At 43.6% G+C, this 57,671-nt stretch carries 44 protein-coding genes, 1 riboswitch and 1 other annotated feature; of the genes, 20 read left to right on the top strand and 24 right to left on the bottom strand.

The genetic code is table 11. From position 1 onward, the window contains the following. Nucleotides 1-150 precede the first annotated feature (150 nt). Both HC026_RS08425 and HC026_RS12985 read right to left on the bottom strand, forming a co-directional pair. Nucleotides 151-1,113, bottom strand: coding sequence for an N-acetylmuramoyl-L-alanine amidase (locus HC026_RS08425; protein ID WP_168925546.1), 963 nt, complete (start codon nucleotides 1,111-1,113; stop codon nucleotides 151-153). Then, nucleotides 1,106-2,614, bottom strand: coding sequence for a C39 family peptidase (locus HC026_RS12985; RefSeq protein ID WP_211089456.1), 1,509 nt, complete (start codon nucleotides 2,612-2,614; stop codon nucleotides 1,106-1,108). The genes HC026_RS08425 and HC026_RS12985 overlap by 8 nt, the downstream gene beginning before the upstream one ends. Before the next feature lie 241 nt (nucleotides 2,615-2,855). Beyond that, nucleotides 2,856-3,100 (top strand) — a binding site (T-box leader). 349 nt (nucleotides 3,101-3,449) lie between these two features. Between HC026_RS12985 and HC026_RS08415 the strand changes: the two genes are divergently transcribed. Beyond that, nucleotides 3,450-4,265, top strand: coding sequence for a 2-keto-4-pentenoate hydratase (locus HC026_RS08415; RefSeq protein WP_168925545.1), 816 nt, complete (start codon nucleotides 3,450-3,452; stop codon nucleotides 4,263-4,265). A gap of 360 nt (nucleotides 4,266-4,625) precedes the next feature. On the opposite strand, the gene HC026_RS08410 is transcribed toward HC026_RS08415, so the two are convergent. Further along, a complete protein-coding gene (locus HC026_RS08410) occupies nucleotides 4,626-5,795 on the bottom strand; it encodes a pyridoxal phosphate-dependent aminotransferase (RefSeq protein ID WP_168925544.1) in 1,170 nt (389 codons plus the stop codon). Between the two features lie 498 nt (nucleotides 5,796-6,293). Here HC026_RS08410 and HC026_RS08405 point away from each other — a divergent pair, with 498 nt between their 5' ends. Together HC026_RS08405 and HC026_RS08400 are read left to right on the top strand one after the other, a co-directional pair. Then, entirely contained in the window at nucleotides 6,294-7,733 is a 1,440-nt protein-coding gene (locus HC026_RS08405) for an amino acid ABC transporter substrate-binding protein/permease (RefSeq protein ID WP_168925543.1), read from the top strand. Beyond that, a complete protein-coding gene (locus HC026_RS08400) occupies nucleotides 7,730-8,473 on the top strand; it encodes an amino acid ABC transporter ATP-binding protein (RefSeq protein ID WP_168925542.1) in 744 nt (247 codons plus the stop codon). Before HC026_RS08405 ends, HC026_RS08400 begins: the two co-directional genes overlap by 4 nt. Nucleotides 8,474-8,576: 103 nt before the next feature. Here the strand turns inward: HC026_RS08400 and HC026_RS08395 are convergent, their stop codons facing one another. Both HC026_RS08395 and HC026_RS08390 read right to left on the bottom strand, forming a co-directional pair. Continuing rightward, the gene (locus HC026_RS08395; RefSeq protein ID WP_168925554.1) at nucleotides 8,577-11,981 is read right to left on the bottom strand and encodes a KxYKxGKxW signal peptide domain-containing protein; all 3,405 of its coding nucleotides are present in this window, start codon (nucleotides 11,979-11,981) and stop codon (nucleotides 8,577-8,579) included. 231 nt (nucleotides 11,982-12,212) lie between these two features. Continuing rightward, nucleotides 12,213-12,584, bottom strand: coding sequence for an iron-sulfur cluster biosynthesis family protein (locus tag HC026_RS08390; protein ID WP_168925541.1), 372 nt, complete (start codon nucleotides 12,582-12,584; stop codon nucleotides 12,213-12,215). 132 nt (nucleotides 12,585-12,716) lie between these two features. Here HC026_RS08390 and HC026_RS08385 point away from each other — a divergent pair, with 132 nt between their 5' ends. Then, nucleotides 12,717-13,559, top strand: a complete 843-nt coding sequence (locus HC026_RS08385) for a prephenate dehydratase (protein WP_168925540.1) — start codon at nucleotides 12,717-12,719, stop codon at nucleotides 13,557-13,559. Here HC026_RS08385 and HC026_RS08380 read toward each other — a convergent pair. After that, complete coding sequence (locus HC026_RS08380; RefSeq protein WP_168925539.1) at nucleotides 13,547-14,554, bottom strand: ketopantoate reductase family protein; 1,008 nt, start codon at nucleotides 14,552-14,554, stop codon at nucleotides 13,547-13,549. The genes HC026_RS08385 and HC026_RS08380 overlap by 13 nt on opposite strands. A gap of 368 nt (nucleotides 14,555-14,922) precedes the next feature. Continuing rightward, a complete protein-coding gene (locus HC026_RS08375) occupies nucleotides 14,923-15,867 on the bottom strand; it encodes a magnesium transporter CorA family protein (protein ID WP_168925538.1) in 945 nt (314 codons plus the stop codon). Between the two features lie 290 nt (nucleotides 15,868-16,157). Between HC026_RS08375 and HC026_RS08370 the strand changes: the two genes are divergently transcribed. Beyond that, a complete protein-coding gene (locus HC026_RS08370; RefSeq protein ID WP_168925537.1) occupies nucleotides 16,158-17,516 on the top strand; it encodes an amino acid permease in 1,359 nt (452 codons plus the stop codon). Nucleotides 17,517-17,579: 63 nt separating this feature from the next. Here the strand turns inward: HC026_RS08370 and HC026_RS08365 are convergent, their stop codons facing one another. After that, a complete protein-coding gene (locus tag HC026_RS08365) occupies nucleotides 17,580-18,251 on the bottom strand; it encodes an EAL domain-containing protein (RefSeq protein ID WP_168925536.1) in 672 nt (223 codons plus the stop codon). Nucleotides 18,252-18,373: 122 nt separating this feature from the next. On the opposite strand from HC026_RS08365, the gene HC026_RS08360 reads away from it, so the two are divergent. Next, complete coding sequence (locus tag HC026_RS08360; protein WP_168925535.1) at nucleotides 18,374-19,780, top strand: FAD-dependent oxidoreductase; 1,407 nt, start codon at nucleotides 18,374-18,376, stop codon at nucleotides 19,778-19,780. 86 nt (nucleotides 19,781-19,866) lie between these two features. Here HC026_RS08360 and HC026_RS08355 read toward each other — a convergent pair whose 3' ends face one another. The 7 genes from HC026_RS08355 to HC026_RS08325 form a co-directional block, all read right to left on the bottom strand. Beyond that, nucleotides 19,867-20,724 carry a GGDEF domain-containing protein gene (locus tag HC026_RS08355; RefSeq protein WP_168925534.1) on the bottom strand — a complete coding sequence of 286 codons (858 nt, stop codon included), beginning with the start codon at nucleotides 20,722-20,724 and terminating at the stop codon, nucleotides 19,867-19,869. Beyond that, nucleotides 20,714-22,804 (bottom strand): cellulose biosynthesis cyclic di-GMP-binding regulatory protein BcsB, encoded by a 2,091-nt coding sequence (locus tag HC026_RS08350; protein WP_240890989.1) that lies wholly within the window; start codon nucleotides 22,802-22,804, stop codon nucleotides 20,714-20,716. The genes HC026_RS08355 and HC026_RS08350 overlap by 11 nt, the downstream gene beginning before the upstream one ends. Further along, nucleotides 22,752-24,002, bottom strand: coding sequence for a glycosyltransferase (locus HC026_RS08345; RefSeq protein ID WP_168925552.1), 1,251 nt, complete (start codon nucleotides 24,000-24,002; stop codon nucleotides 22,752-22,754). Before HC026_RS08345 ends, HC026_RS08350 begins: the two co-directional genes overlap by 53 nt. Then, complete coding sequence (locus HC026_RS08340; protein ID WP_168925533.1) at nucleotides 24,002-25,606, bottom strand: hypothetical protein; 1,605 nt, start codon at nucleotides 25,604-25,606, stop codon at nucleotides 24,002-24,004. Before HC026_RS08340 ends, HC026_RS08345 begins: the two co-directional genes overlap by 1 nt. Beyond that, the gene (gene wsfD, locus HC026_RS08335; protein WP_168925532.1) at nucleotides 25,596-27,041 is read right to left on the bottom strand and encodes a glycan biosynthesis hexose transferase WsfD; all 1,446 of its coding nucleotides are present in this window, start codon (nucleotides 27,039-27,041) and stop codon (nucleotides 25,596-25,598) included. Before wsfD ends, HC026_RS08340 begins: the two co-directional genes overlap by 11 nt. Nucleotides 27,042-27,296: 255 nt before the next feature. Beyond that, nucleotides 27,297-28,004, bottom strand: a complete 708-nt coding sequence (locus HC026_RS08330) for a VIT1/CCC1 transporter family protein (protein ID WP_168925531.1) — start codon at nucleotides 28,002-28,004, stop codon at nucleotides 27,297-27,299. Nucleotides 28,005-28,016: 12 nt separating this feature from the next. After that, nucleotides 28,017-28,700, bottom strand: coding sequence for a VIT1/CCC1 transporter family protein (locus tag HC026_RS08325; protein ID WP_168925530.1), 684 nt, complete (start codon nucleotides 28,698-28,700; stop codon nucleotides 28,017-28,019). A 127-nt stretch (nucleotides 28,701-28,827) separates the two neighbouring features. Here HC026_RS08325 and HC026_RS08320 point away from each other — a divergent pair, with 127 nt between their 5' ends. From HC026_RS08320 to HC026_RS08310, 3 genes are all read left to right on the top strand, one after another. Next, nucleotides 28,828-29,211, top strand: a complete 384-nt coding sequence (locus tag HC026_RS08320; protein ID WP_168925529.1) for a hypothetical protein — start codon at nucleotides 28,828-28,830, stop codon at nucleotides 29,209-29,211. Between the two features lie 392 nt (nucleotides 29,212-29,603). Next, complete coding sequence (locus tag HC026_RS08315) at nucleotides 29,604-30,230, top strand: DPBB and LysM peptidoglycan-binding domain-containing protein (RefSeq protein WP_168925528.1); 627 nt, start codon at nucleotides 29,604-29,606, stop codon at nucleotides 30,228-30,230. Nucleotides 30,231-30,385: 155 nt separating this feature from the next. Beyond that, nucleotides 30,386-30,802: an OsmC family protein gene (locus HC026_RS08310; RefSeq protein WP_168925527.1), complete on the top strand. Its 417-nt coding sequence runs from the start codon at nucleotides 30,386-30,388 to the stop codon at nucleotides 30,800-30,802. A gap of 74 nt (nucleotides 30,803-30,876) precedes the next feature. Here the strand turns inward: HC026_RS08310 and HC026_RS08305 are convergent, their stop codons facing one another. The 3 genes from HC026_RS08305 to tenA form a co-directional block, all read right to left on the bottom strand. Next, nucleotides 30,877-31,698: an HAD-IIB family hydrolase gene (locus HC026_RS08305; protein WP_168925526.1), complete on the bottom strand. Its 822-nt coding sequence runs from the start codon at nucleotides 31,696-31,698 to the stop codon at nucleotides 30,877-30,879. Nucleotides 31,699-31,790: 92 nt separating this feature from the next. After that, on the bottom strand, nucleotides 31,791-32,267 hold the full coding sequence (locus HC026_RS08300; RefSeq protein WP_168925525.1) for a GNAT family N-acetyltransferase: 477 nt from the start codon (nucleotides 32,265-32,267) through the stop codon (nucleotides 31,791-31,793). A gap of 78 nt (nucleotides 32,268-32,345) precedes the next feature. After that, a complete protein-coding gene (gene tenA / locus HC026_RS08295) occupies nucleotides 32,346-33,017 on the bottom strand; it encodes a thiaminase II (protein ID WP_168925551.1) in 672 nt (223 codons plus the stop codon). A gap of 69 nt (nucleotides 33,018-33,086) precedes the next feature. Continuing rightward, nucleotides 33,087-33,183: riboswitch (TPP riboswitch) on the bottom strand. A gap of 502 nt (nucleotides 33,184-33,685) precedes the next feature. Here tenA and tkt point away from each other — a divergent pair. From tkt to HC026_RS08270, 5 genes are all read left to right on the top strand, one after another. Next, on the top strand, nucleotides 33,686-35,698 hold the full coding sequence (gene tkt, locus HC026_RS08290) for a transketolase (protein WP_168925524.1): 2,013 nt from the start codon (nucleotides 33,686-33,688) through the stop codon (nucleotides 35,696-35,698). Between the two features lie 17 nt (nucleotides 35,699-35,715). Further along, the gene (locus HC026_RS08285) at nucleotides 35,716-36,441 is read left to right on the top strand and encodes a transaldolase (protein ID WP_168925523.1); all 726 of its coding nucleotides are present in this window, start codon (nucleotides 35,716-35,718) and stop codon (nucleotides 36,439-36,441) included. A 214-nt stretch (nucleotides 36,442-36,655) separates the two neighbouring features. Further along, nucleotides 36,656-37,966 (top strand): GntP family permease, encoded by a 1,311-nt coding sequence (locus HC026_RS08280; protein WP_168925522.1) that lies wholly within the window; start codon nucleotides 36,656-36,658, stop codon nucleotides 37,964-37,966. Nucleotides 37,967-37,978: 12 nt separating this feature from the next. Beyond that, a complete protein-coding gene (locus tag HC026_RS08275) occupies nucleotides 37,979-39,127 on the top strand; it encodes a glycerate kinase family protein (protein ID WP_168925521.1) in 1,149 nt (382 codons plus the stop codon). Between the two features lie 148 nt (nucleotides 39,128-39,275). After that, nucleotides 39,276-40,184: a metal ABC transporter solute-binding protein gene (locus HC026_RS08270; protein WP_232843699.1), complete on the top strand. Its 909-nt coding sequence runs from the start codon at nucleotides 39,276-39,278 to the stop codon at nucleotides 40,182-40,184. A gap of 98 nt (nucleotides 40,185-40,282) precedes the next feature. Here HC026_RS08270 and ptsP read toward each other — a convergent pair whose 3' ends face one another. The 4 genes from ptsP to HC026_RS08250 all read right to left on the bottom strand — a co-directional run bounded on the left by ptsP (nucleotide 40,283) and on the right by HC026_RS08250 (nucleotide 44,238). Next, a complete protein-coding gene (gene ptsP / locus HC026_RS08265; protein ID WP_168925520.1) occupies nucleotides 40,283-42,004 on the bottom strand; it encodes a phosphoenolpyruvate--protein phosphotransferase in 1,722 nt (573 codons plus the stop codon). Between the two features lie 61 nt (nucleotides 42,005-42,065). Further along, nucleotides 42,066-43,427 carry a PTS ascorbate transporter subunit IIC gene (locus HC026_RS08260; protein ID WP_168925519.1) on the bottom strand — a complete coding sequence of 454 codons (1,362 nt, stop codon included), beginning with the start codon at nucleotides 43,425-43,427 and terminating at the stop codon, nucleotides 42,066-42,068. Between the two features lie 27 nt (nucleotides 43,428-43,454). Beyond that, entirely contained in the window at nucleotides 43,455-43,760 is a 306-nt protein-coding gene (locus HC026_RS08255) for a PTS sugar transporter subunit IIB (protein WP_168925518.1), read from the bottom strand. A gap of 28 nt (nucleotides 43,761-43,788) precedes the next feature. After that, on the bottom strand, nucleotides 43,789-44,238 hold the full coding sequence (locus HC026_RS08250) for a PTS sugar transporter subunit IIA (protein ID WP_168925517.1): 450 nt from the start codon (nucleotides 44,236-44,238) through the stop codon (nucleotides 43,789-43,791). Nucleotides 44,239-44,478: 240 nt separating this feature from the next. Between HC026_RS08250 and HC026_RS08245 the strand changes: the two genes are divergently transcribed. After that, nucleotides 44,479-45,039 (top strand): TIGR01440 family protein, encoded by a 561-nt coding sequence (locus tag HC026_RS08245; protein WP_168925516.1) that lies wholly within the window; start codon nucleotides 44,479-44,481, stop codon nucleotides 45,037-45,039. A gap of 80 nt (nucleotides 45,040-45,119) precedes the next feature. On the opposite strand, the gene HC026_RS08240 is transcribed toward HC026_RS08245, so the two are convergent. Continuing rightward, nucleotides 45,120-45,257: a hypothetical protein gene (locus tag HC026_RS08240; protein WP_168925515.1), complete on the bottom strand. Its 138-nt coding sequence runs from the start codon at nucleotides 45,255-45,257 to the stop codon at nucleotides 45,120-45,122. Between the two features lie 182 nt (nucleotides 45,258-45,439). On the opposite strand from HC026_RS08240, the gene HC026_RS08235 reads away from it, so the two are divergent. From HC026_RS08235 to HC026_RS08215, 5 genes are all read left to right on the top strand, one after another. Then, nucleotides 45,440-47,173, top strand: coding sequence for an ABC transporter ATP-binding protein (locus tag HC026_RS08235; protein WP_168925514.1), 1,734 nt, complete (start codon nucleotides 45,440-45,442; stop codon nucleotides 47,171-47,173). Continuing rightward, on the top strand, nucleotides 47,173-49,059 hold the full coding sequence (locus HC026_RS08230) for an ABC transporter ATP-binding protein (RefSeq protein WP_168925513.1): 1,887 nt from the start codon (nucleotides 47,173-47,175) through the stop codon (nucleotides 49,057-49,059). The genes HC026_RS08235 and HC026_RS08230 overlap by 1 nt, the downstream gene beginning before the upstream one ends. Before the next feature lie 11 nt (nucleotides 49,060-49,070). Beyond that, complete coding sequence (locus tag HC026_RS08225) at nucleotides 49,071-50,027, top strand: hypothetical protein (RefSeq protein WP_168925512.1); 957 nt, start codon at nucleotides 49,071-49,073, stop codon at nucleotides 50,025-50,027. 349 nt (nucleotides 50,028-50,376) lie between these two features. After that, entirely contained in the window at nucleotides 50,377-54,846 is a 4,470-nt protein-coding gene (gene gltB, locus HC026_RS08220) for a glutamate synthase large subunit (protein ID WP_408640992.1), read from the top strand. Nucleotides 54,847-54,852: 6 nt separating this feature from the next. Further along, on the top strand, nucleotides 54,853-56,283 hold the full coding sequence (locus HC026_RS08215; protein WP_168925511.1) for a glutamate synthase subunit beta: 1,431 nt from the start codon (nucleotides 54,853-54,855) through the stop codon (nucleotides 56,281-56,283). Nucleotides 56,284-56,361: 78 nt separating this feature from the next. On the opposite strand, the gene HC026_RS08210 is transcribed toward HC026_RS08215, so the two are convergent. Beyond that, a partial coding sequence (locus tag HC026_RS08210; RefSeq protein ID WP_168925510.1) for an LPXTG cell wall anchor domain-containing protein occupies nucleotides 56,362-57,671 on the bottom strand: 1,310 nt, incomplete at its 5' end.

The following is a 57,671-nucleotide window of genomic DNA, read 5'->3' as shown; positions in this document are numbered from 1 at the left end:
GTCATCACGTTTGTTATTTAATTTGCGTTAACTGCTTTCAACGATTTCCAATTTATTTCTCTTTGCCATAAAAGTCAAATGTTTTTTTCATTTAGTTTTAATTTAAAGCAACTAAAAACCGCGTCGGAACAAGCTTTGAAACGAAGAAAATTATTTTTTGCTTACCTTCACGTAACCAATCCGATGGTTATACCAGATCTGGTCGAACAAGTTACCGGTGGTTTCGGCAGTTAAGTGGCCCATGGCATCAGTAGTTTTTATCCCGGCTAATTGATCTGAAATAACGTATTGTTCGCCAGAAACCAAAGTGGCGATTGCAGGCGCACCAAGCTGGGTTGACCCGTACAATGCCAGCGGTTTATCGCCAACCGTTAAAATTGGTCGCTGCACACCGACAACTTGAGATCGTCTCAGCCAAGCTTGTTGACCGTCAAAAATAATGGCGATCCAATCACCTTGTTGAGCCACGCAAACGAACTCTTGCCCATAACTCACACGGTGAGACATTTTGTCAACTCCACTGCCAATCTTCTGACTATTAGTTGACGGTTGTTGCAATAAGTCTGCATAGTTGCTGGTAATTCTAATGCCTTGACCGACTTTCACCGGTGAATAAGGATCAGCTGTAATCCCCAGTTTCAAAAATAATTTTTCCCAGTCAAAGTACCAGCCGGGATCCACATGCATTTGGGCAACGGCTTCTGGGGTTGGCGCGGGAACGTTATCGTGACCAAGTAAATGTGCCCGATTTAATGGGATTTTATAACGCTGCGACCACTCTAAGATTTGAGTGACCAATGCGTCTATCATTGCCGCAGTGTAACTCGCATCATCTTCGACGTAAGCTTCCTGCTCAATTCCTAGTGATCGGCAGTTGATGTCCCAGTTACCCGCGTGCCAAGCAATATTTTCTGGTGCGACCATCTCAGCTCGATGCCCGTCTTGCTGCCGAATAACCGTGTGGGCGCTAACGTGATTGGAACTTTGAAACCGGTCAATCGTCTCTTGATAGGACAGCTCGGTCGCGTGAATAACGATGTAATGAATGTTCACATCAGTTGGCCGGTTAGCAGTCGTATAATTCTCAGCTAAAGCGGGCTGAAATTCAGTCATTTTGATCAGCCAGTGAAATTGACCCTACCAAGGTTGGTGCCACCATTCTGATAACGTAAACTGTCAAGGTAGTTGCACTTGGGTGAGCCTGCTTGATTGCCGCAATATCCAACTGGATTCGACCCGATTCATCTGTTTGAGCGTAATCAAAATGCTGTTGCGCTGTGGTATCATACTGACCGCCGTCATCGACGGTGTAGGCAATTGTTGTTGTATTTTGATCAAACGGTTCAGTTTGATTAATCATTTCCGGAGTAATCGTAATAGTTTCATCTGCCAATTGAAGGCTAAAGGCAGTACGATCGTCGTTAGCGACTAGTGCAACTGACTCTCGATTAGGCTGCATGAGCCGTTCGTAACCTCGGTAATTACCGCCAATCATATAAGCAACGCGAGAATGCCAAGCTTCACTGAATTGTTCAAGGCGGTAGAGTCGCTTGGCGTCTTCGTTACTATCGGCATACGAATCATTAACCGCAACATAATCAACACCATTTAGCGTTGTAAACCCAGTCACGAGTAATAAATGTCCAACGGTATCCCCAAAGGCATTTTCCACGTATGGTAATTCACCGTTGTCTGGATCATTAGTATACTGAACACTGACGCCCACTGGATAACCAGCCAAGATTTGCCGGCGTAACCCATCCAAGTTGGTATAAGCGACGTACGCCCGATAACCCATGCTACCAGCCGCAGCGGTACTAAATGACCAGTTACCAAACCCATCATAGGTTGTGTCTAAATTATGCAAGGCAAGTTCTTCTGGTAAAATATCCGCATTCTGCCGATTAAGCGCCATGGAAATCGTTGTTGGGCTGCAAATACCTGGTGCCAACTTGGGATCTCGAATCTCCTGTGAATACGCTGGTGCAGTGACGACCTTATCCACAGTAACAGCATGTTCATCCACCATTAAATCTTGATGAACCGGTTTAACACTAGCTGCCACTAATTTTAGAACTGGCGTCTGTTGTGGATTTTCAGTGTATAAATGCACCCGCAATTGAGCCTGTGTGCCAACGCCGTCCTTGACCGTCAGCGTATCCGTGTCAATACCAGCCAGCAGATCTTGTTTATCCTGCTTGACACTACCGCTGAGAGACGTTGTTGACCAGTGACCCCAGCTATGCCATGCCGACCAGCGCTCACCCCGACTTATCCGAGCTTCGACTTCCACAGCGGTGCCCATAGGCGTCAGTGCATTCCACGACGCAACCAGGTTTTTAAATTGCGGCAAATCAAACGCCGGTGTCGTCAAACTCCCCTCGTTAACGTACTCATTATCCCGTTGTTCTAATACTAAAGCAGTCTGATCCGCCGCCGCTAAAGTCAGGTGATCCGTAAATTCACCTAAATCAACGGCTGAAAAATCGTCAAACACTTTAGTATTCGGCTTCCTCGTTGGTGCTTGCACAGTTTTGTCCCGTTTATAGTATAAGGCTAACAAACCGGCAGCTAACCCAATTGTTGCCCCAAATAGAAATTTAGAAGGTTTCACAGTTTTATCCCCACTTTGATTGTAAGTTATTTAATAGTTCAATTCTGAATGTGTACAAAGTATACCATACTGTCTAATAGCTGTTTATTAATCCGGCCGTTGAGTTTTTTCAAAAAAAGTTTGAATTCTCTATAACATTAGAGCCACGTGTGGTTATGAGATATTCTTTAATCTTTTTCACATTTTATCGTTGACAACCCCAAAAACTGGGTGTAAATTAATCACAATCATTAAATTCAGATGAAAAGCGCTGACGAGAAACATTAACGTCATTTCGGATATAGAGAGTTGCCGGTCGGTGAAAGGCAATGACGAATGGTGGTAATGATCATCTCCGAGCTGTGTGCCGAATCGACTCAGTCGTAGTAGAACACATTGGGAGCACCCATTATCGTGCCAAACGTATCGCATTTATGCTGTACGTGAAAGGTAATTTCAGTAATGAGATTATAAACTAAGGTGGTACCACGTGAAAGCGTCCTTAATCGCAACCAGATTGCGATTAAGGACGCTTTTTCGTTTCCTGAATTTAAATATAACATTAAAGGTGGTGAGGGCAATTGGAAGTTGGCATTAAGAGTTCAGACGATAGCGACATTCAGATTACACATAAGATTAGCTTTTACAGCGTGAATGAAGTGCAATTTCTCATTGAGCCCACCTATTTAGGGCGGGTCACACATAAGCTTTACTAGATTTCTCAACACATATTGAAACATCGGTTACACATAGTTTTACAACATAGCGTGTCAGCATATAGCATCACCACATATTGTTTCAGCACATAGTTTCAACATCTATCACATATTAAACATAAATTTTGGAGGTCTCGCCCATGAGTGAACAAGTATTAAGCAAACAATCATTATCAGAAAAAGAAGCTAAACTAGCACAGGCTCTATTCGATGCATACACTAGCCACAAGCCACTAACGGAAGCTGACTACACCGGTTATGCCGACAGCGAAGACGCTGCCTATCGCGTACAACGTCAGCTAACTGAAGACAAAAAGGAAGCTGTTGGCGGCTACAAGGTCTCACTAACCAGCAAGCAGACCCAAGACATGTTTGACTCAGACAGCCCACTATATGGTGCCCAAGTGAAGAGTCACTTTGTTAAATCACCTCATACTGTTAATGCCAATGATGTGATGGATCCACTGGCTGAAGTCGAAATGATGTTTACGGCTAAAGAAGACCTTTCAGCAAGCGATTCACTAGAGGATCTCTTCCACAAAACAACCGTTGCCCCCGCCGTTGAAGTACCAGATTCACGGTTCAGCGATTGGTTCCCAAGCCTATCTAAGTATATGGTCATGGCTGATGCAGCCGTTGGTGGTTACGTCGTTTATGGCGAAGAGAATGATACAGATAAGCTTTTCGACAAACCAGACGACCTCGCTAACGTAACTTGCGAACTCTTCCACGATGGCAAAAAGCTTAAGGATGGCCAAGCCTCAGAAGTCCTTGGTAACCCACTAAACTCACTACAATGGCTCGTTAAAAAGCTAGACGAACAAGGCATGCCGATGAAAGCTGGCCAACGGGTATCGAGCGGTACCTTCCTACTACCAGAATCACTGACCAAAGGGGATTGGAAAGCCACATTCGATAAGGGTATGGGCGCCGTGCTACTACACGTGAACCGGTAATAATTTACAAAAAGCTTCTATATTATAGGGAATTGAAATGATTTACAGGGATTAAATACGATGCATGTCAACTGCTGTGACGGTTGGGTGCATCGTATTTTTTTAAACTCAGATTGAAAAACGTGTTCAGCTCGGCACGCCCCGGCCATATAAGATAAAAGAAAGATGCCTCAGGAAAACCGTCTGAGACCGGAAATTGGTTCATTTATCCCATCTAGACTAAACGTGTTCAGCTCGGCACGCCCCGGCCATATAAGATAAAAGAAAGATGCCTCAGGAAAATCGTCTGAGACACCTTTCTTTTATCTTATATTCTGGGACGAAGCGCCTCGCTTCACACTCTGCCTCGCTTCACACTCTCTAAAACAATCCCAGCTCCCCAATCCGTTCACACGCTTCTGTGAACCTTGGCTCGTCAATCAGCAGGCCTACCCGGACGAAACCCTCGCCGCTCTTACCAAAACCAGTACCTGGTGCCACTGCAACGGCTGCTTTATCCAACAGCAGATCTGCGAACTCTTCACTAGTGTATCCCTTGGGTACGGGCATCCAAGCGTAGAAAGCACCACCAGATGGATAAGGTTCCCAACCGATTTTACGAGCTGCGGCATAAAACTCATCACGTCGCTTTTGATAGAGTGCCACCAATGATTTTACTGATGACTGGTCACTATCCAACGCTGCAACAGCAGCATCTTGAATTGCTGGGAACAGTGAGACAAAGAGGTGATCTTGAATAAGATTGATTGCTTCAATCATATCAGAGTTACCCACCGCAAAACCAACCCGCCAGCCAGCCATATTATATGACTTAGAAAGTGTATAGGTTTCAATCCCAACATCTTTAGCACCCGGTGTCTGTAGGAAGCTAATCGGTCGCTTACCATCAAACCCAATGGCACCGTACGCAAAATCCTGTACTACGCCAATGTGATGTTCGTTAGCAAACTTGACCGTATCCTCGTAAAACTCTGATGTGGCAACTGCCCCAGTCGGGTTGTTCGGATAATTGAGATACATGAGCTTTGCCTGTTCAACCACATTCGGGTCTAGTTTCTGATAATCCGGCAAGTAATGCTGATCAGCTGACAGCGACATCAGTTCCAATTTAACCTGTGCCAATGCCACGCCAGATAGATAATCCGGATAACCCGGATCGGGTAACAGCATGGTATCGCCGGGATTCAATAAGGCAAACGGTAATTCAACTAACCCGATCTTGGAACCACCGAGAATGGCCACTTCTTTTTCAGGATCAAGATCGACATCATATTCCCGTTTATAAAAATCAGCGGCAGCCTGCTTAAATCGTGGCATCCCACGAAATAGTGAATACTTATGGTCAGCAGGATCCGCAGTCGCCTCCTGCATTGCTTTCACAATAAAATCAGGGGTGGGCTGATCTGGATTACCTTGTCCCAAATTGATGACGTCGGCTCCAGAAGCCGCCTTAGCGTTAACCTTGGCAACTAAATTAGCAAAAAATTGTTTTGGTAAATGTTGCAATACTTTCGATTCTTCAAACCTCAAACCAAATTCCTCCTCAACGAATACTATGTATAATTTAAAAGCCCTATTAAAATTCAATTAAAACACAATTAATATACGGTTGCAAATGCAGATAAACCACCGGATAACTGGCAAATAGATTCCAATTTGATGGATATGTTAGAAAACATAACCCACATAAAGAGAACATATTTTTTAATATTAGAATTAAATTAGATATTATTAAATTAAATGAGATAATCGTTTTCATCCGTTTTCAATGATCGCTTCAAAATCCCTAAATAATAGGAATATTTATGATTGTGGCGAATATTTACATAATGTTGATTAGTCAACAAATCCCGTTGTATCAGCTTATCCTTTTAGCAATTTCATTTCTCGTGAAATAATCGGTGCGAATTATTTTTCAGAAAATTAAATTTATTTTCAGAAATAGTATTAACATTTCGTTATTTTGTTGTTATGATATTCTCATAATCATATGTTAGATTTTATTACATGTCCTTGAGGAGGAATAATATGAAATATAGACTAAAGTCGATTATGAGTGGTTTAGTCGTTTTGTTTTCCTTTTTTGTAGCCGTCAGTTTTAGTGTCACGCCTGCAAACGCCGAAACAACGTACCAGGTAGCGACCGATTCCACTTTTCCACCCTTTGAGTTTGCTAACAGTCATAACAAGTACGTTGGTATCGATATCGATCTCCTGCACGCAATCGCCAAGGATCAGGGCTTCAAAGTAAACATTAAGCCCACTAGTTTTAACGCCGCGGTCCAAAGTGTTCAGTCTGGGCAAATGGATGGTGTCATTGCTGGGATGTCCATTACTAAGGAACGTGAAGCAACCTTCGATTTTTCAAAAGCTTACTTCATGTCAGGAGTTGTTATGGCAGCTAAGCCCAACGGCAAAATCACCAGTCTCAACCAATTACGTGGTAAACGGGTTGCCGTTAAAACTGGGACTTCCGGTGCGCAGTACGCACAGAGCATGCACAAGAAGTACGGCTTCAGAATTGTGACTTTTGATGAATCTAACGATATGTATCAGGACGTGCTCACTGGCAACTCAGCAGCCTGCTTCGAAGATTCACCCGTTATGAAGTACGCAATTCGACAAGGAACTAAGTTGAAGATCTACACCAAACCCGCATTAAGCGGTCCCTATGGCTTCGCTGTTAAAAAAGGCCACAACCAAAAGTTACTACGAATGTTTAACAATGGTCTTGCCGACTTAAAAGCCAATGGTGAATACGCCCGAATCACAAAACACTACCTTGGTGCGAAGGGCAGTTCAGACACGACTTCAGATCGAACCTTCATCGGGTTACTCAAACAAAACAAAGGTGCGTTGTTAAGCGGATTTAAACAAACGGTTTGGTTAACTATCGTTGCCATCTTCTTTGCTACCCTCTTTGGTGTCATCGTTGGATTATTGGGGGTTGTTCCAAGTAAATTTTGCAACGGTATCTCTACGACGTTAATTTATATTTTCCGTGGTCTGCCTCTACTGGTGTTAGCACTATTCATCTATACCGGGATTCCAAGTTTAACCGGTCAAAAGATTCCCGCCTTCCTCGCTGGTATTATCACCTTAATGTTCAACGAAGGTGCCTATATCGCGGCTTTTGTTAAGGGCGGTATCAACGCGGTTGATGATGGTCAAATGGAAGCTGCACGCAGTTTGGGACTACCATTTGGCAAAGCTATGCGCCGTGTTATTCTTCCTCAAGGTATCCGGATCATGGTGCCATCGTTTATTAACCAATTCATTATTACCTTGAAAGACACTTCGATCCTATCAATTATCGGAATTATTGAATTGACCCAAACCGGTAAGATCATCATTGCCCGTAATCTAGAAGGGTTCAAGGTTTGGACGATTGTCGCCATCATTTATTTGATCGTCATTACCCTGTTAACATGGCTATCTAACTGGGTTCAAAGGAGAGTACGCCTATGAACACAAAAATCAAAGTAAAAGTAAGCAATTTAATTAAAAACTTCGGTGATAATAAAGTCCTCAAAGGGATCAACATGGAAGTCCATGATAATGAAGTTGTTGTGGTGATTGGCCCATCAGGTTCTGGCAAGAGTACTTTTCTCAGAAACCTAAACCGGCTAGAAGCGCCAACCAGCGGCTCAATCGTTATCGATGACACGGATATTGCAGATCCAAAAACGGACATCAACAAGATCCGTGAAAACATCGGGATGGTGTTTCAACACTTCAACCTGTTCAGTAACTTATCCGTTAGTGAAAACATTATGTTGGCCCCCATCGAATTAAAGAAGGCCACCAAGGAAGAAGCAGCCAAGCAAGCCAAAGAGTTATTGGCTCAAGTCGGTCTGGAATCCAAATACAATGCAACTGTTCAATCACTGTCAGGTGGCCAGCAGCAACGGGTGGCCATCGCCCGCGCCTTGGCTATGAACCCTGATGTGATGTTGTTTGACGAACCAACATCCGCTCTCGACCCAGAAATGGTCGGTGACGTGTTGGCAGTCATGAAACAACTGGCCAAACAAGGGATGACCATGATCGTTGTTACCCATGAAATGGGCTTCGCAAAAGAAGTGGCCGACCGTGTTGTCTTTGTTGAAGACGGTAATATTCAAGAGCAAGGAACTCCTGATGAAATCTTCAATCATCCAAAAGATCCACGGCTCCAAAGTTTCCTGGATAAAGTCTTAAACGTCTAGTTAGGGAAAAGTAAAAAGTTAGGTTACCAGTTAAATGACTGATAACCTAACTTTTATTTTGTGCCTTCTAATCATTAATACCGCTTTCAATCTTTAATATTGTTTACTGCTCTTTCTTCTTTTTTAGTCCGAAGAGTCCTAACAGTCCTGTCAATCCAACCATCATTAAGCCTAGTAAACCGACATGGTCAGTTGTTTCACCTGTTTGAGGCAGCATGCTACTTGCCATCTTTTGCGTGTCATCAGGAGTAGCTGAAGTCTCGGCTGCGGTTGGCGTCGTTTGAGCCGCTTTCGCATCAGCAGCTGGCGCAACTACTTGAGTCACTGATCCTGCTGGTGTTGCCGGTGTATGTGCAGAATCTTCAGGTACAGCTGGTGTCACTGGATCAACCTCAGTATCAGGGTCAACATCAGGCGTATGGGCGTCTTCTGGATCTGGATCCGGCGTTGGTGTCGGTGTCGGATCTGGATCTGGAGTAGGCGTTACAATCGGAGGAACAACAATTGGAGGGTTTGGAGGCGTTGGGTCAGTATCCTTTGGTGTCCATTGAACACCGTATTTATCATGCACACCGTACAGGAACTGCGTTGGGATAGTATAGGAAAGAGTTTCATTACTTTCACCATACGTATATTGTTTGACTACTCCGCCTTCTTTATATCCGTATTCATATTTGTCAGCATGATAGTAGTCTGGAATCTGAAGATTAAAGTCAACCTTCAAGTGGGTAATATCATTGCCTCGTTCCAAGTAGAACATCTTCATCGTATGTTCTGATTGTGAGGCATTCCACTCTTTACCCTCTTCGACTTCTACACCTTCAAACGCCTGACTGATAGTTGTTGTTGTTTCTACACCTGTGTTAGTGATATACGTAATCAAATCATTAGCAAAGTCGATTGTGCCGTGACTTGCTTGATGAATACCGCCAATATCTAATACTAACGTACCATCAATGAAGAGCCAAAAGTCATCGTCACCGCTAAAATTGAAGACCATAGGTTCCAGATTACCGTCTTCATCAGTCACCATGCCACCATCTGGATGAATATAACTTGTTTCCATCATCATACCAAAGTAGTGGTTCATGCCTTGATTAAAGCCAGTTACGTAAGCCTTAGGATCGCCGTAACCAGTTTCACTATCTGCATCAGCTTCGAAGAATTCACTGATATGATTCAGTGGGAAAAATTCACCGGTATCTGTAGCAAAGCCGCCATTTGGATTATTTGGTTTGTTATACATCTTCCAGGTACCATTTTCCAAATTAGTATCAGATTCAAAATCAGCATGTTGGGTGTAACTATTGAACATATAACCACCGTTACCATCACTGATAAACATCGGTACTTTTTCATTGTCAATAACAACCTTCTTGTAGGTGCCATCTTGATTATCAAACAGATATTTCAGTGATTCATTAGTATTACCAACTGCTAAGACAGGGAAACCATCCTCATCCAGAGTTTTCTGAACAATACCTTGTGTCATATTGGAAGAATTGTAGTTATTCCAATCGAAAGGAATACCGCTTCCAATCGAGAATTTGAGGTCATGTCCATTATTAATTCCAAGATTACTAATCCCAGTAGGATTCTCATTTTCGCTACCATCCGCATTTTTCAGCACCCAGTAGTCAAATAAACTCACATCTACCCCGGGATTAGTAGCTTGGATTTCTAATAAATCTGTTCCAGCCTGAGTAGGCGTCTTCGTTTCAGTTACCGGTAAGGCATTAGGTTTAAGAATTGAGATATACGCTACTTTAGAGGTATTACCGTCTTCATCGGTTTCGACTGGCACCGCGTCAAGACTGTGTTTCAACTGAATTTGGTAAATGTCGTCACCAATTTTAACGAAGGATTGTTTATTGGTTAAGGCTTGTTGTAACGCCTCGGTTTGACTCGCAGCTAAGTGAGTGTTTTTGACTGCTTGAGCCTGCTTTGCGGCCTGATAACGGGTGATCAAGTCTGATCCTTCTTCAAGTTTGACAAGTCTTACAGTATCTTCTTCAGAATCCTCCTGCTTAATCACTTCAGCTTCAAAGTAATCTTGCCCATCAAAGTAAATAGTGTATTTATTAAAGCCATCGCCCGGTTGCATACTGCCAGGTTGTTTGAACTCTTCATCTACCAAGTCGATTTTCTCCAGATAATAGCTTTCGCCTACGTAACCAGGTAAGGTATTACTTTGAATTATCTTAAACTGGTTGTACGTTTCACCTTGGCTAAGATCATAGTTTTCTAACTCTGCTGTAGTAGCCAATCGGATTTCAAAGTTGTCACCGCCCATAATCTTAGCTAAATCACCGGAGCTGACTTGTTCATGGAAAGGATTTTCAGTAGTTGCAGCATCATACCAGTAGTAATTACCATCAGAGAGTTTCGTAAAAAATCTCTCGGTGGATACAATTGTATTTTCCGGTAAAGTTGTACCGGGTTTGGTGAAATTAGTTTCGAAGTTTGTGAGCACATAAAATCCATCCTCTGGGAAACCATCCGGAAGCCTATCCGACTGAATACCCCAGAATTTCCAGAATTCACCTTCTTGCACGTTAGTAGTTGTCATATAGTCTCGAGTAACCACCCCTGCACGGATAGCTTCCTGAATCTCAGCCAGGTCTTTTTCATCCGTTATTTCCACAAATTCTTTTTCTTCTTCATTGTAACCGTAGTATAGTGGACCATCCTCACCATTTTCAGTGGCAAAAATCCGACCATATTCAATATTCGGCAAAGCTTCATCTGCATCTTTCACTTCATCGTACTTAATATAGCCTTTATCATACTTACTTTCATCAATATCAGCACCCGGATTCACCCAAACATCTTCAATTTCAGTCTCATCATCTGGATCAACCACTTCATCTACTTGGGTACTTTTATCCGCTTGTTGATCTAAGCTAACCTCTTTAGCCGGTTCCGTTGTATTGGCCTTTTTGGTCTCTGCTTTCTTGGTATCAGTTTGCTTATCAGCAGTTCCAGTATCAGATTTCGCTGAGCTACTGGTTGTTGCTGTAGTTGAAGCAGCCTTGGGTGTTTCGGCAGTAGTACCAGACGTAGTGGTTTGAGTTACAGGACTACTTTGTACAGGACTACTTTGGGTGCTAGTTTGAGCACTAGTAGATGGTGTAGTACTTGCTACTGTACTTTCACTCGCCTGAGTAGTTTGCTGTGTAGTTGCCGGCTCCGTACTAGTAGCCACTTCTGGAGTTTGAGTATTTTCAACTGGAGCAGCCTCCGGAGTTGTTGGTGTCGTTTGTGTTGAACTGGCAACCGTATCCGCGCTAGGCGTTGTCGTTTCTGTAGTCGCAGTCGAAGTTGCACTTTGCGTCTGGCTTGTTGGTGGACTACTTTCAGCAGTGGCAGAAGTTTCAGCTCGAGCTGTGATATGACCACCGGCTAATAACGCCACTGAGATAGCACCAGCTACAAGCCATTGTTTTTTGGCTTTGTACATCTTATACCGCACTGCTTGTTCGCCTCTAAGATCTGTCGTGTTTTTCATAATCGTAGCACCTCTTTATATTAGATTGGTGGGTACGGTGAAGGGTGTCGATTATTAATTCTGGCACCGGTCTAAGGTATCCATCTGTTTTTCATGATTTAAATATAGCAAACGCTTATGAAGTAAATTAGAATATTCTTAGTATATTTTCAGAAATGGCACACAAATTACTCACAACACAAAAAAAGACCAGTAAGGACCGGTCTTTCAGTGGTTCATTCAATTAAACACTTACTTGGATGCTACAACAGCTTCTGGATGATCCAAAATTTCAACGTTAGTATCGATGATTCCGGAAGCTGTTTTAAGGGTAATAAGGCCAAACTTGTTTAAATTAAACTCAGTTGCTCCATCAAAATAGTTATCGGCATAGCCTTTAATCAGCACCGAACCCAGGGGACTATCCAACGCTTCATCATAAATGGCATCAACATCATGTTTACTAACAACCAAAAAGCGGAAGCTAACATCTAAGGAGCACACGCCAACCTTCGAATAAGCGCCAACACCATCATCAAAATCGAGAATTAATTGGTCGTTGTCATCCGTCATGTGACGCTTCAATCGTGCCTGAACATCTTGACTCATCTTAAGAGTGATCATCGCAATTTCCTCCTATTAATATAACCATTGTGCCACGAATAGTTTCAAATCACAATTAAATTGCACGCAATCTTTTTTCGCTTCGTAGCCAGTTTAAGTTATAATCAACCAAAAAGACCCTGGAGGCTCAAAATGAAATTTTCTGTCCTTGGCCCAGCTGGCACCTTCGCGGATGCGGCTGCCCAAAAATATCTCAGACTACACCCAATTGAGAATATTGAAATCGATTATCACGATACCTTTGATCAAGTGTACCAAGCTGTTACTCCTGATGGTTTAGGCTTGTTACCCTTAGAAAATCAGTTAGATGGGTTCGTACTAGCAACACTGCAACGACTGCAAGTTGCCAATATTACCGAGGTCGGCGAGGTCACCGTCCCAGTGAACTTCGGCCTGGCGGGCAAAGTTCACAATTTAGCTGAAATTAAACGCATCTACGTCCAATTTAAAACTGAAGGCCAGTGTCAACAATTACTGGCACAATTACCCAATGCCCAAATCATCACCACTTCTAGCAACATGATCTCCGTTGAAAAATTGCGTGATGGTATCGATGGTGATGCGGCCATCATGCCACAGTCGCAACTGGCCGTTGAAGACTTTCCGTTCACAATGGATAACGTTGCCGATCAAGACGCTAACAACACCCGTTTCATTATATTTAAAAAACAGCCGGCCGTGCTGGAATTACCTGCACAACCGGCTGAAGATGAGTCTGCCTCATTCAAATCTGCACTTTTTATTACACCACCAACCGAGGAAGTTGGGGTACTTTACCAAATTCTATCTTACTTTGCCAAAACGCATTTAAACTTAGTCACCATCATGTCCATGCCTACCCGACAAAAGATTGGGATCTACTCTTTCTATATCGAAATCTCGGGTACGCTTAAACAAAAATCGTTGCTTTTTGAAACCCTTCAGCGGATGGCTGACATCTACACGATACATCCACTTGGAGTTTATGCGCTTTGAGCTGCTTTGGCATCGGCCGCTTCAGCTTTAGCTGCATCACGTGCCTTCTTTTCATTTGCCCGGTGATATTCTGCCAAATGAACGAGATTAGTTAAGAAAATGTGGGTTTTAGCTTCATAATGGTGCTCCCAACCTAGTTTAGCGATATAGCCGTTGATATAATCAACTTCTGTTGGGCGATCATGAATCATGTCTTGGTACATGGATGGATAATGTAATGGCATGTCGATTCGAGTGTTAATGTCTAGCGCGTGCATTTCTTCTTCACGAGTCGAAACGAGTGTGATGTCGGCGCGTGCACAAATATCATAGGCTTCGTCAATTAGCTGACGGCCGAGGTCATATGCTTTTTCAAAATTACCAAGTTCACCCATTGGAATTTCAAACATGGTGCACAGTGTGTTAATAACGGAGTTGAAAATAACTTTGGTCATCAAAGTACCCTTGAAGTTAGTTGTTAAGGTCGGGTGCATCTGCGCCTTCTCCAGTTCATCGAATAGCCGGTGTGTCATTTCATCGGGTTTTTCGGTTAAATTAGCCATGTTCATCTTACCAGCACCGCGTTTGCCCATGAAGTCAACGTCACCAGGGCCGTTTAGAACAGTGGCAATGAGTGCCGTACCAGCGATGATCTTGTCATCAGCAAAGTACTGCTGCAGCTTTTCAATATGGCCCATCCCGTTCATGCAGGTAAAGGCGTATTGCTTATCATTGAAGAAATGTTCACAGCGTTCAAGGAAGCCAGCCAACTGCATCTGCTTGGTGAAGAAGATCAGCATGTCGGGATCACCTTGGTAGGTTTCGGGTGTTTCCAATTTAATCGGTACTAAATGGCGATCTTTATGATCACGAGAAACGTATACGCCACCTTGTTCGCGAATCTTATCAATGTGTGGCTGCCACGTATCAATAAACGTAACGTCATTGCCAGCTTCTTGTAGTAATATCCCATAACGTAAACCCATTGCACCTGCACCAATCATTGCGAATTTCATTAAAATCACACTCCAATTTTTTATTTAACAAGAAAAAGCGCCCCTGACCAAGTTCATCACCTGATCAAGGGCGCGTGTGCGCTGTACCACCTTAATTCGTGCTATCTTCGCAGATAAACACCTTTCACGTACAGTCCCGGGACGATACGCTAATCCAGTAAGGCGGATACACCATGGACACTCATTAATCGCATCCATTGCTCAAAGGCTACTTTCACTAAAGGCTCAAACACCCCTTCACACTTTGCGGGGCTCACTTGGCATGCACCAGTAGCTACTCTCCTTATCATCGCATTTGCTTTTCTCATCATTTATTAATATGAATTTAATATATACCCCGTTTTCTCATTCGTCAAGGGGAAATTAAATTAAATATCATGATGTTTTTTGAGATACCAGAGTAACAATCCAATCGGAATAACCGAAATAATAATCGAAAAGACCCAACTCCACGGCTCTTTAGCCAGTGGTAACGGCATGTTCTGACCCCAAAAACTAGAAACAATTGGCGGAATTGCCAGTGCCAAAGACCACACAGTTAAAAGCCTCATCGTGTTGTTAATACTATTGTCCAAAATGTTGCTGTAGGTGCTGACCACTTGATCAGCAATTTCGGCCGCCAGATTAGCAACTTCGCGGCTCTGTTCAACTTCGACTCTTAGATCCTTCAAGTGTTGAACCTCAGAAACCGATAACGTTAACGGATCATCATCCGCATCCGATAACACCTGAAGTTGACGAATCGCAATCACGTTGTTATTTGCAGCTGTCTTTAAATACACCAACCGTTTATCCAAATTAGATAACTGAGTGATTTGTTTATTACTAGGGCGTTTCTGAAATGTTTCCAATGATTCCCGCGCCTTATTCATATCATCAATTCGATCCAGATAATTTTCATTCAATCGAAAAATCAACTTGAAGGCAATCGTCATTAATGTATCGGCGGGCTGTTTGTCATCCTTTTTGGTATCATCAATCACTTCTTTTAGTAAATCAGTGATGTATGTATTTCTCGGGTGGGTGACGGTAATCAAATCTTGACCCTTAATTAGGATACAAAATGGCACTGTTTCCAGGTATTCACCGCTATCTAGTCCTTCTTCACCCTGATTCACAGAGCGAAAAATCAGCAGACTGCACTTAGTTTCTGTATCAAAGTCGAAGCGTGCTCGTTCGCGAATATCACGCATGTAGCCAATGTATTTTTTCTTAATTTGGTAAGTATCCCTTAACCGATTAAAATCATGGGTATCCGGCTGATCCACGGAAACCCAGTTCAAGTCCTGCCATAGCCGATGTTGTTCAATCATATTGCACCTTCATCTGTCGTTTCTTCCTATTCTACAACTTTTCAATTTTCTTTGATGTGATGTCTCTAACAGATATAAGTAAACGAAAAATTATTCATCATCAGGATTTAATTTGCACTTGCATCCAACTTCGTGTAACATTATTCTCATACAAAACTAATAAAAATTAGTGAGGCGTAGCTAACATCAGCCATGATATAACAAGATCGAATATACATATTGCTTATAAAAATGGTCGTTAGTTCAATCCTTGGGGGAGCCCCATTTTTATGTGAAAGGGATTAAAAATTATGAAACGAAAATTAAGTGCGCGTCAGATGCAGATGATTGCGCTCGGCGGAACGATTGGTGTCGGGCTCTTTATGGGCTCAACTTCAACCATTAAGTGGACCGGGCCATCTGTATTGATTGCATATGCCATCGCAGGGATTTTCTTATATCTTATCATGCGGGCGTTGGGGGAAATGTTGTATGTTGATCCAGATACGGGTTCATTCTCAAAGTTTGCTACCGAATATATCAGTCCGTTAGCCGGTTATTTGACCGCTTGGAGTAATATTTTCCAATTCGTGATCGTTGGTATGAGTGAAATGATTGCTATTGGTGGCTACTTCAAGTTCTGGTGGCCAGGTCTACCAGCCTGGGTCCCAGGTATCGTTGCCATTACCTTCCTTTGTTTGGCCAACTTAATTTCAGTTAAGATGTTTGGCGAACTCGAATTTTGGTTTGCACTGATTAAGGTGGTCACCATCATTCTGATGATTATTGTTGGCCTTGGCGTGATCGTTCTTGGGATCGGCAATCACCTCCACCCTATTGGTATTTCCAACATGTGGACTCACGGGTTCTTCACTGGTGGTTTTAAAGGCTTTATTTTTGCCTTATCGATTGTTTTAGCTTCTTATCAAGGAATCGAATTGATTGGGGTTACGGCTGGTGAAGCTGAAAACCCACAGCAAACCCTAGTTAAAGCAATTCGCTCAACTGTCTTTAGAATTTTGATTTTCTACATTGGTGCTATCTTTGTGATCTTGAGTATTTATCCATGGAACCAGTTGAATAACGTTGGCTCGCCATTCGTTGAAACTTTCGCAAAAGTTGGTATCACTTCAGCTGCATCAATCATTAACTTTGTCGTGATTACGGCAGCCTTATCTGGTTCTAACTCTGGTATTTACAGTGCCAGCCGAATGTCATACACCCTAGCGAACAACGGTCAACTACCGCAACGCTTTTTAAAACTAAATCGCCATGGTGTGCCATTCTATTCGGTTATTGCAATTTCGTTCGGGATCTTCTTGGGTGTTGTCCTAGACTTCGTGGCACCATACTTCTTCAAGGACGCCGACAACATATTCGTTATGGTGTACAGCTCTAGTGTCTTGCCCGGGATGATTCCTTGGATTGTTATCTTGATCAGCCAACTGGAATTCAGAAAGCAACATCAAGACTCAATGACTAACCATCCGTTCAAAATGCCACTGTCTCCATGGTCAAATTACGTGACACTCGCTTTCTTATTTGTCACATTAGTCTTTATGTTCTTTAACCCAGAGACTCGGGTGTCAATCATCGTTGGAGTTATCTTCCTAGCAATTATGACACTGCTATACTTTGTTAAATTCCACGGAAAAGTAAAAACATTTTAACCTAAAAGGCGGTTACCAGTGATCTCTCACTCGTAATCGCCTTTTGGTCAATCATTTTGTTCACTATTCCAATTTAACAAGATGTGGTCTACCATAAAAGTAACCTTGCCGATAAGGTAAATCTAGATCATCCAGTAATTGGTCCTCTTCTTCAGTCTCGGTTCCTTCAACCACTAATCTAATCTGATACTTATCGGCAATCATTTTCCAGAATTTGAGTTGACTAACAATTTTGCTTTCTTTATTTTCGTTACGAAAGTTCTGCATGGCAAATTTGATTTCATTCGCATATGCTAAGAGTGGTTTAATGTGTTCGTAAGTATTGCAACCACTCCCAACATCGTCTAAACTAATCTGAACACCTTTTCCCGCATAGCGTTTAGCACTCAATGCAATTTTTTCATCGGGAACTTGTTCCTGCAGGTCGCTTTCTTCCTCGGTTACCTCTATAATCAATTTAACCGGGAAAATTTCACTTTGGACGCCAATCAAGGCTTCCTCCATGTGGGGATCTATGAACCGACGCCGATTGAGATTAAAGGAAATAGAACCAACTTTCAAGCCAATTCGATGGGCAGTTTTCTTCAATAAATCAATCTGTTCATCCACTGGAATGGCAGCAAAGTTTTGCGGGAGACGCCAGTGTTCATCATCGTACTTACGAATTAACATTTCGTAGCCAATCAATGAATTAGTAAATTTATTCAATTGTGGTTGGATAAAGTACCTGTACACGACGTTTCCTCCCTAAGGTTATTTTCAAGTCTGATTATATCATTTATAAAATACTTTTTTATGGATTCATTAAAATTCTGATAGTATTCACTAATTTGTATACGAAATGAGGGTTTGTAAGTATGAAAGTCATTATCATTGGTTGTACTCATGCTGGTACAGTTGCCGCAACGGAAATTATGAAGACCCATCCAGAAACTGACCTCACGATTTATGAACGCACCGATAACTTTTCTTTTCTCTCCTGTGGCATTTCCCTTTATCTTGAGGGTGAAGTCAAACAACTTGAAGATATGTTCTATTCTTCACCCCAGGAACTTAGAGACATGGGTGCGACCGTCCATGACAGACACGATGTCCTTAAGGTTGACGCCAAGGCACATACTATCCAAGTTGCTAATATGGAAACTGGAGAAGTTTTCGAGGATACTTATGATAAATTAATCATGACTACCGGCTCATCCGTTAAGGTCCCCCCTCTTTATGGTATCGATAACACTCGGGTTCTATTATGCAAGAACTATCAGCAGGCCCAAGCCATCTATAAAGCGTCCAAAGAATATCACAACATCGCCATTATTGGAGCTGGTTACTCCGGCGTGGAATTTGCTGAAGCACTTTCCGGAACCGGTCATCATGTGAGTGTTTTTCAAGCTCGCTCTCAAGTCTTGAACAACTATGTCGACGACAGTATGTCCAATTGGGCAGTTAAACTATTAAAGGAACATCATGTGGACGTTCATTTAGACACGCAAGTTAGTGCCTTTACCGGTGATGATAACACTGACCAGATTACGATTGAAACTAACCAAGGCGATTTTAAGACCGATATGGCAATCGTCAGCACCGGTTTTACTCCTAATACTTCACTATTATCAGGACAAGTCAAAATTGAACGACACGGCTCATTTTTAACGAACCGCTTTCTACAAACGTCGGATCCCGATATTTACGCGGCTGGTGACTGTTGCATGGTGCGGTTTAATCCAACGGGTTCATCGGCTTACACACCACTGGCAAGTGTCGCCATCCGGCAAGGAACGTTGGTCGCTCATAATATTTTTGCACACACCCATCCTTACGTTGGCACACAGGCTAGTTCAGCTCTAAAAATCTACGGTAACGCATTAGCAACCACTGGTCTCACACTGACGCATGCACTTAAGCGCGGCATTGATGCAGATAGCGTCACCTTTGATGGAACATGGCGGCCAGACTATATGCCTTCCACCGATCGCCTGGTCATCGTGCTGGTCTATGAGAAGACTACCCGTCGTGTTCTAGGAGCGCAGTTGCTCAGCAAACACGACATTACCCAATCAGCAAATGCGGTCTCAATCGCCATCCAAAATAACAACACCATTGATGATTTAGCATTTGTCGATATGCTGTTCCAACCTAACTTTGACTATCCCTTTAACTATCTGAATCAAGTTGCCCAGCTGGCCGTTGATAAAGAAGCGACTGCTGGTAGAACCATGCCGCGGTTTACTGCGCCAGGTTATGAAAAGGAAGATCAAGAGAATTAAGCCATGCATAACACACAAAAATCACGTTCAGTCCCCAACGACTTGAACGTGATTTTTGATTTCAGATAACAATAGTCAAGTTCAGACTAAACATCATACTCTGTTTCCCGAATGCTTTGCTTCATTAAATCATAGGGACTGTCCATAGTTGATGTGTTCCAACTCGCCATGCCAGCAGTCAATGAGGTATCCAGTTGTTTCAACTGCTCATGACTTTGCAATTCCTGGCAAAAACGCTGCTTAATTTGGTCAACGATTTGTTGTGCTTGTCCTTCATCGGAATGGAGAATCATTCCCCAAGTTGGCTTTTCTGGATCCAGAAAATAAGACAGATCATTGTCGGCTGCCACCGTCGTTAAAGTATCCGAAATCACGCGCAGCAACATTCGATTCTGTTCCTCGCTCAGCATCCGTTGCAGCTCCTGATAATACCGAATTCGGAACACGAGCATTGTGACTGGCAAATGAAAGCGACGATGATTTTCAATATACACTCTCGCATCCGTGGAGAACGCCACTAATGTGCGTAAGTTAGTCTGAACATCAAAAGCACCTCGCTCCGTGAGTTGGTTACGGAGCTTATGATTGTCCAGTTGCAGCAGCTGCTGTTTACTGGTCATCACCGCCAATGCACCACTCAGCAATCCGGGTAAGATCAACCAAAAAGCCATTTTCAACGGGATTGTTTGATGCAGAGAAACGTTAATGTATGCGGTTGAAACAACTTGGCAAAAGATAAAGAGTAAATTGCTTAGCATTCCTGGGATCAGCCCATAAAAGTAGGTAATTAACATCACCACTAATGTGATCCCCAGATAAATCAGATTCCAGATCAGATTGGCTGAAATACCGACTAAAATAGCCGTCAAACTAACCAGAGTGATAAAAACAACCAAGCCAATGTCTGCTTGTAAGCTAGCCCGACCACGATCATCAACGTTCATGCCAATTCCCCTTTCGTTTCAATAAACCATTACGCCATAAGATTGAAGTCACCACGAAACCAAAGAATACGACCGCCAGTAATGACAGTCCCATATACAGCCAAAAATGACCATGTTGCTGAAAGCCAATGCTCAAGGCCTGATCTTTCAATAACTTTTGTTTCTTAAACCGGTAACTATAATGCTGATTATTATCATCCACAACAATGGCATCCGCTTTGCGATACTGCTCTAATTTTACTTGCCGATTAAGCTGAGTCGAAGCTCTGGTAACGGCATCATCATGAGCACCCGTGACAACTAAAAGACCGTGGTGCTGATTGAATGGCGATCGCAATAGCTGTGCCGTGCCAATTCGTTTGGCATATTGGTCTTCTAAACTTAACTTTTCATTGCTTTTAAACCCGGAGAAGTCTGAGTTATATTTAAAGTACAGGTAATGATTCAACTGCTTAATCAGCGGCGTCGTTGCGGGTGTCCCAAAAGTAACGATATTGGATTGCGTCAACTCAGCTGAACTGGGTTTGTCATGATAAACTTCGAATTCACCCGTATTTTGCTTAGCGTAATTACCGATGAGACCAAATAAATTAGTCATGGTCTGAAAGTCATTTTCGGATAATCGGCTAGGTCGTACCAACGCTAACTTGTGAACAGCTTGGCCTTTCATAAATAAGCTGGGATAGTTATCAAAAAGTAAATCTTGATACTGTTTTGATTTAATAACCGCGTAGGAATCAGCTAGCACGGACGCCCATGCGTTTTGGTCTGGCTTAGATTGACCTTCTCCAGGAAGAATCAAATCAAAATCAGCTTGCACGGTAAAAGTACTATTCAACGGCAAATTAGCTGGTAGTTTCACTCGCAACGTATCATCGTTCGCTTGTTGACTACTTAATCGTTGACTACCAATAGCTTGACCGTTCACTTTAATCGTCACTAATGACCGTTTAAAATCTAAGTTTTTAGCGTAGCGCATTCGCAAGTTGATGGTCGATCCCGCCGCGTTCATATGATCGTTGGGCAACTGGACAAAAAACGTCTTGACGTGATGACCAGCTCCCTGAACATGGGCGTCTTTTTCCAATAATGGCTGACGTCCCTGGAATTGCAGTACCGACGTGAAAGTATCGGTTTGCGCACTGATCCATTTAGTTGATCGGTCCGTTTCCCTCATAAGTTCTTCATTAGCAACAAATTGGGCTGCCTTCTCCAATAATTCGTCAGATTGGGAAGTGACCACCATGATCGACTGTTGGCCCGACTTGATCACCTGAATAACCGCGTGATCAGACAATCTTGATTCTGACAGTTTCGCCTGTAAATCCCGAGGTAAATGTTCATACTTAGCAATCACCATTCTAAAATCGGCATGCTTACCATTACCCAGGGGCTTAATGGGCAACTCGCGGTCTTCAGATGTCACAAAGCGGGTCATCCCCGTCAATGCCCGTAAACTGGCTGTTAACTCCGCATCCGTTGCCTGAATCGGTGTTTCCACCACCGACTGATTCTCAGCAATGGTATCCGCCCCAGTCATGTGACCGTAAAAATCGTTGATCTGCTTTGTTGGTTTTTGAATGTTGTAATCAAAATTAACGTTGCTGGTGTCGTTAACCGTTAACCAGTTTGCGGGCGTTTGAATCGTCTTGGCATTTTGATTAAGCAACTGTCCCTCCACCTGCAAATTATTTTGAGATTTAATCAGCTTGGTTGGAATCTGAATTTGTTTTGACTGGATGCCCTTTGTAGCAGTCGGCCGAAACGAATAGAAAGTGACGTCATTAACTGTCACGGTAATGTCGGAGATTTGCCGATCATTTAACTGGGAAACTTGAAAGTTAAGATTCAAGGTTGCTTGTTTCACATTCCAATAGCCCATTTTGACAAAGTACATATTTGACTGAACTGCCTTACCCGATAATGAAGTTGTGTTGTTTTGAAACGGCTGCGTGTACTGCTTTGCGGCTGCCTTCTCGCTGCCACTGAAAAGTAGCAGTATTAATGTCAGTACAACTAAACTGCCATTAATAACGTTTTGTTTTATACCATCTGGCTTGTTGATGAAAAATTTGTTCACGAATATATCCCACCATTCCATAGATTGCCACTGCTAACCACATCTGACTATAAATAAAGTACATCAAACTAATGATGCCTAAATTATCGATAGTCATTTCACCTTTTTCCGTTGTAATTGCCACAAACGTGCTCAAAATAAACAATAGAATTGCCACTAACCAGACCGTACCGCTGTAATCCCGTAACGTAATATGCACCAGATCAGCGACAGATAAAACAAACATCACATCTGAAAAAACCAGCGCAAACATCAGCAGAAAGTACGTACTCATGAAGTAAAGCAGGTCAAACCAGATCACCTTGGCTTCAGTCTGAAAGAGTAAGTTTAAATTTTTTAAAACAACATAGATATTTCCTTTAACCCACCGGGTGCGCTGATGAAACCACACATCGAAAGTTTGCGGTTCCTGTTCCCAGGTGACTGCTAGTGGCTGGAACCCAATTCGTTTACCCTGCCGATAAACTTGGAAACTGATTTCGGTATCTTCAGCCAGTGCCTTCACATCCCAGCCACCGATTTGCTCAAGCACACTGCGATGAATCACATAGTTAGTCCCCGGAATGGTGCAAAGCCTTAGCAATTGCTGCCGGCCCGCTTGCGCCATCCACTGAAAAGCCAACGTTTCGATGTTAATAAATCGGGTGAGCATTGTCGCATTCCGGTTTCGGGTCCGAAATTTACCAATCACGGCTCCTAAATCAGGATTTTGCATTAACGTCGCCACGAGATGTCGCAGCGCACCAGACTCAGGTGTGTTATCAGCATCGTAAACTGAAATAACGGATCCTTTAGCTTTCTTAAGACCAATGTTCAAGGCATTGGACTTACCCTTGCCCCCTGTTTGAGCATCGGTATTGATGATGTGAAAGTTTCGCTCTTGGTAGCCGAACTGCAGTCTAGCGAGGACAGCTGCGGAATCATCATCAGAATTATCATTAATAACAATCAATTCGTACCGTTCTGCCGGATAATCAAACCTGAGTAAGGCTTGAACTGTTTTCTCCAGGACGCGGGCCTCGTTATGCGCGGGAACCAAGATAGAAACAAATGGCACCGTTGAAGGTAGCGTTGGTGTATCTGTTCGCTGCCATTTTAAATAGTAGAAATAACCAGCAATCGTGAGAATTAAATTAACGATTAGGATGCTCCAAATTGCAATTATCGCGATAAACAATAAGCTGTTTAAAATATGAATCACCCCTTTTTCTGTCCACTATTACGGATAAATTTACGTCTATAAATTCGCCAACCCAACACTAACAACCCTGTTAACACAAGCCCAATGCCAGCAAAGAGCCATAATAGCGCATGCGACTGCCACTGAATCACCCGGTTCATCCAAGAATCAGATTCAGCTGGCTTGGCATCAGTAGCGAAATTTTCTATGTCAGCATCTAAATCGAACACAACCTGATGATTCACTAAATATTGGCCTGCTTGGTATTCATATGAAACTGTGCCAATTTTCAGTGATGTCTCTAACTGATCTCGAACAGGATCAAACCACCGCAGTTTGCTCCCCTGCAGCCGTTGCATCAGTCGATTGATTTCAGTAGTGTCAGCTGGCATCTTAACGAGTAAGGCCGTTGATTGGAAAAACTGAATTTTATTCTGGTAAGTGGCGGTTTCAAATGCATCAAAAGGTATCCCAACAATACTTGTTGGAAATACTTGACTATTAGTGACTACAGGTTCAGCTTCAACTGGTTTTTCTTCTAGTTTTAGATGAGTATCAGGTCGCAAGAGCACATGGGAAGCAGGACTTAGAACTGCGGCTTGTCTTCGCTGTGAACGATTCCAATATCCAGGGGCACTGACTCCTATCGGTAATACTCGGTCGGCACCCAGACTGGCAAGTTCAGTTTGAAAAACCGACCTTAACTGAGCTTCATTTAATCGCTGCGTGCCAGTTTCAGTAGAGGGGCTCAAAAAAATAACCCCGCCACTTTTTTCTGCATATCTGAGGATTTTAGTGTACCGATGAAACGCAGCCAGATCAGTATTGCTTTCAACACTTACGATACTAAGCGCAAACGGATAACCCTGTGACGACAAACAATCGATCAGGTGTTTTAAGTGATTCATTTTTGTATAGGGTGTGACACCGGTAATTGTTAGCAAGGGTAACTGCGGTTGACGATCAAGTTTGAATAATTTGGCAATTAATTGGCCAGCAAGATTTATCGATACGCCATCTGTTCCAATCTCCGGTAAAAAGCCAGCATTACCGACCTTCACGCCATACGAGTATGACTCTGCCGGCATATTTTGATTGGTCAACCAGCCAACCGACATTGCGTTGCCAGCACGTTTATCATTCACCAGCAAAGTCTTGTTGGTTGAAAGAAGTTGGTTTGCCTGCCCCTGGTGTACTTTAAGTTGCTGATGTACCAGGGTTTTAAAATGGCCGCCTAAACTTTTACGTTCATCCGTCTGAAGCCCAGATCCAATGTGCAGTTTAACACCCGTAAAACGCGCTCTATCTCGTTCAAATGCTTGGTTACGACTATTTACTTGCGCCCAGTTGACCATCGTAATCACACCTTGACAGTGACTAGTCTCCAATAAATGGGCATGATACTGACTCAGCTGAACCGTCTTCACCGGTAAACCCAGACTAGTCAACAATCGTTGACAGCAGTCCAAATCCAAATCACCGTGTTCAGCAATGTTTTTTGAATCATAAACCAGCATTACGGGGCGCTGATCAGCTGCTTCTGCCTGAATAGTGGATTGCTTAACACCGAGAAGTAGTAATATGATAAGCAAAAATCCCCAAAGATAACCCTTACGCCACATCTTGATTCCTCCATAATCGATGCTGTAAGACATCGCTCATTAAAATCAGCCCGGTCAACGACAAGCAAACTGCCACTGGCAGCGTATGAGTCACAAAGTTAGCGGTTCCGTACAGTACGATTACGGCAGGCGGTACCAAAACAACAACTGACAATAAGCCTAAAACTAGCCAAAAATGATACCTCACCGTTTGATTCGTCTGTTTTAAGCCATGAAGTAAACCACTGCCGTAAATCACCAAGATGGCAAACGCCAACAAACAGTTAAACCCATATGTCTTGGGATAGTAGGTACCGGCTACATAGCTAAATAGCGAAAAATAATGCGTGGTCTGAAACGGTTTATTACCCGCAGTTTTCTCCTGAGTACCAGTTAATTTTGGTCTTAATATCATTGTGTTCTTGGCTGACTTATCCAGTAAGAGATTGAACTGCTGTGGATAAGCTGTGTATTCACGAATCAACCAAGATAGGTCGTAATGCCGACTAAAATGCTGCTGTGTATAATCAGCATCTGGTTTTACAGCAGTATAAGCCGTTGGATAGTAGCTCTGACCTTTCATTAACGCAAACTGCTCATCAATGTGACTCGTTTTTGCAATTTCCTCCGGCTGACTGGTCGCTAATAATTTCCCCTGCGTCACGGCTTGATACTTGTTCATTGCCCGCACTTCCGGTGTTATATTGTTAGCAGAAACCCAACAGCCAAAAAGCAAGGCAACAGTAATGACAGCAACCGACCCGTGGATCCACTGCCGACCTGGTAAAAGCAAAATGCTCATACTCATTATTAAAATGCCAACAATTAGCAAACTAGTTGACTCATGCACCATCAGCAATAGAATGGCCGCTAAATAAAAGCCGACTACCAACCATTTGTTTTCAGCTCTGTAATGGATAATTAACAGCGCAAAACCGACTAGATAAAGTAACAGTATGAAGGTTAGTGCCTGAGGGTAAAAAGAATTAAAGTACAGCGTAAAAGACGAATCTGCTACAAATAAAACAATGATCATGGTCATTAAATAATGCCGGAACTTTCTACCAGTCCCTACTAAGCCCTTCACTAAAACACCCACGCCTCCTAAATAAAGTGAGTAGTAAACCATGCCGAGGAAACGAATGTCAAATTGAGTTTGGCTATTAAATAGCCGATTCAAACCCACCGCAATCTGAATGACCACCGATTGCGCCGTTAAATGATCCAGATGAATTGGGTTGTAGTATTTCATCAATCCATAGTGTTGCACGACGTACCCAGCCTTTGCTTGGTGCAAGCTGTAAATGTCATTGGTCGCCATTAAATATTGAAAATCGCCGTTATCGGAATAGCCGTGAATGGGTGCCATAAAGATCAGCCATCCCACAATCAGCGCGCAAGCCACAACCGCAGTAGTCACTGGGCTGAACTTACTTAGTTGACCTATTTTTTTCAAACCCAGTACCCTCCAGTTAATCGCATGAGTAGTATAGACCATTCAATACTACATGATGCAACTTATTCGTACAATAAAAAATGGCTAATAATTTAAAGTGAAGAAGTGTCTCATTTCTGGGAAAGTTATAAAAATTATATGAAAGATATTGGACGACTTTAGCTGGCGTTACCACTCACTAGTTAATTAGAGCATGCTAAAAGGCTGCCACGTTCCCCATTGAGGAAAGCGTAACAGCCTTAAAATTTCTAAATATCATTTCAAAAGCAATCCCACACCATAGTGAATAATCATCGTAATGATCCCCACAATAATGTTTCGAATAATTGCTGTCCTAACCAAACCATTGCCTAACTTGGCGCTGAGAAAACCGGTAATCCCAACCGAAACACAGACCGCTAAAATAGTGACTGGCCATTGAATCGCCACTGGCGACAGTGTCATGGCCAGTAATGGGAAAATACCACCTGCACCCGCTGAGAACATTGATGAAAATGCCGCGTTCCACGGATTCATATAATGATTTAAAGTGAGGTCGTACTTCACGTTAACCACCGTTTCCAACGGTTTCTTCGCCATTAATTCATCGGCAATCTTGGTCGCCGTTGCCACGGTGACACCACGGTCAGTATAGTGATTGATCACAGCTTGAACTTCTGCTTGATAGTCCGTCTTCAATAAGCGTCTTTCTGTACGAACCGTTGATTCCTCCGTATCTTTTTGGGTACTGACTGATGCATATTCACCAGAGGCCATGGAAAAGGCGCAGGCTAGTAAATCTGACAGCCCAGCGATAAAAATAGTAAATTGATTGGGAGTGGCTACGGCAACACTGAACAGCACACCAACCACCGTTAGAATGCCATCATTGGAGCCTAGCACACCCGCGCGCAAAGTATTTAATTTTTCATCCATCGTTTGGGTAGACTTTTTCCTTTTTTGTTTGATAAGTATCTCACTCATTGAAAGTCCTCCCTAGATATGACCAATTAATGTCCCAATGGCATACGTAACCGCCATTGTCAGCACACCAGACACAATGTTTCTGACCATCCCGTTACCACGCTTGGCATTTCCCAGAGTGGCAGCACTAAAACCGGTGATCGCTAATCCGATGATAACCGCTAAAAAAGTACCCCAAATTCGGACGGCTACCGGTAACATCGTAATTGCCAAGAGTGGTAGAATGGAGCCAATAGGAAACGAAATCATTGAAGCAATTGCTGCCGCGTATGGGCTCGTATATTCACCCACATCAAAGCCATAACGTTCACGAACGGTTGTCACCAACGAATCTTGATCCATCATTTCGTGAGTAGCCTGTTCAGCTAGTTCTGGTGTGATGCCATCATCAACATACTTTTGTTTGACGAAATCGAACTCGTTAGCATAATTATCTGCCAGTGCTTCTTTCTGATTCATGACTGCTCGCCGCTGCGCATCCTTTTGCGTGTTGACTGAAACATATTCGCCCATCGCCATAGACACCGTACCGGCCAGCATTCCTGCAATACCAGAAATAAAGATAGCAAAGTTGCTTGTTGTAGCACCGGCGACACCGATAACGATGCCGGCAACGGACACGATACCATCGTTAGCACCCATTACGGCTGCACGCATAATATTGATCCGTTGTGCAAGAGTTTGCTTCTTCTTCATGAGTATCGACCTTCTTTCTAGTTTAGAATTTTTCTTATCTACAACATCATTCTAGTCCCTCTCGACGCAAAAGTAAAATACTTTTGCAGTTTTTTTCTGTCGATTAAACCTTAATTGGAGGCATATTATGGAAGAAACGCTCGCAAATTATCGTCAATTATACGTTGCAACACGGGATGCAATCCTATTGAGCCCGCTTTCTGACGAACAACGGTCGAACTTTAGAAAACAGTTAAACGAACTCAATTCAAGCTCTTTGAGCGGACTGACCCAAAAGATGAGTCAGGCTTATTCAGACTTAATCCGTGCCAACCTCACTTATGCTTCGCATCAACTATTCTTTGTTTTGAATATTAACCATGATCATTCAACAATTCCTTTACCGATTTCAATGGAACAACTAACGAACTGGCAAAAAACTCATGCACCAGAGTACACTCTTTTTACACGTAATCCTTTTCTGTACAACGGCTTATCGATTGATGAAACTGCCGCTTCCGCAATTTTGTAACATTCTCTTAACATTCCAAACACGATATTAACGAAAACACCGACTTTTTTAAAATTGGAAAAGGTCGGTGTTTTTGATTATTCTTTCTCTTACTCTCCACACTTATACTAAAAAATTAGCCCCCACTGATCCTCATTTTCTAATTTTTCTTTTAGCTTAATGTAACATTTTTGTTATGGGGCGCTTTCATATTTCAGTTTGTTACGTGAATGTTACAAGATTTCAAGGGCGTGACACTTTTGGGATTTAATGTAGTTATTCTGTTACTGAAAAGCGGATTTAGCATGTTATAGTAATACTCGTGGCAAAGATAAATAATACTTTGCTTATAGTTTTATTAACTTAATCCCTATGCTTGATTGCATAATATCGAAAGGTTGGTCATACATTTTATGTTACCAAAATCATTTGTTTCACGTAGTTTACTCATGTTCGGTACTTTAATCGGTCTCGGTTTTACTACTATCTCTGCTTCCGCTAAAGAATACACTGTTAAATCAGGCGACAGCCTATGGGGCATCGCAAAAGACAACAATACCACTACTAAGGCAATTGTTGATGCAAACTCACTGGGTTCTGCAAAAGCTGTTATTTTACCAAACCAAAAGTTAACTATTCCAAACGGCGCTAAGGCTGATAAGAGTTCACGGATTAAACCGCTGACTGAAAACACCTCAAAGAACAGCAGCAAGTCAAAACAATCTTCAACTAAACTAACGACTAAGACTGCTACTAGCGGCTGGACAACTATGGTTGCTACAGCCTACGACCCAGAAGTTGCTGCCGGTGGTCAAGGTACTTCAATTCCAACTGGTACTGGTGTCGCAGCTGCTTTAGACCGTTACCCTAAAGGAACTGAACTTGAAATCAAGTTCCAGGATGGTCACACAGAAACTCGTGTCGTTAACGATACTGGTACCTTTGCGGCCAGCAACCCTAACCAGTTAGATATCTCAATGACTAACGCACAAGCAATGCAATTTGGTCGTCAATCGATCCAAGTTCGCGTTATTGGCTAAGCTTCATTAATCAAAATATCAGTAATGGCTTTCCGCTTTTTGGGAAGGCCATTTTTTTGTTCCAACAGTACTAACCCTGTCTGCGATTTTACTGACACTGCATTTAGCAGCTCCTGTGCTACAATGATGTTAAATAACATCTGGAGGTAATTCAAATGGGAAAATACATCGTACATTCAACCTTAAGACCAGCTGGCACCCAAGTTATGAATCAAACTGGCGGACACTCCTATTTGGCTGATGAACCATTAGTGGCCAAAGGAACCGATGCTGCCCCCAATCCGGTTCAATACTTATTAGGAGCCGTTGGTAGCTGCATGAGCGTAACGGCACGTGATATCGAAAATTCTGAAGACAACTTAACGGTGAAGAAGTTCAAAGTCGACGTCTCTGGCGAAACAACCACCTTTAGTGATGGCAGTTCCAAAGTGACTCATATGACGATTAAAGTCACTGCAGAAACTAATCTGTCACCCGCCGACCACCAATTATTCTTGAACGAAGTGGTCAGAAAGTGTACTGTTCACGAATCGTTAGTTGGCGCAATTCCAATGGACATTACTTTTGAGTAAACTGAAACAGCCATGATACCCGGTTAAATCGAGTATCATGGCTGTTTATTTTTATGGAGAATGGCATTAGCAGATTAAAGCGCCATCTTCAACGTTTCCAAAACACCATTATGGTTGTTATCAAACTGCGTCACGTGGGCAGCGGACTGTTGAATCTTACCCGCAGCGTTTTTCATCGCAAAACTGTGGGGTGTCATGGTCAACATGCTCAAGTCATTTTCGTTATCACCAAAGGTCATTAGCTCATCATCGGCGATTTGGTAGTGATCCTGTAAGATCCGAATGCCCGAGCGCTTAGTGGCATCAACGGAGCCCACTAAGTCGGTATTAAACCCGGAAGTTTCGTTTGTCAGTTTGGCAGGTAACACCTTAGCCAATTTAGCTGAAGCAGAATCAAAATTTATGCCAGGCGTGAAACTAATCGCAAGTTTGGTAAATTGGTCCTTCACTTTGTTACCAGCAATGGTCGCCAGATTATCAACGCCAATCACCGGGCGATAATAGTACTTCACAATTTTTAAAACCTCGGGATCCATATCGCGGTTAACATACGTACCATGTAATCCAGAGACCACTTCTTGATTGATTAAACCGGGTTCAAAGGTTTTCTTTAATAAGTCAATCACACCATGGACTTGTTCGTCGCTAATCGCTTCAATATGCTGAAGTTCGTTACCGCTATGCACAATAGCCCCATTTTGTGAAATGTAATCCATCTGATCAGCAACTTCGGCAAATTCGTGACGTAACCGTTGATACTGCGAACCACTAGCAGCAACGAAATGAATATGACGCGCTTTCATCCGTTTGAATAATGACAGAAATAACTGCTTGTCATATTTGCGCTCGTCATTTAAAAAAGTACCATCCATGTCGACTGCTACCATCTTAATCATTTAATTACCCCACTTTTTGTATTTTCCATAAGGATTATGATAACGGAAAATAGCAAAAACTGCATGTTTATTTTGGCTTTTTAGCAAAAAGTTTACAGTGACTTCATGTACCACGTGTCACAGGCACTATGTTCAGACTGTGGCAATGGTTTTGATAATTGCTTGAAGCCTACCTTTTGATACAGTTCATTAGCCGGTTTCATGGAAGCAAAGGTCTCCAGGTACAGAGATTGATAGTGTGCTTTCGCATAATCAAAACAAGCTGGCAGTAACTGACGTGCGGTACCGTGTTGCCGGTATTCTGGGTCTACGTATAGCTTCTGAAGTTCGGCGATTCCCTCCTCGGGTGCGATTGGACCGACGCCGCAACCACCCACTACTCGGTCTGCATCCGTCACGGCTACAAAGTACTTTGCAACAGCTGTCTTCTGATACCATTCACTCAAATGATCAACAAATGGGTCAAAATACGCTGTGCCTGGTAAATTCAAATGTAGCTGTTCTAACGATGACCGCAGAATTTTTGCCATCTGAGCATCATCTGCTGGTTTAATTTCTCGAATCTTCATATGTAGGTCATCTTCCTTATATTTATTTAACACTATGTTTGTTAGCCATTATAACAATTAAAGGAAGATGAGAAAAGTCTAAGCAGACACTTGCCACTTTTGTTGGTCTAAGGCCATTTGCCAAAATGCCAGTTCATAGGCACTACTACGAATAAAAGCCGTCTGCATCAAATCCCGAGTAGCAGGATCTGACTGTGCTGCAGCCTGATTGGTTAGCGCAATCATCTGATCCACGCTGTTAGTATAATCGTCGCTGTCATAGGTCTCAATCCAGCGTTGATACAACTCAACTGGTGATCCCTGGGCTACCAGATGCTGACCGATTTGATTATAGAGCCAGTAGCATGGCAGTAAACCGGCGATGGCTTGCTGGGGCGTACCGCGATAAAGTTCGGCATACATATGGTTCACGTAGTTATAAGCTGTCGGGGCAATCGGTGTGTTAGCAACTTCAGCGGGTGTAATGCCCAGCTGCTCAAAGAAACCTTCCCGGACAGCAATTTCGCCATCTTTTAAACCCTGAGCGCCATCCAACAGGAACTGTTTACCATGAGCATCATCAACTTGTTCCGCCACTAACTCGTGCAACTTACCGAATTCGCTGAGGTAATAACGATCTTGGATCAAATAATACCGGAACACATCTTTAGGTAAGGTTCCCGCTTGTAATTCATGAATGAATGGATGCTCAAAACTCTTTTGCCAAAATGGTGCCGCTGCTTGATGAATTTGATCAGTAAACAATATAATTCCTCCTCAAGCGACGAAAACTGCTGAATAGAAAAAGCCGACCATAAACCCTGGTCGGCAGTTTAATCGCAACATACACGTTAACTTTCCTTCGCGAGGGTTAGCTCACAGGTTCAAAGGGTTCGGTCCGCGACCGTCTCAGCAATTTGCGCCCCTAGTTAATATACGTTGAGTATATCATGTTTTGCCCCTCGACCAACAAAAATAGTTCAAAATTCCTTTTTTAATCCGGGAACTCATGGTACTATTAATTAAACTTTTCAAATTTTTTCTTAATGCATCTTTAACGTTTTGTCGGCGCATTGAAACTTTCATGAAAGTAATGGACAATCCTCCCAGATTTTAGTCCACCTTCCCAGATGTAAACTGCTTTCATGAATGATTCAGCGTACCCAACCTTCCTAATGATTGATTCTAACGTTTTTCCGGAATTAATCCTTTATTGAAAACTATTTCTCATTTTCGCTCAATGCCCTGGAATTTTCATTAGCTGTATTTTGGCTAGTCTTATCGAGTTAAAAAGCCTACTTTAGCAGGCTTTCATTCGAATTAAATTCCATGAAAATGCGGTGAAATCACTGGATATTTTAACTATACCATTTAAGCTTATCGAGTTGACATATCAAGCTAGTTACCGTATATTTCATAGGCATAGGAGCGTGATTAATTTGCAAAATAATAACCTAGACCAAAAATCAATCAACGCACTTCGATTCTTGAGCGTTGATATGATAGAAAAGGCCAATTCTGGCCATCCTGGATTACCCCTTGGTGCTGCACCAATGGCGTACACTCTATGGACTAAACATCTAAACATTAACCCTACTGATCAGCACTGGACCAATCGTGACCGGTTTATTTTATCAGCCGGTCATGGTTCTGCTTTGTTGTACAGCTTATTACACCTTTCAGGCTTCAACTTATCTATTGATGATTTAAAACAATTTCGTCAACTTAACAGTAAAACACCTGGTCACCCAGAATATGGCGTGACAGAAGGTGTTGAAGCAACTACCGGTCCCCTGGGTCAAGGCTTGGGCATGGCGGTGGGTATGGCAATGGCAGAAACCCATCTTGCTGCACAATACAACAAGCCCGGATTTAACATTATTGATCATTTCACCTACGTTATCGCTGGTGATGGAGACTTAATGGAAGGTATCTCCCACGAATCTGCTAGTCTCGCGGGCCACCTTCAATTAGGTAAGCTGATTGTCTTGTACGATGACAACAGTGTCTCGCTTGATGGTCCAACCAATATGGCGTTCACAGATGACACACCTAAGCGCTTTGAAGCGTACAATTGGCAAGTCTTGCACGTTGCAAACGGGAACGACCCCGTTGAAATTAACGCGGCAATTGAAGCTGCTAAACAAAACACCACTCAACCAACTTTGATTGACGTCAAAACGGTGATTGGTTTTGGTGCGCCCAACGCTGGTACTAATGGCGTCCATGGCAAGCCGCTGGGTGATGATAATATGGCCGCCACCCGCGAAAAGCTCGGTTGGGACTATGCGCCATTTGATATTCCAGATGACGTTCGCCAAGATTTCGAAACTAACGTTAAGCAACGCGGAATTGCGAGTGAAGAAAAATGGCAGACCATGTTAGAGGATTACTCGACTAAATATCCCGAACTGGTAGCCCAGTTCTTCCAAGGATTCAAACCAGTTTGCTTAGATTTGGATATGCCTGCAAGTCACGTAGGCGAATCTGAATCAGGGCGGAATACTAGTCAGCGGATTATTTCAACTATTTCCGAACAGTTACCTAGTTTCTGGGGTGGCAGTGCTGACCTATTCTCATCAAATAAAACCAACGTCAAAACTGCAGAAGCCTTCGAACCCGACGATCAATTGGGTAAGAACGTCTGGTTCGGTGTCCGAGAATTTGCGGAGGCGGCTGCTGTCAACGGTATGACGTTACACGGTGGCATTCACGCCTACGCTAGTACCTTCTTTGTGTTCTCTGATTACATGCGGGCTGCGATTCGTTTGGCCGCGATTCAAAGGATTCCGTCAACTTTCGTCTTCACGCATGATTCCATCGCAGTTGGTGAAGATGGTCCTACCCACGAGCCAATCGAACAGTTGATGAGCTTCCGTGCAATGCCAAATATCAATGTGATTCGGCCTGCGGATATCAACGAAGCGATTGAAGCCTGGAGAATTGCCATTGCCGCAACGGAAACACCAAGCATGTTAGTGCTGACTCGGCAAAACCTACCAACCTTACCAGGTACCGATACATTAGCTACAGAAGGTGTTCAACGTGGCGGCTACGTGCTTTCACCTGCCAAGGGCGCAACACCAGAAGGCATTCTTATTGCCACTGGCTCTGAAGTTCAGTTAGCTTTGGCAGCTCAAGCACAGCTTCGTGAAGCTGGCCGGGATGTTTCAGTGGTCTCTCTGCCATCGTTTGAACTATTCGATGCTCAGCCTGCTGAATACCGCGAACAGGTGCTGCCAAGCGCCGTGACTAACCGAGTATCAATCGAAATGGGAACCTCTTATGGTTGGGAACATTACGTTGGTTTACAGGGTAAGGCCATTGGCATTAATAATCACTATGGTGAATCTGGCAAACCGGATGCCATTCTGAAACAATTCGGTTTCACCGCGGATAACGTGGTGGCAACTTATTTGAAAGCATTCAGTAAAACGGACACACTTGCTTAATTTGATGAGGAGAAAATATGATGACGAAACTAACTTTTAAAACTAAGATTTATTCTGATGGCGCTGATTTAGAGGATATGAAGGCCATCAATCAAAACGACTTTGTGACTGGGTTTACAACTAATCCCAGTTTGCTGAAGAAGGCTGGCGTAACCGATTATTTGACGTTTGCCAAAGAAGCAGTGGCTACGTTCCCGGATGAAGCCATTTCATTTGAAGTGTTCAGTAATGATTACGATACTATGCTAAAGGAAGCCAAAATGCTGCACGACCTTGGCCCTCACGTCTACGTTAAAATTCCAATTCGAACCACTAGTGGTGAACCTACCACTAACTTAATTCATGACTTAACGGCAGATGGCGTCAAAGTTAACGTCACCGCCATCGCCACCGTTGGTCAGGTTAAGGAAAGTGTCGACGCCATTGTCCCTGGTACACCAAGTATTGTGTCCATCTTTGTGGGTCGGGTTGCCGATGCCGGTATTGATCCGATTCCGTTCGTTAAAGATAGTGTGGCTTTAACTAAGGATCGTAGTGAAGTCGAACTTCTGTGGGCAAGTACCCGGGAAGTTTATAGCATTATGCAAGCTGAACAATACGGCGTTGATATTATTACCGTACCGCCGACCATTATCGATAAACTAGTTGCTAAAGCTGGTCAAACTGGCGACGATATCACCATGAATACCGTTAAAGGATTCGCGGCGGATATTAAAGCCACTGGCCTTAAGATTTTAGGTTAATTCATCAATAATACGACTAAAGCCTACCTCAACACGATGAGATAGGCTTTTTTGGTGGCTACTACGTTAATAATGCAAACTTTCAAAGATGACTTACTTGTAGAAAACTTGAATATGTCTATAATTATTTTTGCCATGCCGGACTTTTATTTTCTCGTTACTGTCCTCGAGTCAAGTTGGGAATCGAGGACGTGAACTTTAGGAGGAGTTAATCATGACACAAACAGTTGTTGTGACTTGGTGGGCAGCGTTGATTGGGCTAGCTTTAGCCATTGTCCTGATCTTAAAAAAATTAAATGCTGTCTACTCACTGTTATTGGGCGCAATTGTCGGCTGTTTAATTGGCGGCGCAAATTTGCTGCAAACTGTTAATATTTTAATTGCTGGGTCACAAAGTGTGATGGGGACGATTTTAAGGGTTCTGGCTGCCGGAATGTTGGCCGGCGTTATGATGGAATCAGGTTCTGCGGAAACGCTGGCTCGGACAATCGTTTCTAAACTAGGCGATCGACTGGCGATTTTCGCACTGGCATTAGCTACTATGGTTATCACTGCTGTGGGTGTCTTCATTCCTGTGGCGGTATTGATTGTCTCGCCTATCGCCTTAGAGGCGGGCAAAAAGATGCATATTTCTAAATTAGCGCTGTTGGTTGCTCTGTCTGGTGGTGGTAAAGCGGGTAACATTATCTCACCTAACCCCAATACGATTGCGGCGGCTAAGGGGTTCGGTGTTGAATTAAGCCAAGTCATGATTGCCGACTTCATCCCCGCATTATTTGGTCTGGCGATGACTGTGCTCCTTGCCAGTTTACTGAAAAATAAGGGCTCTCAGGTACTCGACGAAGATTTGGCTAACCTCATGGCAACGACTCCTGAAAAGAAGGATTTGCCAAGTTTAGGCAGCTCACTGGTAACACCCGTAGTTGCAATCGTTTTATTATTGCTTAATCCAATTGGCTCCATGCTCAAGATTAAGTTTCTGACCACATTAAATCTGGACGCACTTTACGTGTTACCTATCGCCGCAATTATTGGCGCCCTCGCTATGAAGCAGGGTAAAAAGCTGCGATCCTATGCCGCTTCTGGGATGACCCGGATGACCGATGTTGTGCTTATTTTGATTGGCGCCGGTGCAATTGGTGGCCTCATTACCAATTCGAGCTTACCTGAAGAAGTGATTGCCCTCATCAAGGTTTCCCACCTCTCAGGCACGCTATTAGCCCCAATTTCAGGAATTTTAATGGCGGCGGCTGCAGCTTCAACTTCTACTGGTGTTATCCTAGCTACTGGGTCATTCGGAAAATCCATCCTGGGCTTTGGCGTTGCACCACTAGCAGCGGCAGCTATGGTTCATACTGGTGGTGTCGTGATTGATCACCTGCCTCATGGTAACTACTTCCACGTTACTGCCAACGCCATGCAGATGGACATTTCAGAGCGTTCAAAGGCAATTGTTTACGAATCGATGGTTGGACTCACAACCACCATTGTCGCAACCTTAATGTTTGGCTACATGCATTTTTAGGAGGATTTTAATATGAAATTTGTGCTTGCGCCCGACTCGTTTAAAGGCGGGATGACGGCTAAAGAAGCGGCTAACGCAATGCAGACTGGTTTGGAGAAAATTTTCCCAGCAGCCGAATTTGAAAAGGTACCAATGGCTGATGGCGGTGAAGGAACAGTCCAATCACTCGTGGATGCAACTAATGGCCGCCTGATTGACAACCAAGTCACAGGCCCTTTAGGCACCCCCGTACAAGCTAAATACGGCATACTGGGTAATGGCCAAACCGCAGTCATCGAAATGGCATCGGCCAGTGGTATTCAATTTGTTAATGAGCAAACTCATAATCCCTTAATAACAACAACTTACGGAACTGGTGAATTAATACTGGACGCCATGTCACAGGGAATCAAACAAATTATTATCGGCATTGGCGGGAGTGCGACTAACGACGGCGGTGCTGGTATGGCACAAGCGTTAGGCGCTAAATTATTAGATCAAAACAATCATGAATTACCCTTTGGGGGTGGCCAACTAGGTCAATTAGACCATATCGATGTTTCAGGCCTCAATCCCGCCGTCATGGCGACTAAGATCATCGTCGCGTCTGACGTCACAAATCCGCTGGTGGGTCCCGATGGTGCATCCGCCGTTTTCGGGCCACAGAAAGGTGCCACTCCGGAGATGGTTAAAATCCTAGACGCCAATTTGCAACATTATGCTGACATCATCAACCGTGATTTACACCATGATTTGGCTAACCTGCCAGGAGCTGGGGCCGCTGGCGGCCTTGGTGCTGGATTGCTGGCGTTCACTAACTCGGAAATGCAAAGGGGAATTGACATCGTGATTGAGTATTCCCATTTAAAAGAACGTGCTCAAAACGCCGACTTCGTTTTCACTGGCGAAGGTGGTATCGATTTTCAGACTAAATTTGGCAAAACGCCCTATGGTGTCGCGCAGGCAACCAAGTCGGTTTCACCCAATGCACCAGTAATCGTTTTGGCCGGTAATGTAGGGGCTGGTATTGATAGCTTATACGCTAAAAACGCCATCGATACTATCTTTCCAATAGTCCCCGGCGTGACCACCCTTGACCAGGCAATTGCCGATGGTCCTAAGAATCTCGCACTGTTGGCAGAAAATGTTGGTCGTTTAATCGGCAGTATCCATCATGATTAATGAGTTAAGTAAACTCTCGTTACGCCAATTTCGACGTAGCGAGAGTTTTGGGTTATTTTAAAGTTTTATTTTAACCGCAGTTTGATTGTGGTATTCTATACTAATAGTAACTATTATCATTTACTTGAGGAGGCAGTCTGAACAAATCATGATGTTAAAGCGTTATATTCGAACTTTTGGCACGCTACTAACTCTTGGACTTATTGCCATCCTGTTGGTCGGTTGCTCGTCTAAGACCACCGCAACACGCCATCCTCATCAAATCAACGTGGTGGCCTCCTTAGACTTCTACGGTGAAACCGCTAAAGCCGTCCTGGGTGACAAAGGGACAGTGACTTCAATTATTGATAAGCCAAGCATGGAACCCCATGAATTTGAGCCAACGACTAACACAGCCAAGCAAGTTGCCAATGCCGATGTCATTGTTTATAACGGGTTGGGCTATGATACCTGGATGAATCGCCTTTCTGCAGATAATACGGGCACGACCAAAATCAACGTTGCTCAGGGCCTCATGAACAAGCACAACGGCGAGAACGAACATATCTGGTACGATATGAAAACAATGCCTAAATTAGCTAATGCACTTGCTGCGCAGTTTACTAAACGTCAGCCCCAAAATAAGGCTTATTTCAAACAAAACGCCAAGCGTTACATTCGTTCACTGGAACCGTTAGCTAAAAAAGTCAGCCAGCTTCGGGCGAATAGTCACCATGCAAGCGTTAACGTGAGTGAACCAGTGTTTGATTACACCTTAACCGAAATGGGCTATCATCAAAACAATAATCATTATGCCCAAGCTGTTCAAAATGACACTGATCCGTCACCAAAAGACATCAAACAAATGCAAGCCGACATTCGCCAACGTAAAATTGCCTTTTTTGTGGTGAACACCCAAGAAATGAGTAAGATGACCACCAATCTGGTCTCACTAGCAAAAGACAGCGGTGTGCCAATTGTCCGTGTCACGGAGTCACAACCGGCTGGAACAACCTACAAGACATGGATGATGCGCCAACTGGATCAGGTGCAAAAGGCGCAGGAGTATGAAAGGTAGATTCTATCTATGTAGCCCAAAAACGTCATCCCGATAAGAACTCGAAATGACGTTTTTTGTGGTTTATTTTTGAATCTACCAAGCGGTATCACAGCCTGTTATTTAAGAAAAGTCTTGACCATCTTAATCGTGTCTTCGTTAGTTAACGCGTTACTTAAAACTTGATCAACTAACTGAGCACATTTCTTAGTATTGAGTGAACGCATAGCACTCCGGGTTCGGAGAACTGAACTAGAGCTCATTGAATATTCATCAAGTCCCATCCCCATCAATAGTGGTAGTGCAATCGCATCACCAGCCATTTCACCGCACATGGCAGCAATCTTGCCCTCTTTGTGAGCAGCGTCAATCACGTGTTTAATCAGCTTTAATAACGCCGGGTTGTAGGGCTGATATAAATAGGAAACACACTCATTGCCCCTATCAGCAGCGAAGGTGTACTGAATTAAATCGTTAGTCCCGATACTAAAGAAATCAACTTCTTTGGCAAATCCTTCAGCAAAAATGGCAGCTGCAGGTACTTCAATCATCATCCCTAATTTAATGTCATCACCGATACCTGGATCAGTTGCCTGCAACTTTTGTCTTTCCTCAATAAAAATGGTCTTTGCCTGTCTAAACTCTTCCAAAGTCGCAATCATGGGAAACATGATTCGCAGTTGACCATACTTAGAAGCCCGGATCAAAGCGCGTAACTGAGTTCGGAAAATAGACTGTCGCTGCAATGAAATTCGGATTGCACGATAACCAAGAAACGGGTTCATTTCTTCAGGTAAGTGCAAATAGCTTAACTGTTTGTCACCACCGATATCCATAGTTCTGACGACTACTGGCTTGCCGTTCATTACTTTAACGACTCGCTTATAAGCATTAAACTGCTCTTCTTCAGTCGGTAAATTACTGCTGTCCATATATAGAAACTCTGAACGAAATAAGCCAACAGCATCCGAACCAGCCTTTAAAACATCTGCCATATCAGCTATCGTCCCAATATTTGAAGCAATTTCGAACTGCTTACCATCTGCCGAAACCGATGGCGCATCCACTAACTTTGCCCATTGCGCACGTTGGACTTCAAAATCATCTGCTTGCCGCTGATAATCCTTCATTTCATCAACCGTTGGATTACTAATTGCTTCGCCAGTTAGACCGTCTAAGATAACTGTCTCGTCATTTTGAATTTTTTGAGTGGCATCACTAGTCCCCACGACTGCTGGTATTTCAAGTGTCCGCGACATGATAGCAGAATGACTGGTTCGACCACCCAGGTCAGTAACAATCCCCTTGATATACCGCTGATCCATCTGTGATGTATCCGATGGCGTTATTTCATGGGCGACCAATACAACCGGTGTATTGATTCCACCTAAATCAGGTAATTTTTTCCCTAATAAGTGACTTAGCACACGGTTAGTAACAGCACGGACATCTGCGGCTCGTTCCTGCATGTACTGATTTTCTTTCATTGCCTCAAGTGCATTAATGAAGGTGTCTGTAACTTGCTTCAATGCCTGCTCTGCGTTAATTTTTTTGGTTTGGATCAGCTGTTCAATCTGCTTAATCATTTCCGGGTCGGTTAACAACGCGATATGCGCGTCAAAAATAACCAGTACTTCTTTATCCATATGACCCTCAGCACGATTTTTAATCGTCTTAAAGTCTGTAATTGAGGCATCAAGCGCCTGGTGTAACCGCTCAATTTCAAGATCAGGATCAGCATCAGTCACCTTTTTAAAGCTTAAATCCGGTGTGACTAATAGGTAAGCCTTTGCAATACCGATTCCATCGCTGGCTGCAATTCCCTTGATTTTCACTGACAAATTAGCTACCTCTATTCCTAAAAATTCACTGAAGAAAGCCGTCTTTAATCGATTATCGAATCTAATTGCCGTTAGAGCGCTTTTTAACGGTCACAATATGACTAGCAACCAACACACAGAATACGAATACTAGGATGCCAGTAATAATGCCAACTTGACCCAAACTACCAAGATTACCCAGTAATATTCCGGGAATCAGGTAGTCAGTATCAGCAAATGTCGATGCTGATAACTGGAGTGTACCCAAAACTGGCAAGATAAACAGCGGTAACCAACTGATCAGTAAACTGTTCACAGCTGCACCAATAATGGCACCACGTCGACCACCAGTAGAATTACCATAAATTCCAGCAGCAGCGCCACAGAAAAAGTGGCCAACTACACCCGGAATAATAACGGTTGTTCCCATAGCTATCATTGCAAACATGGACAGTGTCCCAACAATGAAACTAACGAAGAAACCTAGTAACACTGCGTTAGGCGCATAAGGAAAGATGATTGGGACGTCCAACGCTGGTTTTGAATCAGGCACCAGTTTCTGTGCAATCCCCTGGAACGCCGGCACAATTTCAGCCAAGATCATTCGAACCCCTTGTAGCACAACAACGAATCCTGCAGCAAAGGTTCCTGCCTGAACCAGCGCATAAATAATGTAATTTGTGCCGCCACTAAGGTTTTTACCGACGAAGCTTGGTCCTGCAACAATCGCCAAAACAATATAAACAATGCTCATAAGTAACGTAATCGAAACGGTTGAATCGCGGAGAAACCCAAAACTCTTTGGAATGTTCAGGTCTTCCGTACTTTTCTTGGGGTCACCAAACCATTTACCCATCAATCCAGCTGTGGCATAGCCTATGTTACCGGTGTGCCCCATAGCCACGTCATCACCACCGGTAATCCGCCGCATAAATGGCTGGGTCAGAGCCGGTGTAATCGTCAACAACGTCCCTTCAAAAATACCGCCTAAAACGATGGTGATCAGTCCGGTACCTAAATGCGCGCTAACCAAAATAACCGCGGTCATACATGATACGTACAACATTGCCTGACCAGTTAGAAAAATGTACTTAAAGGCTGTAAAACGAGCTAATAAAATATTAACAATCATGCCGACCAGCATAATCAAGGCAGTAGTGCTGCCATATTTCACCAGTGCCATGGCAACCACGGCTTCATTACTGGGAACGACCCCTTGAACGTGCAACGCAAATTTAAACATCTTAGCAAAGGGTTGTAAGGAAGTACTTAAAATTCCAGCACCACCAGTTAGAACTAGAAAACCAACGAACGTTTTGATGGTGCCCTGAATCACTGCAGTCGCCTTCTTCTTTTGAAGGAGAAGACCAAGCATAGCAATCAGAGCAACCAAAATAGCTGGTTGAGAAGCAACGCTGACGAATAAGTTCAAAATAGCTTTCATGCGATAATTCCCTCCATATAAAGATGGTTATTCAGCGGTATACTGAATACCTTCCTTATCGAGAATATCATTGACGTGCGCTTTAGTTTCCTCTTTGTCGATCAATGACTTTAATAGCACGGTGCGGTCCTTAGGTAAACTAGCAACAGCATCAGCTAGTGTGGACTCGACGAAAAAGTAATCAGCCGCATCGGCGGTAGCGCTACCCACGTCAGAGTGGTCAAGTTCAATGCCACTGGTATCTACCTTTTCTGCTTTCAAAATAGCTTGAATATTCATTTGAACCATGAAGCTCGTTCCTAAACCGCTTTGGCATACTGCAAGAATTTTCATTGTTTTTCCTCCTATAATGTAAGCAACTTTATGACTCAATGCTCTTTAATATCATCAGTATTTGATGGACCGTTCTAGCTTCTAACACTTCTTTTACGGCCTCTTTGTTCGTTAAGAGTTCCATTAACTGTTGAATGACGCCCAGGTGACTGTGACTATCAGTAGCAGTTAAAACAAACCAGAGTTTGACGGGGTGTTCTGCATCTACAAAATTAACGGGTGAGTTAGTCTTCAACAACGACAGTCCAATTCCGTGAACAGCGCTACTAGGCCTAGCATGTGCTAAAACAATCAGCGGACCGATATTCATGTAGGTTCCTTTGTCTTTTACAACATCAATAATTGATTCAACATATGCTGGCTCAATCGTTTTTGAATTGACGAGTGGCCGGGCAGCCAATTTAATCGCCGCTTCCCAGCTAAGGCCCAGTCCATCCGCAACCTGCAATGTTTTTGTGTTCAATAAATCCAGCAACACTTACACCCCCGCTTTAACCGTCAACTAATTCCTGACTTGATTATATAAGCTAAGGAACTATTTCACAACTACCCTGCCAACGGTAAATAACGGGCACTGATATAATTGCGACAGCACACTACATTTATTGACACAACTAACTAGACATTTCCCAAGTCCTGCCGATTGTAATTCCCATCCTATGAAGGTATGATTAACTGGTAACTTTACATATGGATTGGAAGGAGTATCAAAAATATCATGACTTCAGATGACATTAAGACCTCATTAACAACTGCTCTCAACGAATACTTTGATCAAGTGAACTTACCCGAAAACGGCTTATTCGTTCTTGGTTTTAGCTCTAGCGAGGTAATGGGCTCTTGGATGGGGCAAAACTCCAATCAAGAAGTTGGCGATACCGTAATTAACACCCTACTGCCAATTTTGAAAGACCATCACCTTAACCTTGCTGTTCAGGGCTGTCAACATATCAATCGAGCACTATTGCTCGAAAGAGAAGTGGCTGATCGCCGCGGCTATGAAATCGTCTCCGTAGTCCCTCAACTGCACGCGGGTGGCGCTGGTCAAGTAGCTGCTTACAAGGCTTTTAAAGATCCCGTTGAAGTTGAACGAGTCGTAGCCGATGGCGGTATGGACATTGGTGACACACAAATTGGCATGCACGTTCGCTGGGTTCAGATTCCGGTAAAGACTTCTGTAAAGGAAATTGGTGCTGCTCACACCACTTTCCTAACATCACGACCAAAGTTGATTGGTGGGCCACGCGCCATTTACGATATGCCAGCGGATCAACGTTAATATTTTTATCAAAATTGAAAGCGGGTATCCCGACTATGGGTGCCCGCTTTTAAGATGCAATGCTAAATAATCAACAATGCTTACTTTTGATGCAACTGATAACTCACCTGATAGGATTCGATGCCGTGTTCTTCAAACGCAGTCTCCAAAATATGAGCAAATTCATTAATATCAACCGATTGTGGCAAGTGGATCAGGACATCATTATTATTTGTCATTATCAGGCACCTCTTCACGTTTATTTATATCCATTATACGAACATACGTTCTAAAATGCAACTACAAAAAAGGATGAAATATTAACCCTTAAAAAAGCGAATTTTATTGCGTGTTTTTTCGCCAAATAGGTGTACAATAGTTCGTTGCATATGTTTTTATACACTCGAAAGGAGATTCTGCAATGCTCAAAATTGCCAAGGGTCGTGTCTCCTATCTAGCCGTTATCGGTGCGATTATATTCATGACCATTCAGGTTATCGCAAACCTGAACCTGCCTAGTTTGACCTCTGACATTGTTAATAACGGGGTTGCAACTGGTAATATCAGCTATATCTGGAAAGTCGGAATGAAAATGGTTGGTTTTTCATTACTTAGTATTGTTGCGGCCATCTGTAACGTTCTCCTAGCTTCCACAACGTCACAAAAGCTCGGCCAAAACTTGCGGAGTGACATTTATCGTAAAGTAATGAACTTTTCAACTGACGAGTACGATCAAATTGAAACTTCTTCATTAATTACTCGAACCACTAACGATGTGGTTCAAATCCAAAACGTCGCTATCATGATGTTAAGAATGATGATTATGGCGCCTATCATGCTGATTGGGGCCAGCCTTTTAGCCTATGGTAAAAACCACACGTTAACCCTAGTTTTCTTGGTTTCGTTACCTTTACTAGCCCTTTTCATGGGTATCATGTTGAAGTTTGCGATGCCAATGTTCCAAGCCATGCAAACGAAGACTGACCGAATCAACCGGATTTTCCGTGAAGGTTTGACCGGTGTCCGGGTCATCCGGGCTTTTCGCCAAGACCAATTTGAACAAGATCGTTTCGAAGACGCTAACGTTGATTACACCAATAATGCCATTAACGTTAACACTTTGTTAGCATTGGCCTTCCCTGTCATGACGCTGATCATGAGTGGGACCAACGTTGCAATCATTTTATTTGGGGCACACTTAATTGGTAACCAAGCCATGCAAGTGGGTAATTTAATTGCCTTCATGACATATGCCATGCAGATTCTAATGAGCTTTATGATGCTGTCCATGGTCTTGATCTTTATTCCACGGGCACAAGCATCTGCCAAGCGAATCCAACAGGTCTTCGACTTACAATCTACCATGAAGGTTGCTGACAACCCGAAAGCGTTAGTTGCAGACGCCGATCACAGTTTGGCATTCGATCACGTTTCGTACCGCTACGTTGGTGCAGAAAAGTCTGCTTTAACAGACATTGATTTCAGCGCTAAAAGTGGGCAAACTGTTGCCATCATTGGCGGTACGGGTTCTGGTAAGTCAACTTTGATTAATCTGATTCCCCGGTTTTATGATCTTGAAAAGGGTCAAATTAAAATCGACGGTGTTGACATCACTCAACTGGCACCAGAAAAGCTTCGTGATGCTGTTTCTTTAGTCCCACAAAAAGCAACGCTATTCACGGGTTCACTAAGAGAAAATATGAAATACGGGAAACCAGACGCTACCGACGATGAAATTTGGCACGCTCTGGACATTGCCCGTGCTCGTGACTTCGTTGAAGAAGATCCTGATGGGCTTGATATGTACGTTGAACAGGGCGGCGGCAACTTCTCCGGTGGTCAACGACAACGATTGGCAATTGCTCGTGCATTAGTGAAGCAGTCAGCCATCTACGTCTTCGATGACTCCTTCTCAGCTCTAGACTTTAAGACTGATGCTGACCTGCGTGCAGCGTTACGTCAGGACAAGCATATTCAGCAAAGCATCACTGTCATCGTTGCCCAACGTATTGCTACCGTAGCAGACGCTGATTTAATTCTGGTACTCGACAACGGTCAACTTGTCGGTAAGGGTACTCATGATGAATTAAGAAAGACTAACGAAGTCTATCAAGAAATTATCAAATCACAAATCAGAGAGGGGGATGCTGAATAATGGCTGATTCAAAATCAAAGCAATCCACTCGTCCTACCAATGTCGGCGGTCCTGGTCATGGTCACGGCCATGGTCTGGTCGAAAAACCCAAGAACTTTTGGGGCACGACTCGCCGATTAATGAGTTACATGTCTGATCGTATTGTCGGCTTGATTCTGGTACTAATTTTTGCCATTACCAGTGTCGTCTTCCAGATTCGAACCCCTAAGATTTTAGGTGAAGCCACTACTGAGATTTTCACTGGTGTGATGAAGGGACAATCCCAACAAAAAGCCGGTTTCAATCTCACTCATCTCCCGATTAATTACGACAAGATCATTCACATCATTATCATCGTGGGTGTCATGTATCTGACTTCTGCCGTTTTCAGTTTCTTACAGCAGTGGATCATGACCCTGATTTCTCAAAAAACGGTTTACAAACTTCGGCGTCGGATGAAGGAAAAAATGCGAATCGTCCCTATCCGCTACTATGATACCCATAGTAACGGTGACATTATGAGCCGTGCGGTTAACGATATGGATAATATTGCTAACACGTTGCAACAAAGTCTGACGCAAGCTGTCACTTCAACCGTCACTTTCATTGGGACACTATGGATGATGCTTACCATCAGTTGGAAGCTAACACTGATTGCGTTGGTGACAATTCCACTGAGTTTAATTATTGTGGGCATTGTGGCACCAAAATCACAAAAATTCTTTGCCAGTCAGCAAAAGAGTTTGGGTTTGATGAACGACCAAGTTGAAGAAAACTATTCAGGTCAGCAAGTTTTAAAGAGTTTCAACAAGGAAAAAGACACCATCGATTCCTTTGAGAAACAAAACAAAGTCTACTATCAATCAGCTTGGAAAGCGCAGTTTATTTCCGGTATCATCATGCCGTTAATGATGTTCTTGAATAACATTGGTTACGTTTTTGTTGCCATTATTGGTGGTATCTCCGTTGCTAACGGTAATATCACTCTTGGTAACGTTCAGGCCTTCCTGCAATATACCAACCAATTCTCACAACCAATTTCACAACTAGCCAACTTGATGAACACGATTCAATCCACCATTGCCTCTGCAGAACGGGTCTTTGACGTTCTAGATCAAGAAGAAATGAAGGATACTTCTAACGATTCACCGGTTAAACAAACCGACAATCTGTTGGAAATGGATCATGTGAAATTCGGTTACGAAGGTGACGACCTATTGATGAAAGACTATAGTCTGACCGTCAAACCAGGGCAGCAAGTCGCTATTGTCGGTCCTACTGGTGCCGGCAAAACAACTATCATCAATTTGCTGGAACGCTTTTACGATGTTAAAGGCGGCGCTATTCTACTGAATGGTCAAGATACCCGTAACATGGACCGAGAAGATTTGCTTTCTCACTTTGCCATGGTACTTCAAGATACTTGGTTATTTACCGGCACAATCTTTGATAACATCAAATATGGCCGTGAAGACGCCACTGAAGAACAAGTCATTAACGCCGCTAAGGCAGCCCACGTGGATGAATTCGTACGACGATTGCCAGATGGTTACAACACCATTCTAAACGAGGATGCTTCCAACATTTCTCAAGGTCAGCGACAGTTGATTACCATCGCCAGAGCCTTTGTTGCCAATCCGGAAATTCTGATTTTGGATGAAGCGACTAGTTCTGTTGATACACGTACCGAGGTTCAGATTCAACACGCCATGAGGCTGTTACTCAAAGATCGGACCAGTTTCGTTGTGGCTCACCGGCTGTCAACGATTCAAAATGCTGACAACATCATTGTGATGAACCATGGTTCAATCGTTGAAACTGGTACTCATGATGCCTTGCTCAAGCAGAATGGCTTCTATGCGGATCTGTATAACAGTCAATTCACTGACGGCATTTCATTCGGTTAGGAGGACGTGTAATGAAAAGATTTAGTTTAATTTTATCTGCCGCCCTACTTAGCCTGGTGCTGGCAGGATGCGGCAAACCGTCATTATCAGTAGGTCATAAAAGTTATGAACCTAGTGGAATGACTGCCGTAATTAAGGGTCACAGTAACCAAAAGACAGTTACGTACCAGATCAACAATGGTTCACCCAAGAAACAGGCAGTGCTGAATGGTGGGTATGCCATTACTTTACCCGCCAAGCCATATCAACAAACAGTTAAGCTCACTGCTGGTGGTCAACGGACCTCTACCGTCATTCAAAAGAGTCCAGCCATCATGAGTTACAGTAAATTTAAAACAACTTACAACCAAGCTTTGCTGGCAACTGCCTTGTCCAAAAAAGATCAGGCAACAGCGATGCAGCTCCAAAAACAAGGCGCTCAATTGCAGCAGCAAAGTGCCAAGCTCAAGGCTGAGTCAAAAACCGCTCAAGCTAAGTTGAAGTCTGGCGATACGTCAGCCCAAGCTACTTTAGCCTCCCTATCTAAACAGGGACAGCAGCTGCAGGCACAAGGCGCTAAGTTAAAACAAACCCAGGCTGCCTTAGCTCCAGCCCTCGCCAATGCTAAAAAGCAAGTCGCTGGCGACACCATTACCGCTAAGGCGCAGACCGGTGTTTACACCCTGAAGAAAACCGCTAATGCCACCGTTCGTGGAAACGTTGATGGCGGCAAACTTATCGGCGCAACTTTAATGGTGCCAACATCGTCACTCAAATCAAAAGCCGCTGCCAAAACCTTTATGACAGAACTGGCTGTGTTAACTGGCAGTACGGGTGCCAACACCCAAAAGGTACTCAAGGGCTTTGAAAATAAAGCCAACAAGAAGAATAGCAGTCAAACAACAACCAGCACCATTCATTCAAAGGGCATTGATTTTGACCTTGGTTATTCGAAATCGACGCTTTATATTTATGTGACGCATCATTAATTGAATCGTCTATTTAAGGATTCCATACCGACTAAATATCGGCATGGAATCCTTTTTTCTTAGGAATATTTAATATTTCTAAATGTCATATTTTCTCTTTGATAGTTGCTCAGTCAACACTATCTCAACAATAATAGATACGCTCATTTCCTGATATATCAGTCATTATGGTAAATGTTTATTAGTAAACTTAAATATTCCGAAAATGGATAAAATCCTGAAATAGCTAAAATTTTAAATATTTATTTACTTCCAAGTATTGCCAGAAAATTAAAATTAGAATATCATTAGAATAATTCTCATAACCTTGATGACCTTTCCTTACAATTTTAGAAGTAGGTGACAGTCTTTGAAAACTCTGAATCACGATGCAAATCTGATGTACGATCCGAAATTTGAACATGCTGCTTGCGGAATGGGTTTTATCACTCAAATTGACGGTCATGCAGACCACGAATTAGTTGAAAAAGCACTCACTATGCTGGAACGCATGAATCACCGTGGGGGAACTGGTGCTGAACCGGATACCGGCGATGGTGCTGGTATCCTCATGGCAATGCCGGATAAATTTTTCCGTCAGCAAATGGCCAATGCCAACTTAGAACTGCCGGATAAAGGTGATTATGCTGTTGCGCAACTATTTTTACCCCATGAAGGGCAAAAACGGGATGCCATGTTGACGGCTGTGACGGCACAAATCGATCAAGCCGGGTTCCCCGTGCTATGGACTCGTCTGGTTCCCTTTGTTTACGAAAATTGTGGTCCTGGCGCTCAGAAATCGATGCCAGGATTCGTTCAAATTATTGTTCAACGACCTGCCGATGTTGCAGCTGGCCGTCCTTTTGAAGACGGCCTATATACGCTGAGGCGACAACTGGAACACGTTTTTGAACATCAGTCGCTGGCCATTTGTTCACTTTCAAGTCAAACCATCGTTTATAAAGGTATGCTGCACGCTTATCAGGTTGGTCGCTTTTATCCTGATCTGCACGACCCAACAATGGAAAGTGCGATTTGTCTCATCCATTCCCGCTTCTCCACCAACACTTTTCCAAGCTGGTCACGGGCTCAACCCTTTCGCTTTCTTGCCCATAACGGTGAAATAAACACGTTAAAGGGCGCAGAAAATTGGATGACCAGTCACGGCATCGACATTTACGATGAGGAGGATTCCGATTCTGCTAAATTGGAAAACTGCATGGAGTACCTTTATCGTCAGGGACGCTCAATTCCCAAAGCACTCATGATGATGATCCCAGAAGCTTGGGGTTCTGGTGTTGCGATGTCAAAAGAGCAACGCGCATTTGATGAATACAATGCCACCTTCATGGCACCCTGGGATGGTCCAGCGGCGCTATGTTTTACTGATGGTATCCAAGTTGGCGCCTTTCTTGACCGTAACGGGCTGCGACCATCACGTTATACCCTGACTAAAGACCGCGTATTAGTCGTGGCTTCTGAATCAGGTGTTGTGGACGTGTTGCCAACCGATATCGTTAAAAAGGGTATTTTAGGCCCTGCTCAAATGATTGTGGTTGATACTCAATCAGGTAAAATTTATCAATCAGATGAAATTAAGCAAGCTTTCGCCAATGAACATCCCTATCAGCAATGGCTGACGGCTAACCGAATTTCACTGAACAAGTTACCAGAAGTCAAAACGGAGACAACCATTTCAGACACTGAATTAAAACGACTCTGGCTGCAAAATGGCTATACTCATGAAGTCATTGAAACGGCTTTGATTCCGATGGCTGAAAATAGTGGTGAACCCGTGGTTGCCATGGGATTTGACTCACCATTAGCGGTCCTCTCACATCAATCAGAAAATCTCTTTACTTATTTCAAACAAGCTTTCGCGCAAGTGACCAACCCACCGATTGATCCCCTCCGCGAAAAAATCGTCATTAGCACGACACTCTACTTGGGACGGGACGCAGATATCACCACTGATACGGCTGAGAACTGTCATAAAGTTTGCATTGAAAGTCCCATCTTAAGTGATCAGGATTACGCCAAGATTGAAGCACTGGATTTACCAGGACTTAAAGTGGCTAAATTGAGCTTAGCTTATGATTTAATTGAGCGACCTAATCGCTTGTTCCATGCACTGGATGATCTATTTAAACGAGCTGAAAACGCCATTGATCAAGGGGCCTCAATCCTGATTCTTTCGGATCGTGAAACTGGTAAACACCAACTCACTATTCCCGTCTTGCTGGCGGTTTCTGGTTTGCATAACTACCTTGTTCAGCAAGGCAAGAGTACTGACGCGTCCATTGTAGTGGATACGGCAGAAGCCTGTGAGCTGCACCATTTTGCGTGTCTCGTGGGCTACGGCGCGACGGCTATCCACCCTTATGGCGCCTATGCCACACTGGCTTCACGCGGATACGAAACTAAATTAGCCAACTACCGACTGGCCGCTACTAACGGCATTATCAAAATTATGAGCCGGATGGGGATTTCAACCATTGCTGGTTATCAAGGGGCACAACTATTCGAAGCGGTTGGTCTCTCAACCGAAGTGGTGGATCAGTATTTCACTGGTACTCCCAGCCGAATTGGCGGCTTAACACTCAACCAAATTGAAGACGAATACGCGGTAAAATACCATGCTGCTTACAATGCCCACAACATCGATGATTTACCATCAGGCGGTAGCTTCCAATTCAAGTCAGATGGTGAGCATCACCTCTATAACCCTGAATCAATCTATCAATTCCAAAAGGCCGTCCGCTCAGGCAGCTACGCAGAATATCAAAAATACGCTGCACAAATGAATCAAGAAGCCGTTAATAACCCGGTTACCTTACGTTCAATGTGGGAAATCAAATCGAAAGACCGCTCTAGCGTTCCAATTAATGAAGTAGAACCAGTCAGTTCAATTGTCAAACGCTTCAAATCCGGTGCCATGAGTTTCGGTGCCCTTTCAGAAGAAGCTCACGAGACAATTGCGATTGCCATGAACAAGCTAGGTGCCCGCAGTAATTCCGGCGAAGGTGGCGAAAATCGTAACCGATTCAAAGTGGGGGCTGACGGATTAAACCGCAACAGCCGAATTAAACAAGTTTCCACTGCCCGGTTCGGTGTTAACGCTGAATACCTTGAAAGTGCTGACGAAATTCAAATTAAAATGGCTCAGGGCGCTAAGCCAGGTGAAGGCGGTCAACTACCTGCCGGCAAAGCCTACCCGTGGGTTGCAAGTATTCGTGGGTCCATTGCCGGTGTCCAATTAATTTCACCGCCGCCTCACCACGATATCTACTCGATTGAAGACCTTGCTCAATTGATCTATGACTTAAAACAAGTGAACCCTTACGCGATTATCAACGTTAAGCTTGTATCTTCAACCGGCGTTGGCACGATTGCAGCTGGTGTGGTTAAAGCCGGTGCTAACACGGTTGTAATCGCTGGCTACGACGGTGGTACCGGTGCCGCTCCAAGAAACTCTACTCGTGATTGTGGACTTCCATGGGAGATGGGCTTAGCCGACGCTCACCAAACGCTAGCGCTTAATCATTTACGTCAACGAACAACTCTCGAAGTGGATGGCAAACTGCTAACTGGCCGTGATATTGCCGTGGCCATTATGCTGGGTGCTGAAGAATTCAGTTTTGCTACCCTGACCATGGTGGCGATCGGCTGTATCATGATGCGGAAATGTAACCTTAATACATGCCCCATTGGCATTACCACTCAAGACCCTGAGTTACGCCGCTTATTTGCTGGCAAGCCGGAATACGTTATCAACATGATGCACTTTCTGGCACAGGATCTGCGTGAACAAATGGCTCAATTAGGTTATCGAACCGTGGACGAAATGGTCGGCCATGGTGAACATCTAACGCCGCGTTACGTCCCAGCTGGTAAAGCTAAATCGCTCAACTACGATAAAATGATTGGTAAAACCATTACCATCCAACGAAAGGCCAAGGATCCGTTCCGTGCTAAATACATGTGGCCTGATCTCAACGTCATTACTGAAGCCAGTCTAAAAAATGGGTCCACTACAGTCATCAATCAACCCATCAACAACACCAATCGAGCTGCTGGGACTCGCCTCGGTGGCTGGATTGCGGCACGATTTGGCAACCATGGCCTCAAACCGGGTGCCCTGCAACTTAACTATACCGGAACTGCCGGACAAAGCTTCGGTGCCTTTATTACCCAGGGACTTGAGCTTAAGTTACGAGGAGAAGCCAATGATTACGTTGGTAAAGGGCTTTCTGGTGGGCGACTGATTGTTGCTTCACCGGAGGGTGCCGAGAACATCTACGCTCATGCCCCAATTATTGGCAACGTGGCCTGCTTTGGTGCCACTAGTGGTGAAGCTTTCTTCAACGGCCGTGCTGGTGAACGTTTCTGCGTCCGTAATTCTGGCGCAAACGTTGTGGTTGAAGGTATTGGTAACAACGGCTGTGAATATATGACTGGTGGCGTCGCAGTCATTTTAGGTCAAACGGGCCGCAACTTTGCTGCTGGGATGTCTGGCGGTATCGCCTACGTTTATGATTGGAAGCACAACTTTAAACAACGGTGCAATACCGAACTCGTCGATCTATATGATCTAGGCGAATCAGGTGACGACAGCATTTTAAAAACACTGATTGAAAAACACTATTACTACACCAAGTCGTCACAGGCCAAGAAGATTCTTGATAACTGGGAAGACGCAAAACGACTATTCGTTAAGGTTTACCCAAGGGATTATCACCGGATGCACAACTTGATTCACAAGTTTGAACAAGCTGGTATTCCTAAGGATCAAGTGATTCAAAAAGCCTTCGATGTCGCCACACAAACGGGAAAGGAGTGATTGAGTATGGGAGATCCAAGAGGATTTATCAAACACGATCGAAAAAGCAATCCTATGCGGCCAATCACACAACGGATCAAAGATTTCAACATCATGGAAATTGACCTGGATGACGCTGATCGACGGATCCAAGCCAGCCGCTGTATGAATTGTGGTATTCCCTTCTGTCATCACGGTATTTTTTATGGCGGTAAACGTGGTGTGAGTGGCTGCCCCAACGATAATTTGATTCCTGAGTGGAACGATTTAGTCTATAAACAGCGGGACAAGGCAGCCTTTGAACGCTTAACGCGAACTAACTACCTACCGGATATGACCGGCCGAGTTTGTCCAGCACCCTGTGAGGTGGCTTGTGTCAACGCCCTGAACGGTCCAGGAATCACCATTCGTAACAACGAAAAATTCATTATTGAACAGGCCTTCAAAAATGGCTGGGTAGTTGATTCGGGTAAACCTGCTCACCGAACCGGTAAAAAAATTGCGGTGATTGGTAGTGGTCCCGCCGGTATCTCTGCTGCCTGGCGTTTAAACCAGCTGGGTCACTCCGTTACTGTTTACGAACGGGCCGATCGGTTTGGCGGCTTGTTGATGTACGGCATTCCCAACATGAAGCTGCCTAAAGAAATTGTTGAGCGGCGGATTCAAGCAATGCGCGATGTGGGCATTGAACTGATTGCTAATACTGAAATTGGTCGAGATATTGACGTTGATACCTTAAAGGCTAAGTATGACCGCATCGTCATCTGTACTGGTGCTCGCCAGGCACGTGATTTAGACGTTCCCGGCAGACAGCTGAAAGGCGTGATGAAGGCTGTCGATTTCCTGACTGAAGCCACGAAATCAGTAATCAAAAATGGGACCGCAGCTACTGATGCACTAAAGGGCAAGCATGTAGTAGTCCTAGGCGGCGGTGATACGGGTAATGACTGTATCGGTACTGCTATTCGTCAAGGTTGCACTGGTATTACTCAGCTGGAAATTAATCCAGCATTGCCAAAAGAGCGCACGTTAGACAATCAATGGCCCGAGTGGCCGATGGTGCTGAAAGATGGCTATGGTCAATTGGAAGCACAACGGTTGTTTGGCGAGATCACCACCTACACAGCAACGGCTACTGGCTTCTTCGGTGAGGACGGTCAGTTATCTGAAGTTGAGGTTAGTCGAACTGATCACTATCAGCCAATTGCAGGCAGTCAAAAGCGCATCAAGGCTGATTTAGTTCTTTTAGCTATGGGCTTTACTGGTGCGGAGCAATGGTTATTTGATGCATTTGGCATTACTAAGGTGAACGCCAATTACAGCACCAATGATAGTCAAGTTTTTGTAGCCGGTGACAGTCACCGTGGTCAAAGTTTAGTCATCTGGGCGATTTACGAAGGCCGGATGTGTGCCGAAAAGATCAATGCTTCATTTGAAGTGTTGTCAGCAAAAGTTTGAGGTTGTGACACAAAGAACGCCATATCGGTATTTGCCGATATGGCGTTCTTTTGAATCTAATAGCCACGTAAATAATGATTACTTCTCATCTTCACGTTTCTTCTGTTTAGTAAAACCTAACAAACTCAACATACTCATCAAGCCAAGTCCAAGCAAAGCCCAAAAACTAGAATTTTGTTCACTGGTTTGTGGCAAGCTTGCTGATTTGTCGCCCGCGACGCCAGAGTTGCTTGTTTGCTGTGATTGAGTCACCGCAGCACGACTTTCTTGATAAGCAAGCTCACTTTGCGCATCACTGTGACTTGTTTGATTTGACCTAGCTGACTGGTTAGTAGCATTCTGACCCTGATTTGTAGCAACTGTATTGTTATCAGGGTTCCCAGCTGTAATGTGATTGTCAACAGAATCACTCGGTGTCACAGTATTGTGATCCGCACCATCCGTGTTAACATCATCATCGTCAGTTGGTGTGGTCGTATCAGTTTCAGGATTGTCAGGTGTGACGTCAGTGCTTCCACCACCGGATGGCCCTACTGGTACTACAACCATCACATTAATTGGTTGAGCCGGATTTTGGTCATTAGGAATTTTGACAATGCCTTCACCTGTATTGACCAACTGGTAACCGTTCGGCACGTTACCTGCTACATTAAAGTTATTGCCTGGATTACCAACCACACTTGTTGTACCAACAACTGTTCCGCTAGGCGTGACAAAGTTAACCGTGTATTGATTAGCGAAAGGTACGTTATCAGTTGGTACCTTATCAATTTCAACACCCTCAACATGACTCAACTCAACGATATACGTTGGCGTTTTGCCATACTGATTGAAGGTCTTAGATGCGCTGACCAAGCCATTATTGTCGCCTTTGCTTGGTGTGTATCCTTGATTAAGCAATTCTTGTTCCTTCGCAAAAGCACCGCTGTAATCAACATTAGCATCTGAGACGCCACTTAAAGTAACTGCACCCAAATCAGTGCCTTTATCATCCACAAATTGAACTTTAATGCTTTGTGGATTTGGTGTGTAGACCACGTTAACGGTATCGTCACGATTTGCTGGAATCGTCACAGTGTCAGTCGTCGCAGTGTAACCAGGAATTGTAGGAACCGTAACAATTGTGCCAGGATAATCACTAACAGTGGTTGAAGGCTTGTTTGGAATTGCATTACCTTGGTCGTCAGTAGGAATTAACGTTGTCGGTACCTTAACATTTTTGATCTTACTCAGGACAACCACGTAAGTTGGGGTGGCTGCATCGCCATGGTCATAAGTTGTCTTAGCATTGGCCAAACCGTTATTGTTGCCCTTCTTCAAGGTATAGCCCTGATTCAAGAGGTCTTGTTGCGCTTCAAATGCTGGCTGGTAATCCACCGTTCCGTCGG

It is taken from the genome of Secundilactobacillus angelensis (genome assembly GCF_012641075.1).
GTDB classification, from domain to species: domain Bacteria; phylum Bacillota; class Bacilli; order Lactobacillales; family Lactobacillaceae; genus Secundilactobacillus; species Secundilactobacillus angelensis.
Note: the sequence above shows the minus strand (reverse complement) of the source record. Positions and strands in the feature narration are given on the sequence as shown.

Coding starts and splice junctions, on each gene's coding strand:
- HC026_RS08390 (WP_168925541.1), bottom strand. CDS start 12,584: ATGATCACTCTTAAGATGAGTCAAGATGTTCAGGCACGATTGAAGCGT.
- HC026_RS08375 (WP_168925538.1), bottom strand. CDS start 15,867: ATGATTGAACAACATCGGCTATGGCAGGACTTGAACTGGGTTTCCGTG.
- HC026_RS08320 (WP_168925529.1), top strand. CDS start 28,828: ATGGAAGAAACGCTCGCAAATTATCGTCAATTATACGTTGCAACACGG.
- HC026_RS08285 (WP_168925523.1), top strand. CDS start 35,716: ATGATGACGAAACTAACTTTTAAAACTAAGATTTATTCTGATGGCGCT.
- HC026_RS08340 (WP_168925533.1), bottom strand. CDS start 25,606: ATGTGGCGTAAGGGTTATCTTTGGGGATTTTTGCTTATCATATTACTA.
- HC026_RS08425 (WP_168925546.1), bottom strand. CDS start 1,113: ATGACTGAATTTCAGCCCGCTTTAGCTGAGAATTATACGACTGCTAAC.
- HC026_RS08255 (WP_168925518.1), bottom strand. CDS start 43,760: ATGAAAATTCTTGCAGTATGCCAAAGCGGTTTAGGAACGAGCTTCATG.
- HC026_RS08325 (WP_168925530.1), bottom strand. CDS start 28,700: ATGAAGAAGAAGCAAACTCTTGCACAACGGATCAATATTATGCGTGCA.
- HC026_RS08370 (WP_168925537.1), top strand. CDS start 16,158: ATGAAACGAAAATTAAGTGCGCGTCAGATGCAGATGATTGCGCTCGGC.
- HC026_RS08355 (WP_168925534.1), bottom strand. CDS start 20,724: ATGAACGTTGATGATCGTGGTCGGGCTAGCTTACAAGCAGACATTGGC.
- HC026_RS08330 (WP_168925531.1), bottom strand. CDS start 28,004: ATGAGTGAGATACTTATCAAACAAAAAAGGAAAAAGTCTACCCAAACG.
- HC026_RS08395 (WP_168925554.1), bottom strand. CDS start 11,981: ATGAAAAACACGACAGATCTTAGAGGCGAACAAGCAGTGCGGTATAAG.
- HC026_RS08380 (WP_168925539.1), bottom strand. CDS start 14,554: ATGAAATTCGCAATGATTGGTGCAGGTGCAATGGGTTTACGTTATGGG.
- HC026_RS08405 (WP_168925543.1), top strand. CDS start 6,294: ATGAAATATAGACTAAAGTCGATTATGAGTGGTTTAGTCGTTTTGTTT.
- HC026_RS08240 (WP_168925515.1), bottom strand. CDS start 45,257: ATGACAAATAATAATGATGTCCTGATCCACTTGCCACAATCGGTTGAT.
- HC026_RS08280 (WP_168925522.1), top strand. CDS start 36,656: ATGACACAAACAGTTGTTGTGACTTGGTGGGCAGCGTTGATTGGGCTA.
- HC026_RS08270 (WP_232843699.1), top strand. CDS start 39,276: ATGATGTTAAAGCGTTATATTCGAACTTTTGGCACGCTACTAACTCTT.
- HC026_RS08245 (WP_168925516.1), top strand. CDS start 44,479: ATGACTTCAGATGACATTAAGACCTCATTAACAACTGCTCTCAACGAA.
- HC026_RS08275 (WP_168925521.1), top strand. CDS start 37,979: ATGAAATTTGTGCTTGCGCCCGACTCGTTTAAAGGCGGGATGACGGCT.
- HC026_RS08215 (WP_168925511.1), top strand. CDS start 54,853: ATGGGAGATCCAAGAGGATTTATCAAACACGATCGAAAAAGCAATCCT.
- HC026_RS08315 (WP_168925528.1), top strand. CDS start 29,604: ATGTTACCAAAATCATTTGTTTCACGTAGTTTACTCATGTTCGGTACT.
- HC026_RS08235 (WP_168925514.1), top strand. CDS start 45,440: ATGCTCAAAATTGCCAAGGGTCGTGTCTCCTATCTAGCCGTTATCGGT.
- HC026_RS08400 (WP_168925542.1), top strand. CDS start 7,730: ATGAACACAAAAATCAAAGTAAAAGTAAGCAATTTAATTAAAAACTTC.
- HC026_RS08305 (WP_168925526.1), bottom strand. CDS start 31,698: ATGATTAAGATGGTAGCAGTCGACATGGATGGTACTTTTTTAAATGAC.
- HC026_RS08415 (WP_168925545.1), top strand. CDS start 3,450: ATGAGTGAACAAGTATTAAGCAAACAATCATTATCAGAAAAAGAAGCT.
- HC026_RS08385 (WP_168925540.1), top strand. CDS start 12,717: ATGAAATTTTCTGTCCTTGGCCCAGCTGGCACCTTCGCGGATGCGGCT.
- HC026_RS08230 (WP_168925513.1), top strand. CDS start 47,173: ATGGCTGATTCAAAATCAAAGCAATCCACTCGTCCTACCAATGTCGGC.
- HC026_RS08260 (WP_168925519.1), bottom strand. CDS start 43,427: ATGAAAGCTATTTTGAACTTATTCGTCAGCGTTGCTTCTCAACCAGCT.
- HC026_RS08360 (WP_168925535.1), top strand. CDS start 18,374: ATGAAAGTCATTATCATTGGTTGTACTCATGCTGGTACAGTTGCCGCA.
- HC026_RS08225 (WP_168925512.1), top strand. CDS start 49,071: ATGAAAAGATTTAGTTTAATTTTATCTGCCGCCCTACTTAGCCTGGTG.
- HC026_RS08310 (WP_168925527.1), top strand. CDS start 30,386: ATGGGAAAATACATCGTACATTCAACCTTAAGACCAGCTGGCACCCAA.
- HC026_RS08300 (WP_168925525.1), bottom strand. CDS start 32,267: ATGAAGATTCGAGAAATTAAACCAGCAGATGATGCTCAGATGGCAAAA.